Source organism: Limimonas halophila, from assembly GCF_900100655.1.
Classification (GTDB): Bacteria; Pseudomonadota; Alphaproteobacteria; order Kiloniellales; family Rhodovibrionaceae; genus Limimonas; species Limimonas halophila.
Genome location: NZ_FNCE01000004.1, coordinates 157,577 through 211,990, shown reverse-complemented (window position 1 = coordinate 211,990; position 54,414 = coordinate 157,577). Strand labels below are relative to the sequence as shown.

The following is a 54,414-nucleotide window of genomic DNA, read 5'->3' as shown; positions in this document are numbered from 1 at the left end:
CACCTGATCGCACTTGTTCAGATAAACGACCAGCGCCGGAACACCCACCTGGCGCGCCAGCAAAATGTGCTCGCGCGTCTGCGGCATCGCACCGTCCGCGGCCGACACCACAAGAATCGCGCCGTCCATCTGCGCCGCGCCCGTGATCATGTTCTTCACGTAGTCCGCGTGACCCGGACAGTCGACGTGCGCATAGTGCCGGTTCTCCGTGGAATACTCCACGTGCGCCGTCGAAATCGTGATCCCGCGCTCTTTCTCCTCCGGCGCCTTGTCGATCTTGTCGAACGCCTGGTAGTCCGCACTACCCTGCTCCGACAAAATCCGCGTCATCGCCGCCGTCAACGTCGTCTTCCCATGGTCAACGTGACCAATCGTCCCAATGTTGACGTGCGGCTTGTCCCTCTCAAACTGCGACTTCGCCATGGCGGTCGTCCTGCTTTGAATGACATTCGGCGCCGCGGGGTGCGCGGCACGGCCCGGTCGCGGGCACTGGGGCTGGCGGCGCGCACGGCGCATCCGGGCATCGGCTGCGGCGCATGGAGCGGGTGATGGGAATCGAACCCACGCGCCCAGCTTGGAAGGCTGGTGCTCTAACCACTGAGCTACACCCGCCGATGCCGTCGCGCCGCGTGCGCGCTCGTTTTGGTCGTCGGTGCTCGTCGTCAGTCCGTCTCAGGAACGCGGGAAAGTGGTGGAGGGGGTAGGATTCGAACCCACGAAGGCGAATGCCAGCGGATTTACAGTCCGCCCCCTTTGGCCGCTTGGGTACCCCTCCACGGGCACGGGTTCCCGACGCCCAACACGGTATCCGCCGCATAGACTGATTCGACGGGCCGTGTCAACGCAGCGCAGCGATCCGAGCGTGTCGCGAAATCCGGCGGCTTCGGCGGCGTGGGGACGCCGCTTGCGCCAGCGCATGCGGACGTTCACAACGTGGCGCCTGTCATGGCCAAACGCAAGTCCGCACCGACCAAGCAGCGCCGCGGCGCGCCCGACCGGGTGTGGCTCTACGGCGGCCACGCCGTGCTGGCCGCGCTCGCCAACCCCGCGCGCACCTGCGAGCGGCTCGTGCTGGCGGCGGAATCCCGGACGCGCTGGGCGGATGCGGTTGCGCACGCCGGCAATGCGCGCCCGGCCGGCGCGCTGAGTCTTCCCGACCCGGAGTTCCCCGAGCGGCGCGAGCTGGCGCGCCTGTTGCCCGAAGGCGCGGTCCACCAGGACATTGCCGCGCGGGTCGCCCCGCTCACGCAACCGGCCCTGGCCGACGTGGTGGACGGGCTGCCGGCCGAAACGCGGGCGGCGGTGGTGTTGCTCGACCACGTCACCGACCCGCAGAACGTGGGCGCGGTCCTGCGTTCGGCGGCGGCCTTCGGCGCGGCGGCGGTGGTGACCACCCAGCGCAACGCACCGCCGGAGACGGGCGCGCTGGCCAAGGCGGCCTCCGGCGCGCTGGAGCACGTTGCCATGCCGCGCGAGGTCAACCTCGCCCGTTCGATCACGGAGCTGCAGGACGCCGGGTTTCACCTGCTGGGCCTGGCGGGCGACGCGGCGGCGGATCTGCCCGCCGAAGCCGGGGAGACGCGGACGGGCCTGGTCATGGGCGCCGAGGGCACGGGCTTGCGCCGGTTGACACGCGAGCGCGTGGACCAGCTGGTGCGCATTCCGGCCCACGGCCCCCTGCCCGACCTCAACGTGTCGAACGCCGCGGCGATCGCCCTGTACGAAGTCATCGGCCGGCCCGGCAACACAGCACCGCCGGACGCCTGAGCCGGCCCATCAGGACCCGTTCATGGCGCCGGCTCGGCTGACGTTGTGGCGGCGCATCAGCTTGTAAACGGTGACGCGGGAAACGCCCAGCCGCTCGGCCGTGCGCGTGACGTTGCCGCCGGTTTCGGCGAGCGCGGCCTGCAGGCACGCGGCTTCGTCGGTTGGCGGTGGCCCGTCAGCTCCAGCCGCGACCCCGTTGCCGCTCGCCGCCGCATGGCCGGGCGCGCCGAGCGAACGGCCACCGCCATTTCCGGTGCCGTTCCAGTACGGCTGAATGTCCTCGGCGTGCAGCGTCTGCGCGTCCGCCATGACCAGGGCGCGGCGCAGCGTGCTGATCAGTTCGCGCACGTTGCCGGGCCAGGTGTGCTGCATCAGCGCATCTACGGCGTCCGGGGCGAGATGGCGCTCGCCCAGCTGCATCTCGCGCGCCAGGCGGTCGGTGAAGTAGCGCGCCAGCTGCGGGATGTCCTCGGGACGCTCGCGCAGCGCGGGGATGCAGATGCGCAGCACGTCGAGGCGGTAGAAGAGGTCCTCGCGGAAACGGCCCTCGGCGACGGCGCGCTCCAGGTCGACGTTGGTCGCCGCGACCACCCGGCAGTCAACGCGAATGCTGCTGTTGCCGCCCACGCGCTGAATCACGCCGTTTTGCAGGAACCGCAGCAGGTGCGCCTGGAGATCCAGCGGCAGGTCACCGATTTCGTCCAGGAAGAGGGTACCGCCGTTGGCTTCCTCCACCCGGCCGATGCGCTGCGACACCGCCCCGGTGAACGCCCCCTTCTCGTGGCCGAACAGCTCCGCCGACACCAGTTCGCTCGGCAGCCCGCCGCAGTTGACGGCGACGAACGGGCCCTCGGCCGCTGCGGAGCGCTCATGGATGGCGAGTGCGGCCAACTCCTTGCCGGTGCCGCTCTCGCCGGTGACCAGGACCGGCGCGTCGCACCGCGCGCAGCGGCGGATGGTGTCGAACACCTGCCGCATGGCTGGCCCGGACCCCACCATGTGGGCGTCCTCCGGGCCATCCGGCGCGGCGTGCGCGTCTGCCGCACCCGACCCCGCCGTTGCCGCCGCCAGGTGCGCCTCCACCGTCGTGAGCACGGCCGGATGCTCGTGCACGACGGTGAGCACCAAGTCGGCCAGCCGGTCCATCCCGAGCGCTTTGAGGCGTGACCGCGAAACCGTCACGCGTACCACCCTGTGCCGTGGTTCCCATGGCGTGTGGGGCGGCCGTCCCGGTCCGTGCCGGCTGCCGCCTCGTCCATGGGAACGATCATAGGTGCAAGCGCCAGCGGCCAGCCACGGTGGACAGGCGGTAGCAGGGCGCCACGAACGGACCAAAACCCGGTCGAGGGGATGAGGCGGCTTGCACCCACGGGCCACGCGGCTACCGCCTCCTGCGGATCATCCGAATGCCACGCAAATCCGTCTGGTTAACAACGGCAAACACTGCCCGGTAAACGGGGTTTACGATTCCGACCGGCGGGCAACCCCCGGCGCACCGGCATGCGCGGGGCCCGGATGCGCGTCCCCCATTTGCTGGCGCCGCCGCTCGCGGTCGCGCATCGCCTCCTCCAGCGTGCGCAACCGCTGGCACAGGTACGGGCTGACAAGCACGGTATCGCGGTGCCGGTCGCCCCTGCGGTCCTGCATCTCGCTCATGCCGGTACGTGCCCCCTCGTACACAGCCTCTGTTAAGCCCGGCCCGGCTCTCGCAAGAGTCGTGCCGGGTCATCGGCGCAGCCGTGCCGAAGGGGACGGGCCGTTCAGAAGACCTGGAACTGGATGGGCACGCGGACCAGCAGGCGCACGTCGGGGGCTTCCTCGGTCACGCCCGCCTGGATGTTGACGTTGATCGCGGTGCTCTCACTGGCTTGGTAGTTCGTCCCGAGGGTCAGCGAGCCGACCTGGAGCGATTCCGACGTCTGGGACTGCTGGTTGACCTCGGTGTCGGTCTGGCGGATGAAATCGTGCTGATAGCCGAGCGAGAGCGAGGTCCGCTGGTTCAGGCCGAAGGCCATGCCGAAGCCCAGGCGGACGGTGTCGCCGGGGTCCACCTCCCCGATCGTCGTTTGTCCGCCCTGCTGGCCCTGCTGATTCCCGAAGGTTTCGTTGACGTCGCGCTCGAAATTGAACAGGTAGCCGACGTTGCCGTAGAAAACCACGGGGTCGGAGGGAACCAGCATCGTCAGGCTGGGCTCGACCGCCCAGAAGCCCGAGCCCGTGGTCGGCTCCGTCTCCACGCCGTTGGCGTCGCGCGGGACCTCGAACGGGCCTTCACCCGTGGTGCTCTTCACCCGCAGGTTGGCGACCGTTACGGGCAGGAAGCCGGTTCCGGAGGTGAGCTGGTAGTGGCCGGCGAACTCGATGTCGCCCAGATCGCCTTGGCTCAGATTGCTCGTCGTCACGGTTTCCGAGTTCTGCTCCACGACGGTGTTGGTCTGTTCCTCGTCGCGGTAGACGAAAGGGACCTTGACCTCGACCTCGAAGCGGCTGGTGACACCGTAGCGGGCGGTGATGGAACTTGTGATGGCGTTGCGGTCCACCTCGGTCGCCTCGATGACGCCCAGGAAAGCCGTGTCGATGATCTGCACGCCGTTGGCGATGAAGCGCGAGACGTTGTCGTTCTGGAACTCCACCGACGGCTCGATGACCAGCGCCCCGGGCGAGGTCAGGACGCCGCCGCGCTCCCGGATGGTGGGCACGTCGGGCCGCTTTTCCTGTCCGGACTGACCGCCGGTCTGGCCCGCGGCCTGTTGGCTGGCCCCGTTGGTGGCCTGGGCAAGCTGGCGGTCGCCGGGCGCCGGATCCAGATCGAGGCTGTCCCGGAAGCCCGGTGCGACCATCTCCCGCCAGGACAGCTCGTGGTTCAACGCCAAGCGGCTGGCGGTGTCGCCGCTTTGCGCCGCCGCGGGTGCGGTGAGGATCGTCGTGGCGAGCAGGGCCACAACACTCGTGTGCGCAGCCGTCGTCCCCCCGATCATAAGCCCTCCTGGTGCAATCTTGCGCTCCTGCCGTCGCGGCCCACCGACGCGTGCGCGGCACGGCCAGTCTTTTTCACCCGAATTTTGAAAAGCGTGCCCGTCACCGAGACCGTGGTCAATTCGCCTCGAAAGGGGTACGAAGCCTCGGGCGAGCCCGCGCGGCGGGCGCGGACGTCAGCGCGTGACGCGGACGGTCAGGGAGGCGCGATTGCCGGTGCGCCTGGACGATTGCGCCGATTGGCCGCTTTTCACCGGCCCCAGTTCGTCCCAGAGGACGACCGCCACGGCCGTCCCGTCGGGCGCGAGGTTGGGCGCGACCGGCCGCGCAATCGGGCTGCCTGCCCGGCTTGCGCGCAATTCCGACGCCGTGAGGCGCTCCGGGCCGGCTTCCATGCCGGCCAGGGACAAGCTCTCGCCGTCCCCGGCGGAGGCGGGACCGGGGACAGCGAGCCCCCCGATGAACACGGCGGCCGCCAGCACCCCCGGCCGGGGCGCACGCAGGCCCGCGCAAGCACGCCGGATGCCGGGGAATGTGGTGGGCCGCCACGGCTGCATGGCTCGCTCACCGCAACCGCATCTGGGCCACGGCGTCAGCGATGCGTGCCGCCTGGCGCGATACGTTGAAGTCGGCCATCCGCTGCTTGAAGTTCATGACGCGGATCGTCGTCTCGACGTTTGTGCTGATCGTGCGGTTGTCCGCCGTGTTCTGGACGAGCGCGCCGACATGCTCGTCGGTGACATTCTGCACGATCCGCGTGCTGCCGTCGCCGAGCTGCGCGACCGCCCCCGATCCGGTTTCCTCGACCTCGAGCGAGGAGGGCAGCGATTCCGCGACCTTCGCGGCAGCCTGCTGGATGGTCTGCTCGCCGGTCGGCGTCCCCGATCCGGCTGACGACCCCGCCGCGCCCGTGCCGGTGGCGCCAGTATCGCCCGATCCGGGCGAAGGCGTTGTTCCTCCGCTCGGCGCCGTTCCGGTTTCGCCGGCGGTCGGCGTGGTTCCGGCGACATCGGTGGGCTGCGTGGCCGTCCCGGTGCCGCCGGCGGACGCCGACCCCGAGCCCCCGGCGGGCGTCGAACCGCCGGCCGTGGGCGTCGACGGTGTCGGCGATGACGGCGTCGATGGTGTCGATGGCGAGGTCGAGGGGGATGTGCCCGGCGACGAGGGCGTGTCCGTCGACGGATTGGTGGCGCCCGTCGTGCCCGAGGCGACATCCGTGGAACCGCTCGCGCCCGTGGTCGGGCTCGTGGTTCCGGAGGCGCCGGGTGTGGGCGACGTCGGGCTGGTTGTGGTCCCGCCGCTGCCGCCCGTGGCGTCGCTCGCCGTGTCGCCCGACTGGGCGGCGCCGCCGGTTGCCTCGCTCACCCGGTCCTGGATGCCGGAAACGGCGTCCTGAACGGACTCCTGAACCTCGCTCACCTGGCTTTCCACCTGCGACACCGTTTTCTGCACCTGCCCTTGCACGTCGCGCGAGATCTGTGTGGACAAGCCGCCGAGTTCCTGCCCGTTTTCAGCCACGGTGGTGGTCACGTTCACCGAGAACTCGAATTCAAGGCCCCCCACCTTCATGCCCGCGCGGTGGCCGGACAGCTCCCGCGGGGACATCGGGTCCAGCCCGTTGAAAGCGTCGTCCGGCGCGGCGGCGTGCGCGGCCGGCCCCGCGATGACGGCGGCCATAACAGCCGTCGCCGCGAGCCGGGTTCTGCGGGGAAGTCGGCGGCCGCGAGGCCGCACGAACGTGGTTGCCATGGCACGCATTCCATCCTCCTGGCCGCCGGTCTGGGGCCGGCCGGCGTTAGAACTCGTTGCGCCCCGGATGCAGCAGCGAGAAGGTCGACAGCCCGTACCGGTCCACCGTGGACTGGTACGGGGTCTTGGGCCGCAGCCGCCACTCCGTGACGCGGTTGAAATGCTTGCGCGCGAGCTTCACGTCGTCGCGGACGACGAAGGTCACGCCGTTCCAGATCTCCTTGAAGCGGGCGTGGGTCAGCGTCCTCAGCCCGAGCGCCGGGTCGCCGACCAGCACGTCGTCCTCGCGAACGCCCTTCACCACGACGAAGTGCCGGTAGCCCTTGGTGGTGACGAGCGTGATCGCGGGCACGCCGATGTCGCGGAGCTGGGACAGCGACATGCGGAAGCCGTCCGCATTCAGGCCGCGCGACTTGAGATAGGCCTTCATGTCCAGCAGCGAGAAGCCGTGCTCACGGATCGCTTCGCGGTCGCCGCTGCGGAACATCTGCTTGAACGCCTGGCGCTCGTCGGTCGGCCGGTCGTAGTGGTAGGTCAAGAGGGTCGCGATCGCCGCCGAGCCGCAGCTGTAGTCGTATTGCTGCGGAACGACGTTCTTGAACTTGGCCTCCTTCCAGCTCGTGACCTGCTTGGTAACCGAAAGCCCGCTGCCGGTGACGATCCGCACCCCGCCCGCTTGCGCTCCGTTGAGCGCAGTGGCGACGAGGCCGAACGCCACGATGGCGGCTGCCGTTATGCTGCCCTTCATGCTTGCCGCGCCCCGCATGCGCTGTCCCGGTCCGGTCTCCGGTCCGTCACTGGAGGTGGATGTTGTAGCTCGCGCTGTAGTTCATGTTCACGAAGTCGCCGGTGTTCGACATCACCGAGGTCGTTCCGCGCGTGTTGTCGATGGTCGTGTCCCCGATGCTGCCGCTGACCGACACACCGCCGATGTTGACTTTCTCGTTGTTGAGGTTCTGACCGAGCTGGTCGGTGAGGTTGCGCTGGTCGAGCGCGATGGGACCGCTGTCGGCGCGCCCCGTCGAGGCCGCCATTTCGCCGGTCTTCATCTCGGTCAGCCCGGCGAAGGTGCTGTCCGCGTCGCCTGCCTGGACCGGACCGGACGCGGCGGCGAGCCCCGTTCCGACGGCCAGCGCCCAGGCCCATAACGCCACACGAATCATCCCGCACGTCCTCCTTTGATCTGGTTCGGCGGAAAGCCGGCGGGGCCGGAAACGCCCCGCCGGTCCACCGATGGGTCGCCGCGGTTACTGGCCCGGCGTGTTGTTGAAGGAGGTGTGGGCGTTGATGTTGACGCTCTGCGTCATGTTGTTGCCCACGCCGGTGTTGACGTTCTGGGCCTGCACGCCGCGCAGGTTGCTCATGCTGATCGAGCTGACGCTGCCGGAGCGCAGGACGCTGGTCTGGTCGCCGCCGTTGGCACCACCGTTGCTGGCATTGCTGGCGGTTTGCCGGTTGCTGGCACTGCCGTCGCCGCCGTTGCCGCTGGCACTGGCGTTGGTGTCGCCCGCACCCGACCCGGCACTGGCGAAGCCGCTGTTGCTGCCGCCGTCGCCGCCGACACCGGCCGTGCCGTCGCCGCTGCTGGCGTTGCCGCCGGACTGGCTTTGATCGGCGTTGACGTCGGAATCCGCGTCCGCCTGGGCGTTGGACGGGGCCGAGTTGGAGCCGCCGTTCACGCCCTGGTCGGCGCGCGCGACGGAGTCAGAACCGGGACTGGAATCCGCGCCGGACCCGCTCTTGGCGTTGCCGTTGCCACCGGGGCTGGCGGTCGCGCCGCCGCCACGGCCGGTCGCCGTGTCGTTGGCACTGGCCCGATCACGGTTGCCGCCCCCGCGCGCGTTCGCTGTGTCGTTGCTGCCGCCAGTGGCGTTCCCGTTGGCGTTGGCGGTCGAGGTGGTCGGGCTTTGGTTGTGGGCCGTGGAATCGCTGTCCGCGTTGCCGTTGGACCGGGCGGTGGAGTTCGGATCCTGCCCACCCTTGGTGTAGCTGGCCGACTTGCTGCCCGACTGGGTGTACTGCTTGCCGGACGCGTCGCCCTCGTTGCCGTCCTTGATCTTGTTGCCGCCGGTCGCGTCGGCGCTGGCCTCGCCGTAGTCGCCGTCGCCGGCGTCCTGCTCCAGATCGGTCTCGCTTTCGGCCTTGGACGAGACATCGCCCTTGATGTCGTTGCTGGCGTCACCGCCCTCGCCGTCGTTGTAGGCCTTGTTCCCGGCGGACTGCGAGGCGTAGCCGCCGTCGCCGCCGGTGCCGCCGACGTAGAGGCTCAGCCCGCCGTTGGTCTGCTGAAGGTCCGTCTCGTTGACCATCTTCACGTTGGTCATGCCGGACAGGTTCAGGCTGTTGCTGTTGCCGACGACATTGGCGCTGCCCGACGACTTGTAGTTCTCCAGGTGGTTGTTCTCGTGCCCGTCGTTGGAGCGGTTGCCGTCGGTGTTGTTGTTGCCGGAAATGCGGTTGTTGCGGTCGTCGCCGTTGTTGTTGTTGGAATTGGTGGTGTTGCCGACGTTCTCGGTGTTGCCGCGATTGTCGCCGTTCGCGCGGTCGATATCCGTGTTCCCGCGATTGTTCCCGTTCGCGCGGTCGATATCCGTGTTCCCGCGATTGTTCCCGTTCGCGCGGTTGTTGGAATCCGCGGTGTTGCCCACGTTCTCCGTGTTCCCGCGGTTGTTCCCGTTGGCACGGTCGACGTCCGTGTTCCCGCGGTTGTTGCCGTTGTTGTTGCGGCTGTTGCGCAGACTGGTGCTGCTGTCCGTCTCAACGTTCTGGCTGTTGGTCAGGCCGACGTTGTCGCGGCCGCTGTTGGCGTCGTTGCCGTTGCCGCTGTTGTTGGCGTTCTTGGCGTTGTCGCGGACGATGTTCTCGTCGCCCTGACCGCCGAACGGCGGCGGAAAGGGCCCGTTAACCTCGGCATTTGCCGCCATGGGCCCGGTTACGCCGAGCGCGAAGGCCGCGACACCGGCCAGAAGAAGACTGCGATACTGCATGGCACTAGGCTCCGTTTTGCTTTGCCTGCGGTGTGGCGGGCTCACCAACCCCCGCCGTGCGACCGCGCCGCCCGGTCGGTGCGCTGGGCGCTTTCCGACTGTCGCGGCGCGGCGTCAGGCCCTTGAAAGCAAAATGGATGCCAACAATGAGAAAGGATCTAAAAATCTGAGAAATCTTATTTTTTTGGAACTTCGGCGCCCTGAAGTGCGTTGTCGTTTACGTGTTCTTAAGCCTTTACAGCGTAAACGCCGTAAACAGCAGCCGCCCGGCGGGCGCCGCCGCCCGCGGGGTTGTCGGGCACCGGCCCCGTGCTATCGTGCGCGCGGTAGTCTTGAGAGCGAACATCCCAGGTTAGGAACGGGCCCGGCCAAGGAGGACGCATGCACGGCGCGGACGACATGCACGGTGCAAACGAGGGGGGCGGTGTTCACGCCGCGCCCAACACGCTCGAACCCTACTGGATGCCCTTCACCTGGAACCGGCGGTTCAAGCAGGCCCCCAAGCTGGTCGCCGGCGCGGACGGCATGCACTACCGCACGCCCGAGGGCGGCGCCGTACTGGACTCCATGGCCGGGCTGTGGTGCGTGAACGCGGGCCACAACCGCGAGCGCATCACCACGGCGATCCAACAGGCCGCGGCGGAGATGGATTACGCCGCTTCCTTCCAGTACAGCCACCCGGCGGCGTTCCAGCTCGCCAACCAGTTGACGGCGATGGCGCCGCACGGCGCGTTCGACCACGCCTTTTTCACCAACTCCGGCTCGGAATCCGTGGACAGCGCGCTCAAGATCGCGCTGGCCTACCACCGCGCCAACGGCGAGCCGCAGCGCCGCCGCCTGATCGGGCGCGAGCGCGGCTACCACGGCGTCAACTTCGGCGGCATCTCGGTGGGCGGCATCGTCAACAACCGCCGCACCTTCACGCAGCTGCCCGACGTCGACCACCTGCCCCACACCCACGACCTCGAGCACCAGGCGTTCTCGCGCGGCCAGCCCGAGTGGGGCGCGCACCTCGCCGACGACCTGGAGCGGCTGTGCGCGCTGCACGGGCCGGAGACGATCGCCGCCGTGATCGTGGAGCCGGTGGCGGGCTCGACCGGCGTGCTGGTGCCGCCGAAGGGCTACCTGCAGCGCCTGCGCGAGATCTGCGACAAGCACGGCATCCTGCTGATCTTCGACGAGGTCATCACCGGCTTCGGGCGGCTTGGCAGCAGCTTCGCCGCCGAGCACTTCGGCGTGACGCCGGACCTCATCACGCTCGCCAAGGGGATCAGCAACGCCGCCGTGCCCATGGGCGCGGTGCTCTGCCGCCAGGGCATCTACGACGCCCTCATGGCCGACGCCGAGCGCCAGGGCGGCACGATCGAGTTCTTCCACGGCTACACCTTCGGCGGCCACCCGCTGGCATGCGCCGCCGCGCTGGCAACGCTGGAGGTCTACAAGGAAGAGGACCTCTTCGCCCGCGCCGCCGCGATGGCGCCCGTGCTGGAGGAGTTGGTCCACGCCTTCGACGATCACCCCAGGGTGAGCGACGTGCGCAACCTGGGCATGATGGCGGCGATCGACCTGAAGCCCTGGCCGGGCCGGCCCGGCGAACTGGGCTACGAGCTGTTCGCGCGCTGCTTCGACAAGGGCGTCCTGGTGCGCCTCGCCGGCGACACCATCGAGCTGTCGCCGCCCCTGATCGCCGAGCGGCATCATCTGGAGACGATCACGGCGACGATCCGCGAGACGCTGGACGAGATCGCCTGACCCGGAACCGGGAGGAGCGCGTCATGCGCATCGGTGTGCCCAAGGAGACGAAGGTCCACGAGTACCGTGTCGGCCTCGTGCCCGCCGGGGTGCGCGAGCTGGTCCACCACGGCCACACCGTCTACGTGGAAAGCGGCGCCGGCGCGGGCATCGGCCTGAACGACGGCGAGTATCAGGCCGCCGGCGGCGAGATCGTAGCGGACGCGGACGCCGTCTTCGCCAACGCCGAGATGATCGTGAAGGTGAAGGAGCCGCAGCCGGCGGAGGTCGCCCGCCTGCGGCCCGACCACCTGCTGTTCACCTACCTCCACCTCGCCGCCGAGCCCGCGTTGACGCAGGGCCTGCGCGACAGTGGCTGCACCGCCATCGCCTACGAGACGGTCACCGACGCGCACGGGCGCCTGCCCCTGCTCGCGCCGATGAGCGAGGTGGCGGGGCGCATGGCGGTGCAGGTGGGCGCCCACTGCCTGGAAAAGGAGCGCGGCGGCAGCGGCATCCTGCTGGGCGGGGTTCCCGGCGTCCTGCCCGCCAACGTGGTCGTGCTGGGCGGCGGCGTGGCCGGGATGAACGCCGCGCGCATGGCGATGGGCATGCAGGCGAAGGTGTTCGTGGTGGACAAGAACATCGACCGCTTGAACGAGCTGGACATCGCCTTCGGCCGCGAGCTGGACACGCTCTACTCCACGGTCGACCACATCGAAAAGGCGGTGGCGAACGCCGATCTGGTGATCGGCTGCGTGCTGCTGCCCGGGGCCACCGCGCCCAAGCTGGTCTCGCGCGAGATGGTGCGGGCCATGCGCCCCGGCTCGGTGATGGTGGACGTCGCCATCGACCAGGGCGGCTGCTTCGAGACCTCGCGCCCCACCACGCACGCCGAGCCGACCTACGTGGACGAGGGCGTGGTGCACTACTGCGTCACCAACATGCCGGGCGCGGTGGCGCGCACCTCCACCTTCGCGCTCACCAACGCGACGATGCGTTTCGTCCTGGCGCTGGCCGACAAGGGCTACCGACAGGCCCTGCACGACGACCCGCACCTCATGGCCGGGCTGAACGTCGCGGACGGTAAGGTGACCAACCGGCCGGTGGCCGAAAGCCTGGACGCGCGCTATACCCCGCCGCAGGAGGTGCTGGGGATCTGATCCCCGCCAAGCCGACACAGCCACGACCGTCCGCAGAGCGCTCCCGGAGCATGCCCGCATGCACGAGATGAAGCAGTGGCGCGGCTACGGGTTCCGCGTAAACCCTTTCGTCTTCTTCGTCTCCGCCGGCCTCATCGTCGCCTTCGTCGCCTTCGGCACGATCTTCACGGGAGCCACCGCGCAGGCCGTGGACGCGATCCAGGCCACGATCGTCACCAAGCTCGGCTGGATCTACAGCCTCGTCGTGGGCGCGCTGCTGGTATTCGTGCTGGCCGTGCTCGCGGTGCCCAAGTTCCGGCGCCTGCGTCTCGGCCCGGCGGACTCGCGGCCCGAGTACACCTACTTCTCCTGGTTCGCCATGCTGTTCAGCGCGGGCATGGGCATCGGCCTGCTGTTCTACGGCGTCGCCGAACCCGTGCTGCATTACAGCAACCCGCCGCACACCCCCGGCGGCACCGCCGACGCGGCGCTGGAGGCGATGCGCCTGACCTTCTTCCACTGGGGCCTGCACGCCTGGGCCATCTACATCGTCGTCGGCATGGCGCTGGCGTTCTTCTCCTACCGCCACGACCTGCCGCTGACGATCCGCTCGGCCTTCTACCCCGTCCTGGGCGAGCGCATCTACGGCATCTACGGCGACCTCGTGGACGTCCTGGCCGTATTCGGGACGATGTTCGGCATCTCCACCTCGCTCGGCCTGGGCGTGATGCAGGTGAACGCCGGCCTGGCGGCGCTGGGGCTGGTTGCCGAGGACATCGTCAACCAGCTCCTGCTGATCGCCGGGATCACGGCCGTGGCGACGGTTTCGGTGATGAGCGGGCTGAACAAAGGCATCCGCCTGCTCTCGCGCTTCAACCTGATGGCCGGCCTGATCCTGCTCGGCTTCGTGCTCCTGATCGGCCCGACCTTCTTCATCGCCCGCGCCCTGGTGGGCGAGATCGGCGCCTACCTGGAGGATCTGGTCGGCCTGACGCTGCGCACCGACGCCTTCCACGGCATCGCCTGGCAGCGCGACTGGACGCTCTTCTACTGGGGCTGGTGGATTTCCTGGTCGCCCTTTGTGGGCATGTTCATCGCGCGCGTCTCGCGCGGGCGCACAGTGGGCGGATTCATCACCGGCGTGCTCCTGGTGCCGACGATGCTGACCTTCGTGTGGATGGCGGTGTTCGGCAACGCGGCGCTGCACGTGGAACTCTTCGGCACGGGCGGCATGGTGGCGGCGGTGAACGACAGCGTGCCCGGCGCCCTCTACGCCTTTCTGGACCGCCTGCCGCTGACGCCCATCAGCCAGGTGCTGGCGACGGTGGTGATCATGGGCTACTTCGTGACCTCCTCGGACTCTGGCTCGCTCATCATCGACATCCTGACCTCCGGCGGCGACCCGGACGCGCCGCTCGGCCAGCGGCTCTTCTGGGCGCTGACGGAGGGCGCGGTCGCGGCCACGCTGCTCGTCGCGGGGGGCTTGCAGGCGCTGCAGACCGCGGCGCTGACGACGGCGCTGCCGTTCTCCTTCGTCCTGGTGCTGATGATGGTGAGCCTGTGGCGCGGCCTGCGCGCCGACAGCGCCCCGGAAACCGACCACGTCAGCGCCCTGGCGCCGGCGCGCGCCCGGCCGCACGAGGCCCACGGCGCGGAGCCCGGCCACACCGCATCGCATGCGCACAACCCCGCGGGGGAGTGAAGTCATGTCCGTCGTGAGCGACCTCTGGGACCGGGTCAGCGGCCTGGTGTTGCCGGAGCCCGATCTCAGCGAAGCGGAAGCCAAGCAGCGCGCCGCCACGTTCATGCGCACCGTGGCCGAACCGGCCTTGCAGACGGTGCGCGAGGAACTGGCCGCGGCCGGCTACGACCCCACGATCGAACACCACGACGGCGAGGTGACGCTCATCGTCCCCGCCGACGACAGCTCCGGCTTCTGGTTCAAGGTCCAGGCGGAGGTGTTCCACAAGGTCGCCTTCGCCTTTCCGGCCTTCCACGGCAAGAAGCATCGCCCGCGCCACGTCCGCGTGACGCTGACCTCCCCCAGCCGGGTGCGCCGCCGCCGGCCGTCGCGGCTGGACCGCGAGACACTGGCGGAGATGTGCCGTACCTCCGCCCGCAAATGGCTGCACTGGTAAGCGGCGGTCGTCAGTCGCGCCGGAAGATGACCGAGGCCAGCCACCCCGCCAGCGCCGCGACCATCACCGCCAGGATGCCGTAGAGCGCGCCCCGATTGTGGGCGAACTGGAAGATCTCGGCCTCCAGCCCCGCCTTGCTGACGATCAGGGGCGTGGTCTGCGCGCTCACCACCTCGCCCTCGTCCAGCAGGTAGACCTCGACCTGATAGTGCCCCGTGGGCACGGTGGCGGGAAAGAAGAGCTCCGTGCGGAAGAGCGTCCGCCCCAGGAAGACGACGCGGCCCGCTTCGCGCGCGTAATGCCCCTTGCGCTGCTTGGCGCGGATCAGCCCTTCCTGCCACGCCACCAGCTCCGGCCCCGCCAGATCGCGTTCCTTCGGCCGCAGGTCCAGCTGCGACACGCCGATGCGGTTGCGCGAGCGCACGGCCGGCGTGGTGATCTGGTGCAGCGGGCCACTGGTGCTCACCGCGTAGAAAGTGGGCACGCCGGGGAAGGTCACCTTCGAGGTGTTCATCCAGATCCCGGCCACGCGGGATTTCCGGCGCATCGTGACCGTGTCCGACGGCCCCCGCACGACCACCACCACCTCGCCCGGCTCCTCAACGGCGCCGAACAGCAGCACGCGAGCCCCGGTGAAGCCGGTGGTGATGGCGAGAAGATGTTCGGACAGATCGGCGACCAGGGGCTGCGCACGCACGGGGGCCGGGCGGAGGCCGATGACGCACACCGCAACCGCACAAAGAACCCCGGCAAGCGCGCGCACTGTTCCTCCGTGGCCTTTCACCCCGGTCGCCGGTTCACGCCCGGTGGTGCGATCGTGTAGCACATGCGCCGTCCACCTCCAACGCGCCGGCGGACGCACGGCCCTGTACGTCCAGTGTGCCCGAAACCGCGAACGGGCGAAACGCTGGGTGCCGCCACTCAGGGCAGCAGGTCGCGCAGGCGGTAATACGCCATCGCCGCAACCAGCAGCGGCGTGCGCAGGCGCCGCCCGCCCGGAAACGGCGTGTGCGGCAGGCGCGCCATGACGTCGAAGCGCTCGGCCTGTCCGGCGACGGCCTCGGCCGCCAGCTTGCCCGCGACGCCCGTCAGGGCCACGCCGTGCCCCGAAAAGCCCTGGCAGCACAGCACGTTGCCCGTCACCCGCCCGAGGTCCGGCGTGCGCTCCGCGGTGATGGCGACGTAGCCGCCCCAGGTGTACTCGAAGCCCACGTCCGAAAGCGACGGAAACACGTGGCGCATGCGCGCGCCCAGGCTGGCCGCCAGGTCGCGCGGCGGGATGGTGGAATAGCTCACCCGCCCGCCGTACAGCAGCCGCCAGTCGGCGGACAGGCGGAAGTAGTCGAGCACGAAATTGCTGTCCGTCACGCCCGCGTTGGACGGCAGCAGCGCCAGCGCCCGCTCGCGCCCCAGCGGCGGCGTGGCGCCCATGTAGGTGCCTACCGGCATGATTGCCCGCCGAACGGCCGGCACCAGCTCGCCCAGATAGGCGTTGGCGCACAGGATCACATGGTCGGCACGCACGCAGCCGTCCGTGGTGTGGACGACCGCCGGCTCGCCGTACGTCAGGCTTTCGACGCGGCTTCCCTCGAAGATCCGCGCGCCGGCTTCCTCCGCCGCCCGCGCCAGCCCCAGGCAGTAATTCAGCGGGTGCAGGTGCAGGCTGCCGGAATCGTACAGCCCGCCCACGTAAGCGTCCGTCGCGACGTGGCGGCCGAGGCCGTCGCGGTCCACCAGCTCGGTGTCGGTGTAGCCGTAGGTTTGGGCCCAGTCCGCCTGCATCTGGCGCAGGTCGCGCAGGTGGCGCGGCTTGTTGGCGGCGTGGAACTGGCCGTCGCGCAGGTCGCACTGGATGCCGTGGCGGGCGACGCGCTCGCGGATGATGGCCTTGGACTCTTCCGCAATCGCCCATAGCCGCTTTGCGTCCTCTTCGCCCACCCAGCGGCGGATGGCGCTCATGTCGGCGGCGTAGGCCGACCCCGCCTGCCCGCCGTTGCGCCCCGACGCGCCCCAGCCGACGCGCTCGGCCTCCAGCACCACGACATCATACCCGCGCTCGGCCAGGTTCAGCGCCGCCGAGATCCCGGTGAAGCCGCCGCCGACGACGCACACGTCCGCCCGCGCCTCGCCGTCCAGCGTGGTGCGCTCGGGCGCGGCGTTCGCGGTGGCGGCGTAGTAGGAGGTCAGGCGGTCGATGGCGTCCGTCACCGTGGCACCCCGAAGCTGGAACCCGCCGGTATGTGCCAGACGCGTGCGCCGCCGAAAAGCGCCCCCGCTTGCCTGTCGCCGACCCCGGCCCTATCGTGCGCTTGCTCCGATCGCGCACAGCGAGTCAGCATGACCGACGACAGCGGCGACGTCTCATCGGCGGAGCTGGAAACGGCCGCCGAGTTCCTCAAGCGCCACAACATCGACGAGGTCGAGTGCCTCGTCCCCGACATGGCCGGGATCGCGCGCGGCAAGATCCTGCCGGCGGAAAAGTTCCTCAAGGGCATGCGCGAGCACGGCCTGCGCATCCCCGAGCAGATCTTCATCCAGACGGTCAACGGCGACTACGCCAGCAACGATCCCGTCACCTCGCCGGCGGCCATCGACGTCTACATGCGACCGGACGTGTCCACGATGCGCACCGTGCCGTGGTACGCGGACCCCACGGCCCAGGTCATCTGCGACACCTACTACTTCGACGGCACGCCCGTGGAAATCGCGCCGCGCCAGACGCTGAAGCGCGTGCTGCGGCAGTTCCAGGCGAACGGCTGGCGCCCGGTCATCGCCCCGGAACTCGAATTCTTCCTGGTGGAGACGAACACCGACCCGGACTACCCGCTGGAGCCGCCCATCGGCCGTTCCGGCCGGCGCGAAACCGCCCGGCAGTCCTACGGCGTCGACGCCGTCAACGAATTCGACCCGCTGTTCGAGGAAGTCTACGACTTCTGCGAGGCCCAGGGCATCGACATCGACACCCTGACCCACGAGTCCGGCGCCGCCCAGATGGAGATGAACTTCAACCACGGCGACCCGCTGGAACTCGCGGACCAGACCTTCCTGTTCAAGCGCACCGTCCGCGAAACCGCGCTGCGCCACAACGTCTACGCCACCTTCATGGCCAAGCCCATGGAGCGCGAGCCCGGCAGCTCGATGCACATCCACCAGTCGGTGGCGAGCGCGGAAACCGGCGAGAACCTCTTCGCCGACGCCGAGGGCACCGACAGCGAGCTCTTCCTCTCCCACATCGCCGGGCTGCAGAAGTACCTGCCGGCGGTGATGCCGCTGTTCGCGCCCAACGTGAACTCCTACCGCCGGCTGATGAAGCACTCCGACGCCCCCATCAACACCCACTGGGGGCGCGACAACCGCACGGTCGGCTTCCGCGTGCCCGTCTCCGGCGCCGATGCGCGGCGCGTGGAAAACCGCTGCGCCGGGGCGGACTCCAACCCCTACCTCGCCATCGCCGCCTCGCTGGCCTGCGGCTACCTGGGCATGGTGGAAGCCCTGGAGCCCACCAAGCCCGTCGAGGGCAGCGGCTACCGCCTCGCCCACACCCTGCCGCGCACGCTCTACGACGCGCTCGACCGCTTCGCCCGCTCGCGCGGCCTCAAGCGCGTCCTCGGCGAGGACTTCGTCGGCACCGTCGCCGCCGTGAAGGACGCCGAGCTGGACGCCTACCAGCGCGTCATCTCCTCCTGGGAACGCGAGCACCTGCTCCTCAACGTCTAATAAACGAAAGCTCGTTTAATCGCGGCAGTCAGGCTGACGGACGCCCGAGAAACGCGATGTTTGCGTCTGTCTTGGGGACAGTCGCAATCCGCACCGGCACCCGGGAACGCGGCTCAGCCCACGCCGATCACGTGAGGCGGCGCCGCCGCACCACCACCGCCGCATTCACCGCTGTCGCGCCCGCGCCCACGCGGCCACCACGCGCGCCAGCAGGTTCAGCGTCGCGCTGGTGCCCTCGGCCTCGCCCTTCTCGAAGTCGCCCTCGACCTGGGCCATCTGGTTGGTGACGTGGGCGAAGCAGAGCACGGGCGTCCCCGTCGCCCGCGCGAAGGCGTAGAGGCCCGCCGCCTCCATCTCCACGGCCATGACGCCGCGCGCCTGCGCCGCCGCGATCGCGGGCTCGGTTTCGCGGAAGGGCGCGTCCGTGGTCCAGGTCGCGCCGCGCAGCACCGGGGGCGCCATCTCCGCCAGCGCGCCGCCCGCCATCTCCACGAGCGCGGGATCGGCCGCGCTTTCCGCGTCCGCCGGCAGGTAGTGGTAGCTCGTGCCTTCGTCCCGCAGCGCCCGGTCGATGAGGACGTGGTACGGCGGGTCCTGCACGGCCGAGAGCTGCCCCGCCGAGGTCACGCTCAGCACCAGCTCGCACCCTGAAGCCGCCATCTGCTCCGCCACCAGGACGGCGTAGGGCGCGCCCACGGCGCAGCCGACGATGCCACACGGCTCGCCCGCCAGCGTGAAGCGGTCCATCTCGCTGTGGTAGCAGGCCCACGCCGGCTCCGGTTCGGCACGCCCCTCGGCGCGCAGCCGCCGCACCACGTCGCCGTCGGGGTCGAGCACGCACACGCGCGGGATCGGCGCATCCGGCACACCCTTCTGCCGCCGCGCCTCGCGCAGCAGGCCGTCGGCGGTGAACTGCGACGGTTGATCCGGGTGCTTGGCGCGCAGGATGGGCGGATCGGTCTCGCGCGGCATGGCTGGCCTTCCCTTGCGGCGGACAACGGCCCGCGATCCTGCCGCCGCGCGCCCGCCGAGTCATCTCCGCCCGTCCCTGCACCGCACAACGGGGGCTTCACGGCACCGCCGCATGCCGCTATGCCGGGCGCATGCACCCGCTCTTCGTCCGCGCCATGCCGCTGCTCTTCGTCTTCCTGTGGAGCACCGGCTTCATCGGCGCCAAGTACGGCCTGCCCTACGTCGAGCCCCTGACCTTCCTGGCCACGCGCTTCGTCATCGTCACGGCCATCCTGCTGCCGGTGGCGCTGCTGACGGGCGCCAAATGGCCGCGCGGGCTGAAGCAGACGGGCCACGTGGCGGTCGTGGGGCTGCTGGTGCACGCGACCTACCTGGGCGGGGTGTTCTCGGCGATCGACCGCGGGTTGCCGGCGGGCGTGGCGGCGCTGATCGTGGCGCTGCAGCCGCTGGTGACGGCCGTGGTGGTCGGCCCGATCCTGGGCGAGCGCGTGACGAAGCGGCAGGCTTTGGGCTTCGTGCTCGGCCTGGCCGGCGTGGTCACGGTGCTGACCAGCAAGATGAGCGCCGATCCGGGCGCGCTCCTGGCGTTCCAGGGCTTCGGCCCCGGCGCGGTGCTGTGCGCGGTGGCGGCGCTCGCCGGCATCACGGCCGGGACGATCTACCAGAAGCGCTTCGCCGCCGACCTGGACCTGCGCGCCAGCACCGTCATCCAGTACGTCGCCGCCGGGGTGGCGACGGGCGCGGGCGCATGGCTGACGGAAACCATGCGGATCGAGTGGACGGGCGAGTTTGTCTTCGCCCTGTCGTGGTTGACGTTGGTGCTCTCCATCGGCGCGATCAGCCTGCTCATGCTGCTGATCCGCCAGGGCGAGGCCTCGCGCACCGCCAGCCTCTTCTACCTCGTCCCGCCCAGCACCGCGCTCATCGCCTACCTGATGTTCGGCGAAACCCTTGGCCCCACCGGCATCGCGGGCGTCATCGTCACGGCCGTCGGCGTCGCCCTCGTCTTCAAGGCCCCGGCCCCGCCCCGCACCGAACGCGCCACACGCCGGACGGTGTGAGAACTGCTGGACCGTTTCACACATCCACGAGGTAGCTGCGGCATCTGGGCAGGGTCCTTTCTCCCTTGGGAGAAAGACAGAATGAGGCCATGTCCCCGAAAATCGGTAGCTTCCGAGATGCATGTCTCGGCAGCCGACCTCGCCGCCATCCCCTATTGAACGCGTGCGCCGCTGGCCTACCCTCGCGCGCCGCGTGTCCGCTCACCCACCACCCGGAGTCGCCCCCGCGTGACCCCCGAGCACTTCATCGCCAAGTGGCAGGACGCCAGCCTGCGCGAGAACCAGGCGGCGCATCAGCAGTTCCTCGATCTGTGCGAGCTGCTGGAGGAGCCCAAGCCCGCCGACGCCGACCCCGACGGCACCTGGTACTGCTTCGAGCGCGGCGCGCGCAAAAGCTCGGGCGGGCGCGGCTGGGCGGACGTGTGGAAGCGCGGCCACTTCGCCTGGGAGTACAAGAGCCCCGGCAAGGACCTCCGCGCCGCCTTCGGCCAGCTTCAGCAATACGCCCTGGCGCTGGAGAACCCGCCGCTCCTCGTCGTCTCCGACCTGGAGCGCTTTTGCATCCACACCAACTGGACCAACACCGTCAGCGAGGTCCACGAGATCGCGCTGACGGACCTGCGCGACGCCAAGGTCCGCCGCAAGCTCAAGCACGTCTTTTCCGACCCGGACAAGCTGCGCCCGGACAAGACGCGCAGCCAGCTCACCGAGGAAATCGCGGGCGAATTCGCCATCCTGGCGACCAACCTGCGCGACCGCGGCCACGACGGGCAGACCGTGGCGCACTTCGTCAACCGCCTGGTCTTCTGCATGTTCGCGGAGGACATCGGCCTGCTGCCGGGCGAGATGTTCACGCGCATGCTCGGCGCCTCGCTCACCGACCCCGAGGGCTTCCAGGCCAACGCCGAGGCCCTCTTCGCCGCGATGAAGGACGGCGGGCGCGTCGGCTTCGAGCGCGTGGACTGGTTCAACGGCGGCCTGTTCGACGACGACACCGCCCTGCCCCTGCGCAAGCGAGAGATCGAGGCCGCCCTGCGCGCGGCGAAGCAGGACTGGTCGCAGATCGACCCCACGATCTTCGGCACGCTCTTCGAACGCGGCCTGGACCCGGACAAGCGCAGCCAGCTCGGCGCCCACTACACCGACCACCACAAGATCATGCTCATCGTGGAGCCGGTGGTCGCCCGCCCCTGGCGAGACGACTGGCAGCGCGTGCGCGGCGAGATCGAGGGCCTGCTGGACGCGGCCGAGCGGTCGAAGCAGAAGCAGACGCGCACCAAGAAGCGCGACCGGGCGCAGGCGCTCTACAGCGACTTTCTGGAGCGGCTGCGCGCCTTCCGCGTGCTCGACCCCGCGTGCGGCTCGGGCAACTTCCTGTACCTGGCGCTCCAGGCGCTCAAGGACATCGAGCACCGCGCCACGCTGGACGCCGAGGCGCTCGGGCTCCAGGCGGAGCTGCCGGGCGTCGGCCCGCACGCCGTGAAGGGGGTGGAGCACAACCTCTATGCCGCCGAGCTGGCGCGCGTGACCATCTGGATCGGCGAAATCCAGTGGATGCTGCGCCACAACTACAACGTCTCGCGCCGGCCCATCCTCAAGCCGCTGGACACCATCGAATGCCGCGACGCCGTGCTGAACCCGGACGGCAGCGAGCCCACGTGGCCCGAGGCGGACGTGGTGATCGGCAACCCGCCGTTTCTGGGGGGCAAGCGGCTGCGCGACTATCTGGGCGACGCCTACGTCGAGGGCCTGTTCCGCCGCTACCGCGACCGCGTGCCGGCGGAGGCCGACCTCGTCACCTACTGGTTCGCCAAGGCATGGGATTTGGTGGCCGCCGGCACGCTGCGCCGCGCCGGGCTGGTGGCGACGAACAGCATTCGCGGCGGCGCCAACCGCCGCGTTCTCCAGCCCATCGCGGGCGCGGGCGCCATCTACGAGGCGTGGGACGACGAGCCCTGGGTGGTCGAGGGCGCGGCCGTGCGCGTCGCCATCGTCTGCTTCGCCGCGCGCGACGAGCGCCACACGCCCCACCTCGACGGCGCGCCCGTGGACGCGATCCACGCCGACCTCTCCGCCGGCGCCGTGGACGTGACCCAGGCCGCACGGCTGCCGGAGAATGCGAACACGGCGTTCATGGGCGACACCAAGGGAGGGCCGTTCGACATCTCCGGCGACCAAGCCCGCGAATGGCTAGAAGCCCCGACCAACCCGAACGGGCGCCCGAACAGCGACGTTGTGCGCCCGTGGATGAACGGCCGCGATGTGGCCGACCGCCCTGGCGACAAATGGATTGTCGACTTCGGCACCACGATGAGCGAGCGCGAAGCCAGCCTTTACGAAGCCCCGTTCGCATACATTCAAAAGCATGTCCTGCCAGTACGCCAACAAAACAAACGCAAGGCCTATCGGGACTACTGGTGGCGCCACGTTGAACCACGCCCCGGCCTCCGGCGCTCGCTTCAGCATTTAAGTCGGTACATAGCAACGCCCGAGGTGTCTAAGCATCGGTTCTTTGTCTGGATTGATTCATCCGTATTGCCGGATCATAAACTTCAGGTTATCGCACAGGACAACGACGTAACATTTGGTATTCTTGAATCACGCTTTCACAAACGCTGGGCGCTTGGTCTTGGATCATGGCACGGCGTAGGAAATGACTCGCGCTACACCATCGGCACGACCTTCGAAACCTTCCCCTTCCCGCCCGGCCTGACGCCGCCGGACCTGCCGGTGGACGAGGCCGCGAACCCGCTGGCGCGCGCCATCGGCGAGGCCGCGCGCCGTCTCAACCAGCTGCGGGAGAACTGGCTCAACCCGCCCGACCTCGTCCGCCGCGAGCCCGAGGTCGTCCCCGGCTACCCCGACCGCCTCGTGCCCGTCAGCGACAAGGCGGCGAAGGAGCTGAAGAAACGCACCCTCACCAAACTCTACAACGACCGCCCCCAATGGCTCGCCGACGCCCACGCGGACCTCGACGCCGCCGTCGCCGCCGCCTACGGCTGGCCCCACGACATCCCCGACGAAGACGCCCTCACCCGCCTCATGACCCTCAACCGGGAGCGGGCAGCGCCCCAGGTGAAGCGCAATGCCTGAAAACAGTCTGTACCAGTTATACGAATGCACGTTGACTTGCGCCTCTCCGCGCCAACTGCGCAATATCTTCTTGATTGTGGCCGGCGCCATCGGTCTTGGTTTCGCGTACAAACGGCTCAAAGTTGCAAACATCCAATCAGAAGCTGCAGCGGAACAAGCGCAAACCTCCACGCGAAATGACCTTATAAACCAGTTCACAAGTGCAGCAGAACTTATAAAGCAAGAAGACTCAGCTTCCCGTTTAGCCGGTTATGCCTTGATGCAACGGGTAGCTATCGACAGCGAACGTGATTTGCACGAAGTCCACCGTGTTCTCAGGGTACAGATGCGAGAACTCGCAAATCACCGAATGGATAAGCCTGACACAGAACAGACCAAACTGGATACCGAGATACAATCGATTGCCGACTTTTTATTCCTGCGCAAGGCACCGACCTCCGACGCATTGTTCCCGAGATCCACACGATTACTCCTTTTAGATTTGATGCCGGAAGTTGATCTTAGATATATAACACTCCAAAATCTGAATCTTTCAAAGGCAACATTTTCCAACGTTCGTTTTGAACAAACAACGTTGTTTCGATCTTCTTTCAGAGAATCTTATTTTCAAAATTGCAGAATTGATGACGTATATATAGAACAATGCGACTTTACTTTTACTCATATAGGACCCTTGACGAATTTATCCAATACTAGAATTTTGAAATCTTACTTTCATAAGTCTCACCAGTGGTCATCAAGTTATAGTAATTGCTATTTTGAAGATTGTGATTTTTCAAGGATGATGCTGGAACACAACGTAGATTTTGATAGGTGCTTGTTCACAGGCGGTAACCAGATGAACCCCTGCTTCGACAACGCATTATTCATGGATTGCAAATTCCGTGACTGGGATACGATTGGGGCAACATTCAACTATGCGGAAATAGATAGAACGATCTTTTTAGATATAAATTTTGACGCCGCCCGTATGCAAAATTGCAATTTTCATAAAACGGGAATACAAAGGTCCAGTTTTCGGGGGGCATCATTTAGAGAATCTAAATTCTATAAATCCGAATTTTATTACTCTAATTTGTCTGATTCTGAGTTTGAGGAGTGTCATGGTGACCGGAACATTTTTCGAGAGTGCAAATTAGATGGTATCGATGATATAGACCAGGATAGGATGGGCATTCGGTTGTCATCATAATTTCAACGGTGCGGCAAACGATGGCCAGCGTAGGGCGGCTAGGCCGGTGGCCCGCCTTCGGCGCCGCCGCGCAGCGGCAAGCCGCCAACCGACGCCCGGATTGCCCGGACAGCCAGGAAATGACGGGTGGGGACCGCGTAGCCACCACGCTGTTACCCGCCCTCGTCATCACCGGCCCCCGAGCCGGTGATCTCACCCAGCGCGAGCGCCCCGCGATCTCGGGGGTATCCGAGCTGGGCGGGATTGCCCGGTCGGCGCCGGGCAATGACGCGTAGGGGCGGCTCCCGTGCCATCCGGCTTCACGCAGGACGGGGCAGCTCGTTTCGCCCATCCGAACCTTCCCTTCAGGCGGACAGGGGAGCTTTGCTCGCCTCGCGAGCCCCAGGCGCGCAAGGTCGATGACGCGCCAGCGTCATCGGGATGAGGCAGTGCCGGTCCCAGCGCGCCAAACAGCAAGGACGTGCGGCGCCGGCGGCGGCAACTTTCATCAAATGGCCTCGCAGCCGAACCGTCACCGCCTCACCCCGGCAGCCGCCCATGCGGCTGCCGGCCCTCTCCTGAAGGAGAGGGCTTGGGGTACGGAGCGCGAACGGGCCGGGGCAGCCCCACGCGCACCGGCACACCACTTCCTACGGCGGCGACACCTCGTTCGGCTGATCGGCGGCTGTGCAGTTCGGCGCGTTTGTGCGCTCCGGTTGCATCCAGGCGGCGTGGGCTTCATTCCTCATCGTCGGATCGAACGTCGGCGAGGCTCCGCGCATGTCCACCAAAACGACGGTCTGGGGCATTCACGCCAATCCGGGGGTGGATGCCCAGGATCTCTTCCGCAAAGAGGGCGTGATCGCCATCGGCTGGCCGGAGGTCGGGGACCTCTCGGCGCTCAAGGCCTCGCGCGCCGCCTTCAAGGCGGCCATGCAGCGCACCTACCCGGACGCCAAGGCGGGCGCGCTGCCGGTCCAGGCGGGCGTGCTCTACCGCTTCGTGCACGAGATGAAGGTGGGCGACGTCGTCATCCACCCGTCCAAGCACGACCGCCAGGTGAACATCGGCCTCGTCGAGGGCGAGTACGAACACGCCCCCGAACGGGAGTCACACAATCCCAACCGGCGCCGGGTGAGCTGGAAGCAGACCCTGCCACGCACCCACTTCAGCCAGGGCGCGTTGTACGAGATCGGCTCCGCGCTCACGCTCTTCCAGGTGAAGAACTTCGCCGAGGAATTCCTGAACGCGCTGCGCGGCGAAGTCCCGCCGGTGGTGGAGGACGACGACGGCGGCACGATCGGCCAGGTCGTCCACCAGATCGAGGAGACGACGCGCGACCACATCGTGAAGACGCTGACGACGCACGCGAAGGGCCACGGCCTCGCGGCGCTCGTCGGTCATCTGCTGGAATGCATGGGCTACCGGGCGCGCGTCGCCCCGCCCGGCCCCGATCGCGGCGTCGACATCGTGGCGCACAAGGACGCGCTGGGCTTCGAGCCGCCCATCATCAAGGTGCAGGTGAAGAGCAGCGAGCAGAACGTCGGCAACCACGACGTCTCCGCACTCTACGGCCAGGTGGACCAGGATGAATACGGCCTCTTCGTCTCCATGGGCAGCTACACCAGCCAAGCCAAGGCCTTCGCCCACAACAAGAACAACCTGCGCCTGATCGACGGCCAGGAGTTGATCAACCTGATCCTGGAGCACTACGACCGCTTCGACATGCACTACAAGGCGCTGATCCCGCTCAAACGCGTCTACATCCCCGATCAGGGGCGCGAAGAGTCGTAGCGCCGCGTTCCCACCTTGCAGCCGCGCGCGGGCTCGGGCATGGGTTGGCGGACATCACCGCCCGGAGGCACCGCCATGGCCGAGATCGACGACGCCACGCTCGCCGCGCTGGAAGCCCAGCCCGACGCCGAGGCTGTGCCGCGGTTGATCGCGGCCATCCGTCAGCTTCAGCGCGAGCGCGACGACCTCATCCACGACATCGCCGACGCCCAGGGCCGCACGCAGCTGGAAAGCGAGCGCGCGGAGGCGGCGGAAACCCAGCTCGCGCGCCTGCTCGACCCCGACCAGGAGCTGGTCGAGGCCGCGACCGACGGCCTGCTCGCCGCCGAGGACGACACCGAGGCCGTGCGCACGGCGCTCCAGGCCGCGGCCTACGTGCTCTACACCGGCGGCGAGGGCGCGGAGCCTGATTCGGAGGCCTGAGCGCGTCCTCGCGCGGGCACGGCCCCATCCCGTCCGTCCGCTGCGCCGGACAAGCGGTGCCCCGGACCCCCCTTCACCTGGCCTGAATCCCCGTGTGCCGCCGGTTTCCGCCGGTTCGGCCTTGCCGGCGACTCCGCGATGCGCGAAATTATGGGCAGGATTTGCCCAGTGGTTGCGCAGCAAGCGAACGGGGAGTTGAACACGCGTGGCGGCAGGTGGATGGGTCTACATCATCAGCCATCCGCGCATGGGGCGCGCGGTGAAGATCGGCGGCACGGCGCGCACGCCCGAACGTCGCGTCGCGGAGCTGAGCACGGCCGCGCTGCCCGAGCCCTTCCGCCTCCACCACGCCGCGCACACGCGCGACTGGCGCGGGCTGGAAACGGCGCTGCACCACCGCCTCGCTCCCAGGCGCATGCCCAATTCCGAGTGGTTCGCCGTCTCGCCCCGCCGCGCCCGCAAGGAGCTGGAACGCCTGCGCGGCCGAACCGCCCCGGCCCGCTTCCTGCCCGTGCGCGAGTGGCTGGCGCGCGTGGTGCTGCGGCCCGTCTCCCTGGCGGTCCTGCTGCTGGGCGCGCTGGTGACGCTGACGACGCGCGCCGGCGTCGCCGCGATCGTGCTGACGTGGTGAGGCTCACGCCGTGGGATCGGCGCCCACGCGGCCGGCGATGGCACGGTGCAATTCGGGATCGTGCGCGGGCGGCGGGCCCACGGCCCAGCTTCCCGGCCGCGCGAACGCCGCCACCGCCGCCAGCGAGCACAGCGCCTTGCGCCCCGGCGGCAGGCTCACGCGCTGGCGCCAATCGTGCGTCGCGCGGACCCGCGGCCCGATCGCGGCGTAGACGTGCCGCGCCGCCAGCATCGCCAGCCGCGTGCGCGCCGGGATGAAGCGCATGCCGCGCCCCGCGCTGGCGTAGTAGCGCTCGGCCAGATCCAGGTTCGCGGCCAGCGCCTGGCGCACGCGCGCATCCACCTCCCTGTCCGGCGCGAGCAGCTCGGCCGGCGGCACCGAACGCCCGAGCCACGCCGCCGGCAGGTAGCGCCGGCCCTTGGCGGCGTCCTCGCCCACGTCGCGCGCGATGTTGGTGAGCTGCATGGCGATGCCGAGGTCCACCGCGAACGGCCATGCCCGCCGGTCGCGCACGCCCAGCAGCGGGCACATCATCACGCCCACCGTGCCGGCAACCCCGTGCGCGTAGCGGATCAAGGCGTCGGGACAGGCAAACCGCGGCGCCTCCAGGTCGCCGCGCACCGTGCGGACAAGCGTCCGCGCCGCGTCCAGCGACACGCCCCGCCGCTGCGCCAACTGGAGGAAGCGTTCCGTTTCGGGATCGGGCGCCAGCCCGCCGGAAAGCGCGGCCAGCACGGCGTCCAGCGTGGGCCCGGCCGTTGCCGGGTCGGTGGTGTCGCCCAGATCGTCGATGCGCCGGCAGAAGGCGTAGAGCGCGGCGGCGTCGCGCGCCGTGGCCGCCGGCATGACGCGGGCCGCCCAGTGAAACGAGCGGCCGTCCCAGTGGACGGCCTCGGCGGGGGCGAGCGGGTCGACGCCCTGACCCATGCGCGGCGCCTCCCACACCAGCAGCCGCTCGGCGAACCCGGGCCGTGGCGGCGCGCGCCACCATGCCCGCACGTGAGCAGTCTAACCGGAAGCCCCGTTCACCGCGACACCCCGAGCGGGCGGGCCGGACCGGAACGCGCTACTCCGCCCGCAGCGCCACGCCGCTGCCGCGCGCGTCGCTGGCCGCCCGACAGGACGCCATGGCGCCGTCGCCCGAGGCCGGGCAGACCACGGCGGAAATCGTGCCCAAATGGTCGCGGATGCGCACGTCGTGGCCCATCTCGCGCAAATCCTGCATTTCCTGCCACGGCATCGCCCGCGCCACGCGCGCCGCATCGGGTTGGCCCGGATGATGGACGCGCGGCGTGGCCACGGCGTCGGCGATCTTGGCGCCGCCCGCCAAGCGGTCCAGCACCTGCGCCAGCGTGCCCGGCGCGGTGCCGCCGTCGGCCGCCACCAGGCCGCCGGTGGCGCGCGAGCCGTCCGCGGTCGTGAACAGTGCCGGGACGAGGCCGCCCAGGCTGGTCTCCTCGTCGCCGGCCGACGCCAGCAGGATGCCCGTGCCCTGCGCCAGATCGCCGGTGCCGAACAGGCCGTTCATCGTCAGCCCGCAGGTGACGACGTTGCCGAAGCGGTCCGCCACGACGAAGCCGGTCCCGGGCGGCACGCGGTCCGCGTCCATCGGCGCGGGCGCGAGATCGCCGGCCGGTGTGGGTGTCTGGCTGGACCAGCCGCGCGTCAGTGCCCGGATGCGGGCGTCGGACAGGAAAGCCCCCGGCTCGACGCCCGTGCTCTCGGTCCACAGGCGCTGCTGCGACCAGGTGCGCTTGAGTGCCTCGATGACCGCGTGGGCGCGGTCGGCCCCCGTGGTCGCGCCCAAGCCCGCGGTGGCGTCCATGAGCCGCAGCGTCTGGGCCGCCGCGAGGCCACCGAGCGCCGGCGGGGGCGGCAGATGCAGGCGGCGCTCACCCACGGTCAGCACCAGGGTGTCCGCCGTGTGCGTGCGCACGCCGCGCAGCGCGCCAGCGTTCAGATCGTATCCGGTGTCCGCCGCGGCTTGAAGGAAGCGCGGCACGAAAGGAGTCGTGTAGGCATAACCGGGCCCCTGCTCGCGCAGACCGTTGAGCGTCGCGGCCAGCCCCGGCTGCGTGATCCGATCGCCCGCGCTCGGCAGGCGGCGGTCCCAACGCGCAAACGCCCGGCGCGCGTGCTCGCTCAACCGCTCGCCGGCCGCGTCGAAATCGTTCGCCAGCACCCGGCTGACCTGGAAGCCGTCGCGCGCCAGCCGACGGGCGGGCCTGACCAACGCCCCCCAAGAGCTGCGGCCGTGCGCGTCGTGCAGCACCGCCATGCCGCGCACCAGGGCGGGCGCCGCCGCGCCGTCGCCGCCGCGGCCGGGCGGGAACGTCAGCACCGTGGTGGTCCCGGCCTTGCGGCGGTGGATCATGCACACACCGCCGCCGCCCAGCCCGGCGCGGGATGGCACCGTGACCGAGGCGGTGAAGGCCATCGCCACCGCGGCGTCGGCGACCGTGCCGTTGCGCGCCAGGATGGCGCGGCCGGTTTCCGCCACGGCGGGCGCCTGCGCGGCGCTCAGCCCGGCGAACCCGGACACGCGGTTGGCTTCGAGGGTTTCGGGCTCGGTCTGAGGCCCGCGCGGCTCGGACTGGCACGCAGCCAGTCCCGTCGCGGCCGCGAGTGCGACCGCGGCGCGCAGCATCGTTGTCCGGCGCACCATGAGCCCCCGGCTTCGATTGAAACGAATGGGCGAGCCGCCTAGCTTGCAGCGGTGAAGCACAGAGGCACAGTCGTGCGCAAGATCAGATCCCGTTTCGCCGTCCTCGCGGCCACGGTGACGCTCGCCGTGGCGATGCTGCTGCCGCTGGCACCCGGGCGGGCGCAAGCGCAGCAGGGCGGGCTGCCGCTCATCCGCGACGCCGAGATCGAGCACACCCTGCGGGCCTACTCCGATTCGATCTTCGAGGCCGCGGGACTGCAGCCGCGCTCGATCAAGATCCACCTGGTCAACAAAGACAGCCTGAACGCCTTCGTCACGCCGGGCCGGCACATGTTCTTCCACACCGGCCTGCTGCTGACGGCGGAGACACCGCTGGAAGTCATGGGCGTGGTGGCGCACGAGGCGGGCCACATCGCCAGCGGCGACATCGCGGGCCGGCGAATGGCCCAGCAGGATTCCAGCGTCGGCGCGATCGCCTCGATGGTGCTTGGTGTCGGCGCGGCGGTGCTGACGGGCCAGAGCGACGTCGGCCTGGCAGTCACACAGCTCGGCCAGGGGGCCATCGTTAGCAATCTCCTGGCCTACACGCGCGCCCAGGAAGGCACCGCCGACCAGGCGGCGGTGAGCTATCTGAACGAGGCGGGCTACTCGCCGCGCGGGCTGATGACCTTCATGAAGAAGCTGGAGGGGCAGACGGCGCTGCTGTCGGACAACCAGGAACCGTTCCTGCAAACGCACCCGCTCACGCGCGACCGCATCAAGTTCCTGCAACAGGCCGTCGAGACCTCGCCGCACCACGGCGAGCCCGCCCCGCTGAAGCTGCGGCGCATGCACAAGCGCATGCAGGCGAAGCTGGACGCCTTCCTGAGCGCGCCCGAAGGCACGCTGCGCGACTACGCGGGCAAGGACACCGTGGCCGCGCGCTACGCCCGCGCCATCGCGCACTACCGCGAGCCGGACCTGGACAAGGCCCTGGAGCTGGTGGACGGCCTGATCGCCGACCATCCGGACGACCCCTATTTCCACGAGCTCAAGGGCCAGATGCTGTTCGAAAACGGCCGTATCCGGCGCGCGCTCGAGCCGTATCGCCGGGCCAGCGAACTGCGGCCGAATTCGCAGCTCATCCGGCTGGGGCTGGCCGAGGTGCAGCTGCAGCTCAACGAGAGCGAGCTGACGCGCAAGGCGCTGGACAACGTGAATCAGGTGCTGGACGCCGAGCCGCGCAACGCCTTCGCCTGGCGGCTGGCCGCCATCGCCCACGGCCGCCTGGGCGACAAGGGCATGACCGCCGTGGCGTTGGCGGAATCGGCGCTGGCCAAGGGCGACCCGCAAACGGCGCGCCGGCAGGCGAAGCGGGCCCAGCAGCGCCTGGAGGAACACTCGCGACCCTGGCTGCGCGCCCGCGACATCGCCCACGAGGCGGAACGCCAGCTCGAGAACTCGAACGGCTGAGGGCGCATTCCCTGAACGACCACGCCCATCCCTCAGTCGAACACCGCAAAATCCGTACGCGTACGGCAAGCGCGTTGCACGTTGCCGCTGGGCTATGCTAGCCGTCTTTTGCACCGTTGACGGCGGTAAATAAGGGCGTGCATGCGGCCGGCGAGCACTCGCGCGGATCCTCTCCGCGCGCCGGCACCGGATGGATGCGCCCGGCGCGCCGGCCGTTCGATCGTCGTCCGAAGGCTCGGAAATGCCCACGACCGACCGACTCATGGTCCTCAATGGACCCAATCTGAACCTCTTGGGTCAGCGCGAGCCGGGTGTCTACGGCGGCGACACCCTGGCGACGATCGAGGCGCTGTGCCACGACCGGGCGCGGGCGCACGGGCTCGCGGTGGACTTCCACCAGTCGAACCACGAAGGCGAGTTGGTCGAGCTGGTGCACGCGGCCGGCGCACGGTGCCGCGGCATCGTCGTCAACGCCGGCGCCTACACCCACACCTCGGTGGCGCTGCTGGACGCGCTCCGCGCGGTGCGGCTGCCGGTGGTGGAGGTTCACCTGTCCAACGTCTTCCAGCGCGAGAGCTTCCGGCACCACTCCTACATCGCGCCCGTCGCGCTCGGCGTGATCAGCGGCTTCGGCAAGGACGGCTACGCCTTCGCGATCGACGCGCTCGCGGCGCGCACGCGCGAGGAAAGGAACACCTGATGGCGAATTCCGAGTTGGACGAGGAGTTCGTGCGGCGGCTGTCGCACCTGCTCCAGGAAGCGGATCTCAGCGAGATCGAGTTCGAGAGCGGCGATCAACGCGTGCGCGTGGCGCGCACCGTCCAGGTTGCCGCGGCGCCCGCCCAGCCTGCGGCGCCCGCTGCGCCCGGCCAGGCCGAGTCCGGCGGCGCGCCGCCGCAGCCGGCGGAGAGCAGCGAGCCCGTGCCGGAGGGCGCGGTGACCGCGCCGATGGTGGGGACGGTCTACGTGGCGCCCGAACCAGGGGCCGACCCCTTCGTGCGCGAGGGCGATCAGGTGCAGGAGGGCCAGACCCTGCTGATCGTCGAGGCGATGAAGGTGATGAACCCGCTGCCCGCGCCGCGCTCGGGCACGGTTCGCCGTGTCATCGTCCAAGACGGCCAGCCCGTGGAATTCGGCGAACCGCTCCTGGTGATCGAGTAGCGGCCGGCCATGTTCGAGAAGGTCCTGATCGCCAACCGCGGCGAGATCGCCCTGCGCATCCACCGGGCCTGCCGCGAGATGGGCATCCACACGGTGGCGGTTCATTCCACCGCCGACGCCAACGCCATGCACGTGCGCCTGGCGGACGAGAGCGTGTGCATCGGCCCGCCGCCGAGCAAGGACAGCTACCTGAACCTGCCGGCCATTCTCACGGCGGCGACGATCACGGGCGCCGAGGCCATCCATCCCGGGGTCGGCTTCCTCTCGGAAAACGCCGACTTCGCCACGATGGTCGCCGACCACGGCATGACCTTCATCGGCCCGGACCCGCACCACCTGCGGATCATGGGCGACAAGGTCGCCGCCAAGACGACGATGCAGGAACTCGGGGTTCCCGTGGTGCCGGGCTCGGACGGCGAGGTGACCAGCGATTCCGAGGCCTTCCGCATCGCCGACAACATCGGCTACCCGGTGCTGGTAAAGGCCGCCGCCGGCGGCGGCGGGCGCGGCATGAAGGTCGCCCAAACGCGCGAGGAGATGGGCACCGCGCTGCAGATGGCGCGCAACGAGGCGCGCAACGCCTTCGGTCACGACGCCGTCTACCTGGAGAAGTTCCTCGGCCATCCGCGCCACATCGAGGTGCAGATCCTCGCCGACCGATACGGCAACGTCGTGCACCTGGGCGAGCGCGACTGCTCCCTTCAGCGCCGCCACCAGAAGCTCGTGGAGGAAGGCCCCTCCCCGGCCCTCAACGCCGAGCAGCGCGCCTGGATCGGCAACGTGGCGGCGGACGCCGCCCGGCGCATGGGCTACGAGGGTGCCGGAACCTTCGAGTTCCTCTACGAGGACGGCGAGTTCTTCTTCATCGAGATGAACACCCGCCTGCAGGTGGAGCACCCGGTCAGCGAGGCCATCACGGGCGTGGACATCGTGCGCGAGCAGATCCGCGTCGCCGCCGGGCACGCGCTGAGCTTCAGCCAGGACGACGTGCACATCAACGGCCACGCCATCGAGTGCCGCATCAACGCCGAGGACCCCCGCACCTTCGCGCCCTCGCCCGGCCTGGTGAAGGACTACCACGCGCCGGGCGGCCCCGCCGTGCGCGTCGACAGCGCCATGTACGGCGGCTACCGCATTCCGCCGCACTACGACAGCCTGATCGCCAAGCTCATCGTCCACGGCCAGACGCGCAACGAGGCGCTGATGCGCCTGCGCCGGGCGCTGGAGGAATACGTCATCGAAGGCGTATCGACGACGATCCCGCTGCACCGGGCAGTCATCCAGGAGCCGGATTTCATCGACGGCGCCTACGACATCCACTGGCTGCAGCGCTACGTGGACAAGCAGAGCAGCTGAGCGTCGCCCGGCGCGAGAAAGCGTTTGCGCCTCTCGCCCGCAATCCCCATCTCCGATAGGATCGAAGGGTGAGACGCGGAACCTTTGGCGGGCGATGGAGCTGACACCGGACCTCCTGCTTCGGGCCTACGCGGTCGGCATCTTCCCCATGGCGGAAAGCCGCCGCGACCCGGACGTCCATTGGATTGATCCGGAGTTGCGCGGCGTCATTCCGCTGGAGAGCTTTCACGTGCCCCGGCGCCTGCGGCGGCGCGTGCGCCGGGGGGAATTCACCGTCACTGCCGACACCGCCTTCGACCGGGTCATCGCGGGCTGCGCCGCGCCCGGCCCGGAGCGCCCCGACACCTGGATCAACCCAACGATCGAGCGCCTCTACTCCGAACTGGCGGAGATGGGCTTCGCCCATTCCGTCGAATGCTGGCGCGACGGGGAGTTGGTGGGCGGCCTCTACGGCGTCGCGCTCGGCGGGGCGTTCTTCGGCGAGTCGATGTTCGCCACCGTCAGCGAGGCCAGCAAGGTTGCGCTTGTCCACCTCGTCATCCGCTTGTGCAAGGGGCGCTTCGTGCTGCTGGACACGCAGTTCAACACGCCCCACCTGTCGCAGTTCGGCGCGGTGGAAATCCGCCGCGACCAGTACCGGCACCTGCTGGCGAAGGCGGTGCCGGTGCCCGCGACCTTCCCGCGCGCGATCCGGCAGGCGGACGTCGAGGCCTTCCTCGCGGGGCGCCACGGCAACGAACGCTTCGGCGCCGTGCGCACGGTGCCCGGCGGATGAGGCTGCGGTTGCGGGCGGCACGCGCGCCGTGGCAAGCCCCGGCGCCAGGCACGCGCACAGGATAAAGGGCGAGACGATGCAACAGTCCCGGGGCCCCGCGTGGGTGCGGCCGGTGGTGGATTACGGCCCGCTCGTGGCCTTCTTCGCCGCCTACATGACGCACGGGCTGTTTGTGGCCACCGCCGTCATCGTGGCTGTCACCGTGGCCGGGCTGGGCCTGTCGGTGGCGACGACGCGCACCGTGCCCACGCTGCCGCTCATCACTGCCGTGATCGTCACGGTTTTCGGCGGCCTGACGCTGTGGCTCAACGATCCCGCCTTCATCAAGATGAAGCCGACGATCGTGGAGGCCCTGTTCGCCAGCGTGCTGGCCGGCGGGCTGGTGTTCGACAAGCCGCTGCTGCGCCCCGTGCTGGGTATGGCGCTGCCGTGGAGCCTCACCCACCGCGGCTGGACGGTGCTGACGGCGCGCTGGGCGGCGTTCTTCGCCTCGCTGGCGGTGCTGAACGAGATCGTCTGGCGCACCCAGCCCACGGACGTCTGGGTGACCTTCAAGGTCTTCGGCCTGCTGGCGCTGACGCTCGGTTTCGCCGTGCTGCAGGTGCCGCTGCTCACCCGCTACCGCGTCGAGGACGAGCAGGAAGCCTAGATCGCGATGAGACGACGGCGAATCCCCTGACGAGCCTGATCGCGCTCTATCTGATTCATGCGCGGGCATGATGCAACGCCCGGGCCGTTCCGGCCCGACCTCATCATGCCCTGGGGTTGATCACCCGGCGCTGCCCTTCTCTGGGGCGGCGCCGTTGCTTCCATCGGTCACGGTGCAGTCGATCACCCAGACGTCGTAAACCGGGTGCTCCAGCGCCGAGAGCGCGGGCTTGGTGGAGAACATCCAGCCGCTGAAAACCTCTTCGGCGGGCTGGTCCGGGCGGTTGTCCACGATCTCCAGGAAGGCCTTGCGCTGCGGCGGCTTTTCCGGCGGCGTCTTCCAGCAGTGGCGCGCGGTGATCTTGAGCGTGCCGAAGGTGCGCGTGCCGCCCACCGGCACCTTGAAGGTCGAAGTGCGCGCGGTGATCTTGTCCAATCCCTTCAGCACGACGACGTCGGCCTCGATCGCGGCGGCGGGCGCGGCCGCGGCCACGAGCAGCGCCGCCGCGATGCCGGCGACCGCGCGGGCGGGGCGGATCATTCGCCGCCTCCGCCGCCGGTCGGCCGCCCGGTGTAGGGGTTTTCCAGCGAGTCCATCAGCCCGTGCAGCACGGAACGCACCTGCCCTTCGTCACAGCCCATGAGGATCGCATCCTCCAGGGCTTCCTGCGCCATCTCGCGGATTTCGTCCAGGTTTTCGTTCAGCACCTGGATCTTGTCGCGGCACGAGACGGGCTGTCCGTCCGGCTGGCGCCAGGTCGGATACGCGGACTGATCGGCCATGGCGGCGGGCCACCTCCCGGCATGGTTCTCCGCCGGCATATGGGCGGCGCCGGGGCGCGCAGCAAGCGCGCACCTTACTCGCTCAGGAAGGGGTTGTCCCCGCCCGAGTCACCGCCGCCCTGCTGCTTGGCGCCACCGGAGCCGCCGCCCTGGTTCGAGAAGAACATGCGCGTGACCATGTCCACAATGTTCACGGCGCCCTGGGTGTGCGTGATCGCGCCGCCCGGCTCGATCATCTCGCGGGCGCCGCCCGGCTCCAGCAGGACGAAGTTGCTGCCCAGCAGACCGTCGGGAACGACGCGCGCCGAGGTGTCCTGCGGCAGCTTGACGTCGGAATCGATCTGGAGCGCGACCTTGGCGAAGTAGGTCTCGGGATCGAGCCGCTGCTTGACCACGCTGCCGATCTTCACGCCGGCCATGCGCACCGGCGTCCCGTTGGTCAGGCCGGCTGCGTTGTCGAAGGTCGCGGTGACGCGGTAGCCGTTGGTGGTGGACACGCCGGTGGCGCTGAAGGCCATCACCACGAACACGATGGCCACCAGCAGCACGGCCGCGCCCATGACGGTTTCGATAACGTTGCGCCGCATCAGGACGGCTTCCAGGGCTCGTAATCTCCGGTGCCGCGGGCGCGCTTGCCGCCGCGCAGGATGTGGCCCGGCGGCCGGTAGGCGGCCGCGGTCATCGTCTGGTTGGGCTGGTGCGGCTTTTCCCACGCCTGTCGCGGCCGCACACCGCCCTCGTCCGGCGGAGTGTCGATGGTGTGGTGCAGCCAGGCGTGCCAGCGCGGTGGGATGCGGCTGGCCTCCACCTCGCCGTTGAAGATCACCCAGCGCTTGTCGCTGTCGGCGAGGCTGCCCTTGCGCAGGCGCGGACGGCGGTCGCGGTAGTAGACGTTGCCGAATTCGTCCTCGCCCACGCGCTCGCCGCGCAGGCGCGTCCACAGCAGCGTCGCCACGTTGTTGCGCATCCGGCTCATCCCGCCTTCGGGTGTGGGTGTCACGGCGCGCCCGACCGCGCGCCCGGCTGGAACGCGACTATGGCAATGAGCCCCGGGGGCGTCCAGAGCCCAGCCCGCACCGGGATTACGCGCTTTGGCGCAGGCGATCCAGGAACGCGGGCGCATCGCTGCGCAGGCGGTCGGCCTGCTGCTGGAGCTCATCGGCGGCCGAAACCAGTTCGTTGGAGGACCCGTCCACGGACTCCACGGCGGCGTTGGCTTCCGACACCGCGTCCGCCGCCTTTTGCACCTCGTTCGAGGCCTGGCTGACGCTGCCGGCCATCTCGTGCGAGGCGCTGCTTTGCTCCTCCACGGCCGAGGAGATGGAACTGGCGACCTCATCGACCTTTTGGATCGAGCCCGTGACGCGCTGGATTGCCGAGACGGCGTCCTGCGTGCCCTGCTGCACCTGCTTGATCTGCTCCTCGATCTCCTTCGTGGCCTTCGTCGTCTGCTTGGCCAGCGACTTGACCTCGTCGGCCACGACGGCGAAGCCCTTCCCGGCCTCGCCCGCGCGCGCCGCCTCGATCGTGGCGTTGAGCGCCAGGAGATTCGTCTTGTCCGCGATGTCGTGAATGAGCGTCACGGCCTCGCCGATCTTGCGGGCGGCGTCCTCGAGGCCCTGCATCTTTTCCGACGCCGTCTCCGCCTCGCTGCGCGCCTCGCCCGCGACGCGCGTGGATTCCACGGCCTGCCGGCTGATGTCGTCGATGGCCGCGCGCAGGTTCTCGACGCCGTCGGCCACCTGCTGAACGTGCGTGGCCGCGGCCTCCGCGCCGTCCTGTGCGCCGGCGACACCGTGCGCGGCCTGGCTGGCGCTGGCGGAGAGCGAGTGGGCCGTCTTGCTCATGCCGTCGGCGGCGTGGGCCACCTGCCCGGCCACCTCGCCGATGCTCTGGTCGAACTGCTGCGCGATGTCGGCGACCAGCCGCTCTTTCGCGTTCGCGTTTTCCTCGTGGTAAACGCTGAGCGCGAGGTCCATATCGAGCAGCGCCGCCTGGACCACGGCGCGCTGCGCCTCGGCGCGCTTCTCGGTGTTGGACCGCGCCCAGCCGTCGCCGAAACGGCGCGCGATGGCGGCGCACATCTCCCCGAGGACAAAGGCGTAGCCGCCCATGTACCACGACGGCTCCAGGCCCAGACGCTGGTGCGCCTCGCCGACCTTGCGGACCGACCGGAAGAAGGACTCGTCGAAGCGGCCGGACAGCAGCTGGCGCCAGTGATCGAGCTGCCGGTCGCGGGCGCGCTTCATCCCGTCCTCACCGTCGAACATCTGGCGCATGCCCGGCCACGCGCGCAGGTGGTCGTAGAAGCGGTCCAGGATGTCCGGCAGCTCCGGCTCCAGAGCCTTGCCGACCTCAGCCAGACACTGGCGCTTGGTGGCGTCCATGCACCAGAAAGCCAGCTTGTCATCCGCAGACGCGGTTTGCGTCATCGCGAGCGTCCCCCGTCCAGCCCGGGCATGTTTTCAAGTGGTTCTAAACGGCTGCGCGTAAAAATCCCGTTACGGAGTTGTGAACCCGAATAATTTTGAACAGCAAATCAGCTGATCGGTCCGTCCGGCGAGCCCACGCGTCCAGGCTGTGACCTGTTCGACATTCAGCGTTCAACGCGCAACCAACCGGTCGTTTTTGCACCTAAGGCGAGTGTGATCCGTTGGGGATACCGCATTGGGCGCTCACAACACAACCGCCCCAGCGTCGGCCGGGGCGGTTTTGACGGCGCGTCGGTTCTTCCGGCGCGCGCCGGCGCTTTGGACCTCAGAAACGGTAGCCCAGGCCGACGCCGACAATCCACGGATCGACGTCCACTTCACCGGCATCGACGGCCGTACCGCCGACCGAGCCGCTGACGTCGGTGTCCAGGAACAGCTTCTTCACGTCGGCGTTGACGAACCAGCCGCCGCTGATGGCGACGTCCACGCCCGCCTGCAACGCGGCGCCGAAGCTGTTGTCGTAGTCGACGGAATCGAGGGCGCCGGGGCTTTCGTCGAAGAAAGCCGTGTAGTTGACGCCAGCGCCGACGTAGGGGCTGATGCGCTCGCTCGGGCGGAAGTGGTACTGCGCCGTCAGCGTGGGCGGCAGCAGGCGCACGTCGCCGAGGCTGGCGTCACCCAGGGCCGCGTTGCCGTCGACGGAGACGTCGTGCCTGGCGGTGGCCGCGATCAGCTCGGCCGCGATGTGGTCGGTGACAAAGTAGGTGACGTCCAGTTCCGGGACGACCTTGTCCTCGATGTCGATGTCGCCGCCGCCGGGCGAGATGGACGCGCCCTCGTCCGGCAGAATGCCAATGGCGCGCCCGCGCACCATGATGTCGCCGGCCGTCTTGGGCTCGAAATTCTGCGCGGCGGCGGTCACCGGCGCCAGCATGGCCGCCGCGGCCAGCGCGCCGACAGCGATACGCTTCATCTGCATGGTCCCCTTCACATCCCGCTTGGTGGTGTCCTCACGATTTCGTGAGCGGGAACCTACCCGCACGCGGGCGGGGACGATTTGATCGACGTCAATCCGGGGCCGGACCGGCCTCACACGGCCCCGCCCCGGTAAAACCGATCACGCCGAGCGGATGTCGCCGACGAACCCCTCCACCTTGGTCTGGAGCGTGGAGGACTGCGTATCCAGATCCTTGGCGGTGGAGAGCACGTCGGTCGCGTAGGAGCCGGTCCGGTTGGCCGCATCCGTGACCTGGGCGATCGTCTCGGTCACCTCCTTCGCGCCCTTCGAGGCCTCCTCGATGTTGCGCGCGATCTCCTGGGTCGAGGCGTTCTGCTGCTCCATGGCGGAGGCGATGGAGGACGCGGCCTCGTCGATCTCCTTCACGCTGCCGGTGATGGCCTCGATCGCCTGGACGGCCTCCTGCGTCTCGTTCTGCACGCGCGTGATGCGGCCGGCGATGTCCTCGGTCGCCTTGTGCGTCTGGTTGGCGAGGTTCTTGACCTCGTCGGCGACGACGGCGAAGCCCTTGCCGGCCTCGCCCGCGCGCGCGGCCTCGATCGTGGCGTTGAGGGCAAGCAGGTTCGTCTTCTCCGCGATGTCCTGGATCTGCTGGATGACGTCGCCGATCTGGTTGGCGGCGTCGCGCAGCGCCTGCACGCGCTCGTTGGCGCGGTCGGCCTCGCCGCGGGCAGTCTGGGCAGTTTCGGAGGCCTGAGTGATGCGGCCCGAGACCTCTTCGATGGACTGGGTCAGCTCCTGCGCCGCCGAGGCCACGGTTTCCACATTCGTGCTGGCCTGCTCGGCCGCGGAGGCGACGGCCTGGGCCTTTTGCTCGGTGTCGTTGGCGACCTCCGACATGCTCTGCGCCGTGGGCTTCAGGCGGCCGCTGGCGTTGTCCAGGTGCTGGGTGATCTCGCCCACCTCGTGCTGGAAGCGGTCGGCCAACTGGTTCATGGCGCGGCGCTTTTCCTCGTGCGCCTCCTTCTCCGCGCGGTCGTGGCGCAGGCTTTCGGCCTCGCGCGCGTTGTCGCGGAAGACCTGGACGGCGCGCGCCATGTCGCCGAATTCGTGCGGCGCATCCGTGTAGGGGACGTCGACGTCGTGCTTGCCGTTCGCCAATTCGCCCATGACGGCTGTCAGGGATTCGGCCGGCTGCGTGATGCGGGAATGGACCATCCGCCAGGACACGATGAGCGTGATGCCCGAAACGACGGCGAGCACGAGCGCGCCAACGAGCTTGATGACGGCCGTTTCCGACGTGGCCGCCTGGTACTGGAACCAGACCGTGACGACCAGAAGGACGTTCGCGATCGTGCCGAAGAGCGCCAGCGCGGCGATCGCCGTGAAAACCGAGTCCCGGACGCGCATCGTTCCCTCCCTGGGCTGCAGGCTGGTCCCCGTTTGATTCATAAACACGCGGAAAGCAACCGCGTGCACGCGATGGCCGGCCCGCGCCATGACCTGCCGCAAAGCCGGCGCGGCGCCGGCCCTGGACCCGCACGCCCGACCCCGGCCCAAGATGTCGTGGCCAAACGGACGCCCAACCGGCACATGCGCACGCTGGCACGGCACCGCCCCGCGCGGCTCGGATCAGGTTTGCGCGCGCTGCATCGGCCGGCCGGCATGGACGCGCGGCCGCCGCACCGGGGCGGAAACGTGAAACGCGCGTCACACGCCGCGTCGCCGCGGTCAAGGTCGATTTGAAATTGAATCGGCGGAATTTTTGTCCACACCATCCACAGCGACAAATCCACAGCCTGTCCCCAGGCCGCCAGGTTATCCACAGGCTGTCCCCGGCCGGGATGTCCAGAATTAGGGCTTTACACCCAGCCGCCTACCATGTTTAGTAGATCGTGGCAGCGGACGGCGGGGGCTCACACGCCGGCCAGGCAGCCGCCCACGCCATTCGCGACCACCCACAATCAATCGTTTGATTCGGATTTTATTGGTTTCAAACGCCGTCCATTTGCGATTCGACGGGATATACCTTTGAGGGAATGAGGCCGTGCGGTCCGCGCATTCGCATGGGTGCGGGGATACGGCGCCTCAACCGGACGAGCGCATCTCACAGCGGGCGCGAGCAGCCCGGCCGCGCCCGTGACGCAGAGGGGGAGTCATGAAGATCGAGCGACGCTACACGCGCGCCGACCGCGAGGTGTTCGAGGACATGCCCTTCCGGGCGACGACGAGCGAGATCCGCAACCCGGACGGCTCGCTCGTCTTCCGCCAGGAGGGCCTGGAGGTGCCGGCCGACTGGAGCCAGGTCGCCAGCGACATCCTGGCCCAGAAGTACCTGCGCAAGCGCGGCGTGGCCTCGCACCTGAAGCGCGTCGAGGAGAACGACGTGCCGAGCTGGCTGTGGCGTTCCGTCCCCGACGAGGACGCGCTCGCCAGCGAGCCGGACGCCGAGCGCGACGGCAGCGAGACCAGCGCCAAGCAGGTCTTCAACCGCATGGCCGGCACCTGGACCTACTGGGGCTGGAAGGGCGGCTACTTCGACACCGAGGCCGACGCGCGCGCATTCTATGACGAGATGCGCTACATGCTCGCCACGCAGATGGCGGCGCCCAACTCCCCCCAGTGGTTCAACACCGGGCTGCACTGGGCCTACGGCATCGACGGGCCGAGCCAGGGCCACTACTACGTCGACCCCTTCACCGGGGAGATGACGGAGTCCAAGAGCGCCTACGAGCACCCCCAGCCGCACGCCTGCTTCATCCAGTCGGTCAACGACGACCTGGTGAACGACAACGGCATCATGGACCTGTGGGTCCGTGAGGCGCGGCTGTTCAAGTACGGCTCGGGCACGGGCACCAACTTCTCCTCCGTGCGCGGGGCCGGCGAGAAGCTCGCCGGCGGCGGGCGCTCGTCCGGGCTGATGTCCTTCCTCAAGATCGGCGACCGCGCGGCGGGCGCGATCAAGTCCGGCGGCACGACGCGCCGCGCGGCCAAGATGGTCACGGTCGACGTCGACCACCCCGACATCGAGGACTACATCGACTGGAAGGTGGTCGAGGAGCAGAAGGTCGCCGCGCTCGTCACCGGCTCCAAGCAGTGCAAGCAGCACATGCACGCCGTCATGGCCGCCTGTAACGCGTGGCGGGAGTCCGGCGAGGCCGCCTTCGATCCCAAGCAGAACCCGGACCTGAAGGGGGCCATCAAGGACGCCCGCGCCGCCCAGGTGCCGGAGAACTACGTCCAGCGCGTCATCCAGTTCGCGCGCCAGGGCTACACCGAGATGGTGTTCCCCGAGTACGACACGGACTGGGACAGCGAGGCCTACAACACCGTCTCGGGCCAGAACTCCAACAACTCGGTGCGCGTCAGCGACGCCTTCCTGCGGGCCGTGGAGAACGGCGAGGACTGGCCGCTGATCAACCGCGTGGACGGCAGCCGCGCCGGCACGGTCAACGCCAGCGAGCTGTGGGATAAGATCGGCTACGCCGCCTGGGCCTGCGCCGATCCGGGCATCCAGTACGACAGCACGATCAACGCCTGGCACACCTGCCCCAACTCCGGGCGGATCAACGCCAGCAACCCGTGCTCGGAGTACATGTTCCTGGACGACACCGCGTGCAACCTGGCCTCGATCAACCTCATGCCGTTCCGCGGCGAGGCCGGGTTCGACGTGGAGGGCTTCCGCCACGCCACGCGGCTGTGGACGGTGGCGCTCGAAATCTCGGTGATGATGGCGCAGTTCCCCTCCGAGGCGATCGCGCGCCTGTCCTACCGCTTCCGCACGCTGGGCCTGGGCTACGCCAACCTGGGCGGCCTGCTGATGGCCGAGGGCCTGCCCTACGACAGCGAGCAGGGCCGCGCCATGGCCGGCGCGATCTCGGCTGTGATGACGGGTGAGTCCTACGCCGCCTCCGCCGAGATGGCGAGCGAGCTGGGCGCCTTCCCCGGCTTCGCGGAGAACCGCGAGCCCATGCTGGCGGTGATGCGCAACCACACCCGCGCGGCCCACGGCGCCGAGGCGGGCTACGAGGGCCTGACCCACGCGCCGGTGGCGCTGGACCACGCCAACCTGCCCGACCGCAACCTGGGCGAGGCCGCCAAGGCCGCCTGGGACCGCGCGCTGGAGCTTGGTGAGGAGCACGGCTACCGCAACGCGCAGGCCACGGTGATCGCGCCCACGGGCACGATCGGCATGGTGATGGACTGCGACACCACCGGCATCGAGCCCGACTTCGCCCTGGTGAAGTTCAAGAAGCTGGCCGGCGGCGGCTACTTCAAGATCATCAACCGCACCGTGCCGGAGGCGCTGGCGAAGCTCGGCTATCCGGAGGATCAGGTCGAGGCCATCGTCCGCCACGCCGTCGGCAACGGCACGCTGGAGAACGCGCCCGGCGTGAACCACGACGCCCTGCGCAAGGTCGGCTTCACCGAGGAGGCGCTGGCGAACCTGGAGGGCGCGCTGGGCAGCGCCTTCGACATCCGCTTCGCCTTCAACAAGTGGACGCTGGGCGAGGTGTTCTGCAAGCAGACGCTCGGCTTCACCGACGCCCAGCTGAACGACATCGGCTTCGACATGCTGGCCGCGCTCGGCTTCAGCGAGGAGGCCATCGACGCCGCCAACACCTACTGCTGCGGCGCCATGACGGTCGAGGGCGCGCCCTACCTGAAGGCCGAGCACCTGCCGGTGTTCGACTGCGCCATCGCCTGCGGGCGCAAGGGCACGCGCTCGCTGTCGGTGGAGAGCCACATCCGCATGATGGCGGCGGCGCAGCCGTTCATCTCGGGCGCGATCTCCAAGACGATCAACATGCCCAAGGCGGCGACGGTCGAGGACTGCAAGGACGCCTACAAGCTGTCCTGGCGTCTCGGCCTCAAGGCCAACGCCCTGTACCGCGACGGCTCCAAGCTGTCGCAGCCGCTGGCGGCCTCGCTGATCGCGGACGACGAGGACGAGGACGCCGAGGAGGTCGCGGACGCGGTGGCCGAGGCCCCGGCCCAGGAGCGCGCGCAGATGATCACTGAGCGCGTGGTCGAGCGCGTGATCGAGAAGCGGGCCGAGCGCCGTCGCCTGCCCGGCCGGCGCAAGGGCTACACGCAGAAGGCCAACGTGGGCGGCCACAAGGTGTATCTGCGCACGGGCGAGTACGAGGACGGCGATCTGGGCGAGATCTTCATCGACATGCACAAGGAGGGCGCGGCCTTCCGCTCGCTGATGAACAACTTCGCCATCGCCATCTCGATCGGGCTGCAGTACGGCGTGCCGCTGGAGGAGTACGTGGACGCGTTTACGTTCACGCGCTTCGAGCCCTCGGGGATGGTCGAGGGCAACGACACCATCAAGATGGCGACCTCGCTGCTCGACTACATCTTCCGCGAGCTGGCGGTGAGCTACCTGGGCCGCGACGACCTCGCCCACGTCTCGCCCAGCGACACCTGGCCGGACGCCGTCGGCGAGGGCGAGCAGTCGGCGCTCGGCGAGGACGAGGTGCAGGAAACGGTGCGCCGCTACGCCTCCACCGGCTACGTGCGCAACGCCCTGACGGTCTATCACGGCAACCAGGGCGGCGAGACGACCGCCCGCGCCGCCGGCGGTGGCGGCGGCCCGGTTGGCGGCTCGGCGGCCGCCAGCGCGGGCACGGCCACGGTGAGCACGACCACCCGCCCGTCCGGCGGCACGTCCACCGGCGGCTCGGGGCGCGACCGCGCGATGGCGGAAGCCCGCCTCAAGGGCTACGAGGGCGACGCCTGCGATTCCTGCGGCAACTTCACCCTCGTCCGCAACGGCACCTGCCTGAAGTGCGTCACCTGCGGGAGCACGACCGGGTGTAGTTGACGATTATCAGCGATGCGGTGGTTGCAAACCACCGCATCGCCTACGATAATCCTTATATGAGGAACTCAAAACATATTATCTTATAGAGAGTATTGACATATGGTGTACAGAAAGCGCGATATGGATTCACTTGTCTATACGCTCTATGATTTTCTCCCTTGGACCAAACACCCAAAGGGTAAATATTATTACACCATTCCTGCTGTCGCTGAAGACCTCAGCGCCCGTCATCTTATTCCTGACGTCCACAGCAAGTCTTATGGACTATTTCTTCTGCTTTCTAACGCAATACAAACGGACAAAGCAATATTTGCAAACCTCGTCACCAATATTGTTCTTCGCGGTCTAGAGAAGCCAAAAAACAGGGGGCAAATCACGCAAGATCAAGTCTTAAAGGTCGTCGAACAATGTGAAAGAATTGGCATACGCATAAAAACTTTAAAATCTGATAAAATTATAGAACAAATTCCGCAGAATCAGGACGAGAATGAATACTTCATTAAATGGCTCCATGACATGGACAAAATGGAGAGCATTCGCCGCGGGCGCGAGTTTGAGCAATTCTTAAATGAGCTTTTTGACTTTTTTCGGCTTTCGCCAAATCCAGCTTTTCGCCTAAAAAACGAAGAAATCGACGGGAGCTTTGTCCTAGGACATACGCCATATTTGCTCGAAGCCAAGTGGCATACAAAAAAATTGGGGTCGAAGAGCTCCAAAAGTTCCATTCTAAGCTTATAGGACGACCAGATTGGGCAAGAGGAATTTTTGTAAGCTATTCAGGTTTTGCGAGCGGAAGTCTAGAAGCTATATCTAGCGGACGCCCGACAAAATTTGTGTGCATGGACGGAACTGACATTGAACAATGCTTAGAGAATCGGATGAATCTGAAAACGATCATTGAGGAAAAAGTTCGATACAGTGCCGAGACCAACTCCCCTTTTGTTCCCGTAAAGAACTTACGTATCTGAACGCATAAGGCAGCGGAAAAGCGACCGTGCGGCGGCTTCGCCCGCCACGCGCTCCATAGACGGCGCGCGGCGGGCAAGCCGCCTTTCCGCACCGGTGGTTCGGCGCGTGCGGTCATGTCGGATTGCCGCCTTCGGCGGCAAATCCGCCTTACATGGTAAGGTTCGTTTCCATCGCCCTGCCACGGCACGGCCGGCATCGTGGCGGCCCGCTCGTACAGCGCCGTCAGGCCGTCGTTGTCGCTTTGACACCACGCGCCGCCCCGGCTACGCGAGGCCGCATGTTGACCGGGCGGCAAATCCGCATGGCGCGCGCCGCGCTGGACTGGAGCCTGCGCGTCACGGCCGAGCGCGCGGGCGTTCACGAAAACACCGTCCGCCGCATCGAACGCGGCGAAAACACCAACCCCGGCACCCTCTTCCTGCTCAAATCCACCTTCGAGGCCGCCGGCGTCACCTTCCTCGACAACGGCGGCGTCGTGCCGCCAGAAATAGAGACATTGTAATCACCGAGAATTAGCATCGGATTGTCAGTAGTTTTACTTCTGAAAACCGATATTATTATAATATACAAACTCGCCACCGTGCCATGAATAAATATACTTCCGTATTTAAGCATATATGTTGCAACGTTTTTGAATAATATAGATTATAAAAAATGATATGTGTTAATACATGCAAAGCAAAAAACGTTTGACGAGATATAGATAAAGGTTTAGAAGAAGTTAGTATTAAATATGCTATTAGCATAACGTGAGCAGTTTAGCGTTCGGAGGTATGTGTTGACTGGAGAGGTAGAATGCGAAATGAGCCAAGGCAACGGCGGACGATTCAATCGTACCGGTGATGAGGACAACGAAGGTCAACCCAAGACGTTTTCTATAAGATCTATAATACTGGAAAAAGGCGCTACAGTCGCACCCTTATTTTATTTTATTGTCGCCATATATGGTGGCGTTCTTGAATATATTAAGTTACAATCTTATGGTATAAATTTTGCTTATTATGCAACAGTTAGTGATTTAGTGTTTGCTCCCTTTCGCAATGTCGGCATACTCGTTATCTCCATAGGAATTTTTTACTTGTGCGGGCTTATGGCTAAAAAAATAAACAAAGGTTACAGATCTCGGGCAATAGGTTCCTTTATTGGACTTATTATTGGACTTGTTTTTGTCTGGTTTTTCCACGGCACGCCTTCGGTTACCAAAGCTGTTTATAATGAATATTGTTTCGCTTTTAAACGCGGGGAGAAGAATAGTATCATTCGAGGACATCTAATTTCGAGCTTGGGGGACCACGTTTTTATTGCAGATAGCAGCATTGAAAGCGAGCACTGGACTATTCATACAATAGTTTTAAAAAGTGATAATATCGATATAATGGGGCGTCAGACGATTTTTGATGCAAACGATACGAACATTTTAGAACGAATGGCGCTCAACGGCGATCAATATCGTGATTGCACCCATGCAAACAATAGTTAGGTGAAACGGCGCATGCTACATTCAGCCTGGGGACCACCTCACAACACCCCGGCCATGAAGCCGGCGCCCATGAGGATGAGGATGGCGGCGGAGAGTTTGGGCAGGTGCGGGGCCAGGTGTTCCAGGCGGTGCTGCCAGCGCTGGTAGCCCGCGATCAGCGCCAGCGTCAGCCCCGTGATCGCGGCGATCACCGTCAGCGCGTAGACCAGCATCAGCTCCAGGCACAGGTTCGAGCCGGCGCATAGCCCGATGATCTCGAACTCCTCCTCGTGCGCGAAGCCGAGCGCGAAGGCCGCACCCGCCAGGCCCCAGAGCGTCGTGCCGCCCTCGCCGGCCGTCTCGCCGTCATCGTGATCGTGATGATGGTGGTGGTGATGCCCGTGCGCGTGGCTGTGCCCGTGCCCGCCCCGCACGACATGGCGCAGCTCCCACAGGCCGAGCGCGATCAGCAGCGCGCCGGCGGCATAATGCATCCACCACAGCTCGCCCAGCGACAGCCACGCCTTGGCGCCGAAGAACACCAGCACCACGGCAATGCTGCTGATCAGGTGCCCGGTGCCCAGGATCGCGCCCGCCGCGAACCCCGCCGCGTAGCGGTTGCGCCGCGCCACGCCGTAGCTCGCCGCCAGCGGCCAGCCGTGGCCCGGCTCGATCCCGTGCAGCAGGCCGAGCCCGATCGCCCCGGCCAGCACGGCCAAGCTTCCGTCCAGCATCACGTCTCCCGATCCGGATTGTCGCGCGGCGCGGAGTGGGCCGCCGCGAACCGGCGGCCGGGGCCATTCTCATATCAGCGAGCCAGTCAATTCATAAGCTTCGAGTGCATAGATAGCCCCATCCCCCTCTGGGTTTCGGGCCGTCGCCCCAAACCCGTCTCCCCCTTCCCCTGCAAGGGGAAGGGGGAGATTATAGAGGGGGTTGGGGTCGATACTTTCTTTAACTTGGCGGTATCAAACGTCCGCCACCGTCTCCCGCCGCAGCATGTCGACGACGCGGCGCAGGGCCTCGGTGGGTTCCAGGCCGTCGGTGAGGCCCTGTTCATAGGTGCCGAGCTGCCAGTGCGCCGAGGTGCCGCGGCGCAGGATCTCGCGGGCGTGCAGCACCTCGCGCAGGCAGCCCGCCTCTTCGGCGTCCGAGTGGATGTGGCCGATCAGTTCTTCCAGCAGGGTCGCGTAGGGCACGATCTCGCCGCGGCCGAAATCCACCAGCCCCTCGTCGATGCCGTAGCGCTGCGCACGCCAGCGGTTTTCCTGGATCAGCATGTTGGCGTAACGCCGCCAGCGCTGGTTGTTGCGCTTCAGGCGATAGAGCAGCTTCAGCAGGCACTGGAAGATCGCGGCGATGCAGATGCCGTCCTCCAGGCGCGTGCACACGTCGGTGATGCGCATTTCCAGCGTGGGGAAGCGCGCGGAGGGGCGGATGTCCCACCAGATCTTGGTGCCGTCCTCCAGCACCCCGGCGCGTTTCATCGTCTCCAGGTGCCGGGCGTAGGTGGCCCAGGAATCGAACTGCTCGGGCAGGCCGGTGCGCGGCAGCTCGTCGAACACCGCCAGGCGGTAGGATTTCAGCCCCGTGTGCTCGCCGCGCCAGAACGGCGAGGAGGTGGACAGCGCCAGCAGGTGCGGCAGGAAGTACGTCGCCTGCCCCATCAGGTCCATGCGCAGTTCGTCGTCCTCGATGCCGACGTGGACGTGCATGGCACAAATGATCATGCGCCGCGCCACCGCCTGCATGTCGCGGGCGAGGACGTTGTAGCGCTCCTTGTCGGTGTGCTTCTGGCTGGTCCAGGCGGCGTAGGGATGGGTGGACGCCGCGATGGGCGCAAGGCCGTAGTCGCCCGCGATCTCCGCCACCGAGCGGCGCAGGTGGGCGATCTCGCCGCGCAGCTCGTGGATGTCGCGGCAGATGCGCGTGCCGACCTCCACCTGACAGCGCAGGAACTCGGGGCTGACGCGCTCGCCCAGGCGCGCCTCGCAGGCGGGCATCAGCCCCTCGGGCGCCTCGCTTACGAGATCCCGCGTCGCCGGATCGACGAGCAGGTATTCCTCTTCCATGCCCAGGGAGAAGGACGGCTCGCTGGCGATCATCGCGCCTCCGCCGTTACGTCCGTCGAGACGAATACAAGGCCGGATCCTTCAGCAGCGCCTTCAGGTCGTTGGCGAGCGTGTCCGCCCACGCCTGCTGCTGGCCGGTGGTGCGCAGCAGGTCCTGGCGCAGTTCCAGCAGCAGGTTCGCCAGCCCACGCCCGTCGCCGTGCACGTTGGCCGTGTAGCCGTGGCCGTGCCGGCCCGAATAGGGCTCGTTGTCGCCGACGACGTGGCCGCGTTCGGCCATGGCGTCCATGAAGGGCGCGGCGAGGCGCGTGTCCTCGTCCCACAGCACGCCGATCTCCCAGGGGCGCTCCTGGCCGTGCATGACCGGCGTGAAGGAATGCACCGAGATCAGCACCGGCGCCGGCCCGCGCGCGTCCAGCGCGTCCAGGCGGCGCTCGATCTCGCCGTGATAGGGGTGGAAGAAGGTGTCCACGCGCCGCTGAACCGCGCTTTCGCTCAGCCCGCGGTTGCCGGGGATGACGGTGTTCTCCGCCACCGTGGGCACCAGCGTCGGGTCGTCCAGCTGGCGGTTGGGGTCGATCACCAGGCGCGAGAAGTGGGAGAGCACGCACGCCGCGTCCAGGTGCCCCGCCAGCCGCCGCGCCACCGCCGCCGCGCCCGGATCGTAGGCGATGTGGCGCTCGAAGTGGCGCGACTCCAACCCCAGACTGCCGAAGGCGCGCGGGACGAAGGCGCTGGCGTGGTCGCATACCACCAGCACGGGCGCGCGGCCCTCGGGGTTGTGAACCCACCAGGGCGCGGGCTCGTCCGGCGCCAGCAGCGAATGGCTGTAATGCGGATGCGGGGTGACGTCATTCATGGTGGCGGCATGGTAGAGAACTTCGCTGGGCGGCGAAATGCGGAGCTGGCACGGCCATGGACGACCTGAGCCTCATCATCACCACGCTGGGCGCGCTGCTGCTGCTGGGCATGCTGGGCGATCTGGTCTCCGCGCGGCTGCCGATTCCGCGCGTCACGCTGCTGGTGGTCGCGGGGCTGGTCCTCGGCCCGGCCGTGACCGACACGCTGCCCGCGCAGGCGCAGGACTGGTACCCCTTCATCAGCAACCTGGCGCTCTTGATGGTGGGCTTCCTGCTGGGCGGCAAGTTGTCGCGCGACACCCTGGGCCGCGTCGGCAAACCGGTCCTGGTGATATCCGTCTTCGAGGTCGTCGCCACGGTCGTGCTCGTGGCCGCCGGGCTGGCCGCGCTCGGCGTGCGCCCCGAACTCGCGCTGGTCCTCGCCGCCATCGCGCCCGCGAGCGCGCCCGCGGCCGTGACCAACGTGGTGCAGGAGCTGCGCGCCGGCGGCGACATGACGGACACGCTGCTGGGCGTGGTCGCCATCGACGACGCCTGGGGCCTGATCGTCTTCTCCGCCCTGCTCGCCACGGCGCAGGGGCTGACCGGCGACGCCGGGGGCTGGGCGGCGCTGGAACACGGCGCGCGCGAACTGGGCGGCGCCCTGGTGGTGGGGATCGTGGTGGGCGTGCCGGCGGCGTTCCTGACGGGCCGCCTGCAACCGGGCGAGCCCACGCAGGCCGAGGCGCTGGGTGTGGTCCTCCTGGCCGGCGGACTCGCCATGTGGCTGGAAGCGTCCTTCCTGCTGGCGGCCATGCTGGTGGGCGCGACCGTCGCCAACCTGGCCAGCCACCACGAGCGCCCCTTCCACGAGATCGAGAACATCGAGTGGCCCTTCATGGTGCTCTTTTTCGTGCTGGCCGGGGCGTCGCTGCACCTGGACGCGCTCTCGTCCGTGGGGCCGATCGTTCTCGCCTACATCGCGCTGCGCGCCGTCGGGCTGTTCACCGGCGCCTATGCCGGCGGCTTCGCCGCGGGCACCAGCAAAAGCGCGCGACGCTGGCTCGGCGCGGCCATCATGCCGCAGGCCGGCGTGGCGCTCGGCATGGCGCTGGTGGCCGGCAACGCCTTTCCGGCGCTGCGCGAGTCCATTCTGTCGCTGGTCGTGGCCTCGACCGTCGTGTTCGAGCTGTCCGGCCCCATCCTCACCCGGCTGGCCCTCGTGCAGGCGGGCGAAGCCGGCAAGGGCACCGGTCGTGTCGGCGAGGCGTGAGCCTCCCCCGGACGGGTTGCGCCCGACGCATGCCAGGGCGCACGCGGCCCCGCGCGCGGGCCGCACGGCTTGACCTCTCGTTCTGGGTCAGCATGCTGCGCCGCGAAGAGCCGCGGTTCGCCGGCATAACCTTCGCCCCGGCGCCGCCAGACACGCCCGAGGTTGAGGCCAACCGTGAGCGCCGAACAGACCGATCCCCGTTTCCGCCCCATCCCGCGCGAGCGCGTGGCCGACCGCGTCGCGCAAGAGCTGCTCAAGCTGATCCGCGCCGGCACGCTCTCGCCCGGTGAGCGCCTGCCCGGCGAGCGCCATCTGGCCGAGATGATGAACGTCTCCCGCGTGTCCGTGCGCGCGGCCCTTCAGCAGCTCAAGGACGAGGGCTACGTGGTGGCGCTGCAGGGCGGCGGCACGCGCGTCATCAGCACGGTGGACCAGCAGGACACCCCGCTCGTCCGCCTCGTCTCCGCCGACGTGGGCAACCTGCGCGACCTCGCCGAAATCCGCGACAACGTGGAGGTCTGGGCCGCCCGCCGCGCCGCCGAGCGCGCGGACGACGCGGACATCGCCGCCATCGAGAACGCCCTGGCCACGATGGCCGATTGCGCGGTCGACCCCGCCGAGCGCGCGGAGGCCGACCACGCCTTCCACATGGCCATCGGCAAGGCCGCCAAAAGCCCCGTCTACACGCACATGCTGGACATGCTTGGCGGGGTGTTCGGGCGCAGCATCGGCTACCACCGCTCCGCGCTCCAGGCCGAGGACGCGCGCCAGAATCTGGTGGAGCAGCACCGCCGCATCCTCGACGCCATCCGTCGCGGCGACGCCGACGAGGCCGCCGCCGCCATGCACGACCACCTGCAGAGCATGCTGACGCTCTTCGGCCCGCAGGGCGCCGTCGCGGACGACCGCGACGACGAGGCCCCCGCGGCTCAGCCGTACAGGTAGGACACCGCCGCCACGGCGCCCATCACGCCCGCCACGTCCGCGGTCAGCCCCGTCACCAGGGCGTGGCGCGAGCGCCGCACCTGCACCGCCCCGAAATACACCGCCAGGACGTAGAAGGTCGTCTCCGTCGAGCCCTGCATCGTGGAGACGAGGTAGCCGACGTAGCTGTCCGGGCCGATCGCCGGGTCCTGGATCGTCGATGCCACGACGCCGTAGGCCCCCGACCCCGACAGCGGGCGCAGCAGCGCCATCGGCAACGCGTCCCCCGGCAGGCCGATGAGGCGCGTGACCTCGCTCAGGGGCGCGATGATCAGTTGCAGCGCCCCGCTGTCGCGCAGCATCCCCACTGCGACCAGGATCGCGACCAGATACGGGATGATGCGCAGCGCCACCTGAAAGCCGTCGCGCGCGCCCTCAACGAAGACCTCGTACACCGGCACGCGCTTGGCGAAGCCGAAGCCCAGCAGCAGCAGGATCAGCCCCGGAATGATCCACGGCGCCAGTTCCTGGCCGTACACCACGGTCGTCGGGATCAGCGCCAGCACGCCGCCGAGCACCAGCATGGAGATCCAGGCGGGATAGCCCTGCTCCGCCCCTTTCAGCTCGTCGGCGTAGGTGGTCTCCGCCTCGTCCTCGTCCAGGGGCGTGCGCTGGGGCGAATCCTGGGCCGGATCGACGACGTCGGGTTCCTGATCCGCGATGCCGGGAACGGGCTGCGGCGGGCTCCAGACGCGCTGCAGCGTCTTCGCCGTGACGATCGCCACGGTGGTCGAGCACAGCGTGGCGAACAGCGTCGTCGGCACGATCCCCGCGGGGTCGGCCGACCCGGCGGAGGCGCGCAGCGCGATGATCCCCGTGGGCAGCAGCGTCACCGAGGAGGTGTTCAGCGCCAGAAACAGCACCATGGGGTTGCTGGCGCTGCCCTTCGCCGGGTTCAGCTTGTCGAGCTGCTGCATGGCGCGGATGCCGAAGGGCGTCGCCGCGTTCCCCAGGCCCAGCACATTCGCCGAGAGGTTCAGGATCATCGCGCCCATGGCCGGGTGATCCGTCGGCACTTCGGGGAACAGCCGCACCATCACCGGCCGCAGCGCCTTGGCGACGATGCGCAGCAGGCCGCCGCGCTCCGCCACCTTCATCAGCCCCAGGAAGAGCGCCATCACGCCCACCAAGCCGATCGCCAGTTCGACCGCGCCCTTGGAGGCGTCGATGATGCCCGTCCCCAGCACCTCCATCGGGGGCGTGGGGTCCTCGGCGCCTTCCGGCGGCGCCCAGGTAACGTGACGGTACGCCGCCACCGCAAACGCAATAGCGACCAGCGCGAAAAAGACGACGTTCACGACTCACCCCGAACTGTCGGCAGTTTGACGCCACCAGTCATGCCGGTGGACGCCCGGCGGGTTCCCCCTCAGCGTCAATCTTGTCCTGGCGTGGCACGTTCCGAC

General features: G+C 68.2%; 49 protein-coding genes and 2 tRNA genes. 24 read left to right on the top strand and 27 right to left on the bottom strand.

The genetic code is table 11. From position 1 onward, the window contains the following. The 3 genes from BLQ43_RS14350 to BLQ43_RS07855 form a co-directional block, all read right to left on the bottom strand. On the bottom strand, positions 1 to 423 hold a 423-nt coding region (locus BLQ43_RS14350), incomplete at its 3' end, for a GTP-binding protein (protein WP_176758578.1). 114 nt (positions 424 to 537) lie between these two features. After that, positions 538 to 612, bottom strand: a tRNA-Gly gene (locus BLQ43_RS07860). 77 nt (positions 613 to 689) lie between these two features. After that, positions 690 to 775: transfer RNA gene (locus BLQ43_RS07855), tRNA-Tyr, on the bottom strand. 170 nt (positions 776 to 945) lie between these two features. Between BLQ43_RS07855 and BLQ43_RS07850 the strand changes: the two genes are divergently transcribed. After that, positions 946 to 1,767, top strand: coding sequence for a TrmH family RNA methyltransferase (locus tag BLQ43_RS07850; protein WP_090019581.1), 822 nt, complete (start codon positions 946 to 948; stop codon positions 1,765 to 1,767). A 9-nt stretch (positions 1,768 to 1,776) separates the two neighbouring features. On the opposite strand, the gene BLQ43_RS07845 is transcribed toward BLQ43_RS07850, so the two are convergent. From BLQ43_RS07845 to BLQ43_RS07810, 8 genes are all read right to left on the bottom strand, one after another. After that, positions 1,777 to 2,949: a sigma-54 interaction domain-containing protein gene (locus BLQ43_RS07845; protein ID WP_218119156.1), complete on the bottom strand. Its 1,173-nt coding sequence runs from the start codon at positions 2,947 to 2,949 to the stop codon at positions 1,777 to 1,779. A 279-nt stretch (positions 2,950 to 3,228) separates the two neighbouring features. Then, entirely contained in the window at positions 3,229 to 3,423 is a 195-nt protein-coding gene (locus BLQ43_RS07840) for a hypothetical protein (RefSeq protein ID WP_090019580.1), read from the bottom strand. Between the two features lie 104 nt (positions 3,424 to 3,527). Then, positions 3,528 to 4,745 (bottom strand): autotransporter outer membrane beta-barrel domain-containing protein, encoded by a 1,218-nt coding sequence (locus BLQ43_RS07835; RefSeq protein ID WP_143006197.1) that lies wholly within the window; start codon positions 4,743 to 4,745, stop codon positions 3,528 to 3,530. 174 nt (positions 4,746 to 4,919) lie between these two features. Then, positions 4,920 to 5,153, bottom strand: coding sequence for a hypothetical protein (locus tag BLQ43_RS14605; protein WP_176758577.1), 234 nt, complete (start codon positions 5,151 to 5,153; stop codon positions 4,920 to 4,922). A gap of 154 nt (positions 5,154 to 5,307) precedes the next feature. Further along, positions 5,308 to 6,420, bottom strand: coding sequence for a hypothetical protein (locus tag BLQ43_RS07825; protein ID WP_090019577.1), 1,113 nt, complete (start codon positions 6,418 to 6,420; stop codon positions 5,308 to 5,310). A gap of 118 nt (positions 6,421 to 6,538) precedes the next feature. After that, complete coding sequence (locus BLQ43_RS07820; RefSeq protein ID WP_090019576.1) at positions 6,539 to 7,240, bottom strand: C39 family peptidase; 702 nt, start codon at positions 7,238 to 7,240, stop codon at positions 6,539 to 6,541. 46 nt (positions 7,241 to 7,286) lie between these two features. Next, the gene (locus BLQ43_RS07815; RefSeq protein ID WP_090019575.1) at positions 7,287 to 7,655 is read right to left on the bottom strand and encodes a hypothetical protein; all 369 of its coding nucleotides are present in this window, start codon (positions 7,653 to 7,655) and stop codon (positions 7,287 to 7,289) included. A gap of 84 nt (positions 7,656 to 7,739) precedes the next feature. Then, a complete protein-coding gene (locus BLQ43_RS07810; RefSeq protein ID WP_090019574.1) occupies positions 7,740 to 9,479 on the bottom strand; it encodes a hypothetical protein in 1,740 nt (579 codons plus the stop codon). Positions 9,480 to 9,860: 381 nt separating this feature from the next. On the opposite strand from BLQ43_RS07810, the gene aptA reads away from it, so the two are divergent. Genes aptA through BLQ43_RS07790 form a run of 4 tightly spaced genes read left to right on the top strand, consistent with a single transcriptional unit; the run spans position 9,861 to position 14,490 of the window. Then, positions 9,861 to 11,231 carry an omega-aminotransferase AptA gene (gene aptA, locus BLQ43_RS07805; RefSeq protein ID WP_437123475.1) on the top strand — a complete coding sequence of 457 codons (1,371 nt, stop codon included), beginning with the start codon at positions 9,861 to 9,863 and terminating at the stop codon, positions 11,229 to 11,231. A 23-nt stretch (positions 11,232 to 11,254) separates the two neighbouring features. Then, the gene (ald, locus tag BLQ43_RS07800; protein WP_090019573.1) at positions 11,255 to 12,373 is read left to right on the top strand and encodes an alanine dehydrogenase; all 1,119 of its coding nucleotides are present in this window, start codon (positions 11,255 to 11,257) and stop codon (positions 12,371 to 12,373) included. A gap of 58 nt (positions 12,374 to 12,431) precedes the next feature. Next, a complete protein-coding gene (locus tag BLQ43_RS07795) occupies positions 12,432 to 14,054 on the top strand; it encodes a BCCT family transporter (RefSeq protein WP_218119155.1) in 1,623 nt (540 codons plus the stop codon). A gap of 4 nt (positions 14,055 to 14,058) precedes the next feature. Then, entirely contained in the window at positions 14,059 to 14,490 is a 432-nt protein-coding gene (locus BLQ43_RS07790; RefSeq protein WP_090019572.1) for a hypothetical protein, read from the top strand. A 10-nt stretch (positions 14,491 to 14,500) separates the two neighbouring features. Here the strand turns inward: BLQ43_RS07790 and BLQ43_RS07785 are convergent, their stop codons facing one another. Both BLQ43_RS07785 and BLQ43_RS07780 read right to left on the bottom strand, forming a co-directional pair. Further along, a complete protein-coding gene (locus tag BLQ43_RS07785; protein WP_218119154.1) occupies positions 14,501 to 15,187 on the bottom strand; it encodes a TIGR02186 family protein in 687 nt (228 codons plus the stop codon). Positions 15,188 to 15,411: 224 nt separating this feature from the next. Next, positions 15,412 to 16,698, bottom strand: a complete 1,287-nt coding sequence (locus tag BLQ43_RS07780) for an NAD(P)/FAD-dependent oxidoreductase (protein WP_245659508.1) — start codon at positions 16,696 to 16,698, stop codon at positions 15,412 to 15,414. A gap of 129 nt (positions 16,699 to 16,827) precedes the next feature. On the opposite strand from BLQ43_RS07780, the gene BLQ43_RS07775 reads away from it, so the two are divergent. After that, positions 16,828 to 18,207, top strand: coding sequence for a glutamine synthetase family protein (locus BLQ43_RS07775; RefSeq protein WP_090019570.1), 1,380 nt, complete (start codon positions 16,828 to 16,830; stop codon positions 18,205 to 18,207). Between the two features lie 165 nt (positions 18,208 to 18,372). Here BLQ43_RS07775 and BLQ43_RS07770 read toward each other — a convergent pair whose 3' ends face one another. Continuing rightward, a complete protein-coding gene (locus BLQ43_RS07770) occupies positions 18,373 to 19,179 on the bottom strand; it encodes a nucleoside phosphorylase (RefSeq protein WP_090019569.1) in 807 nt (268 codons plus the stop codon). Between the two features lie 131 nt (positions 19,180 to 19,310). Here BLQ43_RS07770 and BLQ43_RS07765 point away from each other — a divergent pair, with 131 nt between their 5' ends. From BLQ43_RS07765 to BLQ43_RS07740, 6 genes are all read left to right on the top strand, one after another. Further along, on the top strand, positions 19,311 to 20,240 hold the full coding sequence (locus BLQ43_RS07765; RefSeq protein ID WP_090019568.1) for a DMT family transporter: 930 nt from the start codon (positions 19,311 to 19,313) through the stop codon (positions 20,238 to 20,240). A 228-nt stretch (positions 20,241 to 20,468) separates the two neighbouring features. Beyond that, a complete protein-coding gene (locus BLQ43_RS07760; RefSeq protein WP_090019567.1) occupies positions 20,469 to 23,333 on the top strand; it encodes a class I SAM-dependent DNA methyltransferase in 2,865 nt (954 codons plus the stop codon). Then, complete coding sequence (locus BLQ43_RS07755) at positions 23,326 to 24,525, top strand: pentapeptide repeat-containing protein (RefSeq protein ID WP_090019566.1); 1,200 nt, start codon at positions 23,326 to 23,328, stop codon at positions 24,523 to 24,525. Before BLQ43_RS07760 ends, BLQ43_RS07755 begins: the two co-directional genes overlap by 8 nt. A gap of 759 nt (positions 24,526 to 25,284) precedes the next feature. Next, complete coding sequence (locus BLQ43_RS07750) at positions 25,285 to 26,298, top strand: restriction endonuclease (RefSeq protein WP_090019565.1); 1,014 nt, start codon at positions 25,285 to 25,287, stop codon at positions 26,296 to 26,298. Between the two features lie 75 nt (positions 26,299 to 26,373). Then, positions 26,374 to 26,721 (top strand): hypothetical protein, encoded by a 348-nt coding sequence (locus BLQ43_RS07745; RefSeq protein ID WP_090019564.1) that lies wholly within the window; start codon positions 26,374 to 26,376, stop codon positions 26,719 to 26,721. Positions 26,722 to 26,926: 205 nt separating this feature from the next. Next, positions 26,927 to 27,352: a GIY-YIG nuclease family protein gene (locus tag BLQ43_RS07740; RefSeq protein WP_143006195.1), complete on the top strand. Its 426-nt coding sequence runs from the start codon at positions 26,927 to 26,929 to the stop codon at positions 27,350 to 27,352. Between the two features lie 3 nt (positions 27,353 to 27,355). Here BLQ43_RS07740 and BLQ43_RS07735 read toward each other — a convergent pair whose 3' ends face one another. Continuing rightward, the gene (locus tag BLQ43_RS07735) at positions 27,356 to 28,279 is read right to left on the bottom strand and encodes a phytoene/squalene synthase family protein (RefSeq protein WP_090019562.1); all 924 of its coding nucleotides are present in this window, start codon (positions 28,277 to 28,279) and stop codon (positions 27,356 to 27,358) included. Between the two features lie 139 nt (positions 28,280 to 28,418). Further along, the gene (locus BLQ43_RS07730; RefSeq protein ID WP_176758575.1) at positions 28,419 to 29,999 is read right to left on the bottom strand and encodes a gamma-glutamyltransferase; all 1,581 of its coding nucleotides are present in this window, start codon (positions 29,997 to 29,999) and stop codon (positions 28,419 to 28,421) included. A gap of 90 nt (positions 30,000 to 30,089) precedes the next feature. Between BLQ43_RS07730 and BLQ43_RS07725 the strand changes: the two genes are divergently transcribed. The 6 genes from BLQ43_RS07725 to BLQ43_RS07700 all read left to right on the top strand — a co-directional run bounded on the left by BLQ43_RS07725 (position 30,090) and on the right by BLQ43_RS07700 (position 35,410). Next, positions 30,090 to 31,469, top strand: coding sequence for a M48 family metalloprotease (locus BLQ43_RS07725; RefSeq protein WP_090019560.1), 1,380 nt, complete (start codon positions 30,090 to 30,092; stop codon positions 31,467 to 31,469). Positions 31,470 to 31,731: 262 nt separating this feature from the next. Next, positions 31,732 to 32,169, top strand: coding sequence for a type II 3-dehydroquinate dehydratase (gene aroQ, locus BLQ43_RS07720; protein ID WP_437123474.1), 438 nt, complete (start codon positions 31,732 to 31,734; stop codon positions 32,167 to 32,169). Next, positions 32,169 to 32,630, top strand: a complete 462-nt coding sequence (gene accB / locus BLQ43_RS07715) for an acetyl-CoA carboxylase biotin carboxyl carrier protein (RefSeq protein ID WP_090019558.1) — start codon at positions 32,169 to 32,171, stop codon at positions 32,628 to 32,630. Before aroQ ends, accB begins: the two co-directional genes overlap by 1 nt. A gap of 9 nt (positions 32,631 to 32,639) precedes the next feature. Continuing rightward, a complete protein-coding gene (accC, locus tag BLQ43_RS07710; protein WP_090019557.1) occupies positions 32,640 to 33,986 on the top strand; it encodes an acetyl-CoA carboxylase biotin carboxylase subunit in 1,347 nt (448 codons plus the stop codon). A gap of 94 nt (positions 33,987 to 34,080) precedes the next feature. Then, a complete protein-coding gene (gene aat, locus BLQ43_RS07705; RefSeq protein WP_090019556.1) occupies positions 34,081 to 34,761 on the top strand; it encodes a leucyl/phenylalanyl-tRNA--protein transferase in 681 nt (226 codons plus the stop codon). Positions 34,762 to 34,837: 76 nt separating this feature from the next. Beyond that, entirely contained in the window at positions 34,838 to 35,410 is a 573-nt protein-coding gene (locus BLQ43_RS07700; RefSeq protein ID WP_090019555.1) for a septation protein A, read from the top strand. 120 nt (positions 35,411 to 35,530) lie between these two features. Here BLQ43_RS07700 and BLQ43_RS07695 read toward each other — a convergent pair whose 3' ends face one another. From BLQ43_RS07695 to BLQ43_RS07665, 7 genes are all read right to left on the bottom strand, one after another. Next, positions 35,531 to 35,950: a DUF2155 domain-containing protein gene (locus tag BLQ43_RS07695; RefSeq protein WP_090019554.1), complete on the bottom strand. Its 420-nt coding sequence runs from the start codon at positions 35,948 to 35,950 to the stop codon at positions 35,531 to 35,533. Beyond that, positions 35,947 to 36,192: a hypothetical protein gene (locus BLQ43_RS07690; RefSeq protein WP_090019553.1), complete on the bottom strand. Its 246-nt coding sequence runs from the start codon at positions 36,190 to 36,192 to the stop codon at positions 35,947 to 35,949. Before BLQ43_RS07690 ends, BLQ43_RS07695 begins: the two co-directional genes overlap by 4 nt. Positions 36,193 to 36,266: 74 nt before the next feature. After that, positions 36,267 to 36,779 carry an outer membrane lipid asymmetry maintenance protein MlaD gene (gene mlaD / locus BLQ43_RS07685; protein ID WP_090019552.1) on the bottom strand — a complete coding sequence of 171 codons (513 nt, stop codon included), beginning with the start codon at positions 36,777 to 36,779 and terminating at the stop codon, positions 36,267 to 36,269. Continuing rightward, positions 36,779 to 37,159 (bottom strand): NADH:ubiquinone oxidoreductase subunit NDUFA12, encoded by a 381-nt coding sequence (locus BLQ43_RS07680; RefSeq protein ID WP_245659506.1) that lies wholly within the window; start codon positions 37,157 to 37,159, stop codon positions 36,779 to 36,781. Before BLQ43_RS07680 ends, mlaD begins: the two co-directional genes overlap by 1 nt. 115 nt (positions 37,160 to 37,274) lie before the next feature. Beyond that, on the bottom strand, positions 37,275 to 38,624 hold the full coding sequence (locus BLQ43_RS07675) for a globin-coupled sensor protein (protein WP_090019550.1): 1,350 nt from the start codon (positions 38,622 to 38,624) through the stop codon (positions 37,275 to 37,277). Positions 38,625 to 38,949: 325 nt separating this feature from the next. Next, entirely contained in the window at positions 38,950 to 39,597 is a 648-nt protein-coding gene (locus BLQ43_RS07670; RefSeq protein WP_245659505.1) for an OmpW/AlkL family protein, read from the bottom strand. 144 nt (positions 39,598 to 39,741) lie between these two features. Beyond that, positions 39,742 to 40,992, bottom strand: a complete 1,251-nt coding sequence (locus BLQ43_RS07665; protein ID WP_176758574.1) for a methyl-accepting chemotaxis protein — start codon at positions 40,990 to 40,992, stop codon at positions 39,742 to 39,744. Between the two features lie 748 nt (positions 40,993 to 41,740). On the opposite strand from BLQ43_RS07665, the gene BLQ43_RS07660 reads away from it, so the two are divergent. The 4 genes from BLQ43_RS07660 to BLQ43_RS14340 all read left to right on the top strand — a co-directional run bounded on the left by BLQ43_RS07660 (position 41,741) and on the right by BLQ43_RS14340 (position 47,864). Continuing rightward, positions 41,741 to 45,415: a vitamin B12-dependent ribonucleotide reductase gene (locus BLQ43_RS07660; protein ID WP_090019547.1), complete on the top strand. Its 3,675-nt coding sequence runs from the start codon at positions 41,741 to 41,743 to the stop codon at positions 45,413 to 45,415. 99 nt (positions 45,416 to 45,514) lie between these two features. Next, positions 45,515 to 46,153 carry a hypothetical protein gene (locus BLQ43_RS14345; protein ID WP_176758573.1) on the top strand — a complete coding sequence of 213 codons (639 nt, stop codon included), beginning with the start codon at positions 45,515 to 45,517 and terminating at the stop codon, positions 46,151 to 46,153. A 508-nt stretch (positions 46,154 to 46,661) separates the two neighbouring features. Continuing rightward, positions 46,662 to 46,886, top strand: a complete 225-nt coding sequence (locus BLQ43_RS07655) for a helix-turn-helix domain-containing protein (protein WP_245659504.1) — start codon at positions 46,662 to 46,664, stop codon at positions 46,884 to 46,886. Between the two features lie 300 nt (positions 46,887 to 47,186). Beyond that, positions 47,187 to 47,864 (top strand): hypothetical protein, encoded by a 678-nt coding sequence (locus tag BLQ43_RS14340; RefSeq protein ID WP_143006193.1) that lies wholly within the window; start codon positions 47,187 to 47,189, stop codon positions 47,862 to 47,864. A gap of 38 nt (positions 47,865 to 47,902) precedes the next feature. Here the strand turns inward: BLQ43_RS14340 and BLQ43_RS07650 are convergent, their stop codons facing one another. The 3 genes from BLQ43_RS07650 to BLQ43_RS07640 form a co-directional block, all read right to left on the bottom strand. After that, positions 47,903 to 48,577 carry a hypothetical protein gene (locus BLQ43_RS07650; RefSeq protein WP_090019546.1) on the bottom strand — a complete coding sequence of 225 codons (675 nt, stop codon included), beginning with the start codon at positions 48,575 to 48,577 and terminating at the stop codon, positions 47,903 to 47,905. Between the two features lie 234 nt (positions 48,578 to 48,811). Further along, positions 48,812 to 49,948 (bottom strand): carboxylate-amine ligase, encoded by a 1,137-nt coding sequence (locus BLQ43_RS07645; RefSeq protein WP_090019545.1) that lies wholly within the window; start codon positions 49,946 to 49,948, stop codon positions 48,812 to 48,814. Between the two features lie 13 nt (positions 49,949 to 49,961). Next, on the bottom strand, positions 49,962 to 50,774 hold the full coding sequence (locus BLQ43_RS07640) for an N-formylglutamate amidohydrolase (RefSeq protein WP_090019544.1): 813 nt from the start codon (positions 50,772 to 50,774) through the stop codon (positions 49,962 to 49,964). 56 nt (positions 50,775 to 50,830) lie between these two features. On the opposite strand from BLQ43_RS07640, the gene BLQ43_RS07635 reads away from it, so the two are divergent. Both BLQ43_RS07635 and BLQ43_RS07630 read left to right on the top strand, forming a co-directional pair. Continuing rightward, on the top strand, positions 50,831 to 52,027 hold the full coding sequence (locus BLQ43_RS07635) for a cation:proton antiporter (protein WP_090019543.1): 1,197 nt from the start codon (positions 50,831 to 50,833) through the stop codon (positions 52,025 to 52,027). Positions 52,028 to 52,201: 174 nt separating this feature from the next. Continuing rightward, positions 52,202 to 52,972, top strand: coding sequence for a FadR/GntR family transcriptional regulator (locus BLQ43_RS07630; RefSeq protein ID WP_090019542.1), 771 nt, complete (start codon positions 52,202 to 52,204; stop codon positions 52,970 to 52,972). On the opposite strand, the gene BLQ43_RS07625 is transcribed toward BLQ43_RS07630, so the two are convergent. Then, the gene (locus BLQ43_RS07625; RefSeq protein WP_090019541.1) at positions 52,957 to 54,309 is read right to left on the bottom strand and encodes a nucleoside recognition domain-containing protein; all 1,353 of its coding nucleotides are present in this window, start codon (positions 54,307 to 54,309) and stop codon (positions 52,957 to 52,959) included. The genes BLQ43_RS07630 and BLQ43_RS07625 overlap by 16 nt on opposite strands. Positions 54,310 to 54,414: the final 105 nt, after the last annotated feature.

Bases quoted from the DNA above. Each gene is read 5' to 3' on its own strand.
- BLQ43_RS07820 (WP_090019576.1), bottom strand. From the start codon at position 7,240: ATGAAGGGCAGCATAACGGCAGCCGCCATCGTGGCGTTCGGCCTCGTC.
- BLQ43_RS07735 (WP_090019562.1), bottom strand. From the start codon at position 28,279: ATGGGTCAGGGCGTCGACCCGCTCGCCCCCGCCGAGGCCGTCCACTGG.
- aptA (WP_437123475.1), top strand. From the start codon at position 9,861: ATGCACGGCGCGGACGACATGCACGGTGCAAACGAGGGGGGCGGTGTT.
- BLQ43_RS07850 (WP_090019581.1), top strand. From the start codon at position 946: ATGGCCAAACGCAAGTCCGCACCGACCAAGCAGCGCCGCGGCGCGCCC.
- BLQ43_RS07765 (WP_090019568.1), top strand. From the start codon at position 19,311: ATGCACCCGCTCTTCGTCCGCGCCATGCCGCTGCTCTTCGTCTTCCTG.
- BLQ43_RS07670 (WP_245659505.1), bottom strand. From the start codon at position 39,597: ATGAAGCGTATCGCTGTCGGCGCGCTGGCCGCGGCGGCCATGCTGGCG.
- BLQ43_RS07660 (WP_090019547.1), top strand. From the start codon at position 41,741: ATGAAGATCGAGCGACGCTACACGCGCGCCGACCGCGAGGTGTTCGAG.
- aat (WP_090019556.1), top strand. From the start codon at position 34,081: ATGGAGCTGACACCGGACCTCCTGCTTCGGGCCTACGCGGTCGGCATC.
- mlaD (WP_090019552.1), bottom strand. From the start codon at position 36,779: ATGCGGCGCAACGTTATCGAAACCGTCATGGGCGCGGCCGTGCTGCTG.
- BLQ43_RS07700 (WP_090019555.1), top strand. From the start codon at position 34,838: ATGCAACAGTCCCGGGGCCCCGCGTGGGTGCGGCCGGTGGTGGATTAC.
- BLQ43_RS07810 (WP_090019574.1), bottom strand. From the start codon at position 9,479: ATGCAGTATCGCAGTCTTCTTCTGGCCGGTGTCGCGGCCTTCGCGCTC.
- BLQ43_RS07645 (WP_090019545.1), bottom strand. From the start codon at position 49,948: ATGATCGCCAGCGAGCCGTCCTTCTCCCTGGGCATGGAAGAGGAATAC.
- BLQ43_RS07655 (WP_245659504.1), top strand. From the start codon at position 46,662: ATGTTGACCGGGCGGCAAATCCGCATGGCGCGCGCCGCGCTGGACTGG.
- BLQ43_RS07795 (WP_218119155.1), top strand. From the start codon at position 12,432: ATGCACGAGATGAAGCAGTGGCGCGGCTACGGGTTCCGCGTAAACCCT.
- BLQ43_RS07635 (WP_090019543.1), top strand. From the start codon at position 50,831: ATGGACGACCTGAGCCTCATCATCACCACGCTGGGCGCGCTGCTGCTG.
- BLQ43_RS07680 (WP_245659506.1), bottom strand. From the start codon at position 37,159: ATGCGCAACAACGTGGCGACGCTGCTGTGGACGCGCCTGCGCGGCGAG.
- BLQ43_RS07825 (WP_090019577.1), bottom strand. From the start codon at position 6,420: ATGGCCGCCGTCATCGCGGGGCCGGCCGCGCACGCCGCCGCGCCGGAC.
- BLQ43_RS07840 (WP_090019580.1), bottom strand. From the start codon at position 3,423: ATGAGCGAGATGCAGGACCGCAGGGGCGACCGGCACCGCGATACCGTG.
- accB (WP_090019558.1), top strand. From the start codon at position 32,169: ATGGCGAATTCCGAGTTGGACGAGGAGTTCGTGCGGCGGCTGTCGCAC.
- aroQ (WP_437123474.1), top strand. From the start codon at position 31,732: ATGGTCCTCAATGGACCCAATCTGAACCTCTTGGGTCAGCGCGAGCCG.
- BLQ43_RS07790 (WP_090019572.1), top strand. From the start codon at position 14,059: ATGTCCGTCGTGAGCGACCTCTGGGACCGGGTCAGCGGCCTGGTGTTG.
- BLQ43_RS07815 (WP_090019575.1), bottom strand. From the start codon at position 7,655: ATGATTCGTGTGGCGTTATGGGCCTGGGCGCTGGCCGTCGGAACGGGG.
- ald (WP_090019573.1), top strand. From the start codon at position 11,255: ATGCGCATCGGTGTGCCCAAGGAGACGAAGGTCCACGAGTACCGTGTC.
- BLQ43_RS07755 (WP_090019566.1), top strand. From the start codon at position 23,326: ATGCCTGAAAACAGTCTGTACCAGTTATACGAATGCACGTTGACTTGC.
- BLQ43_RS07675 (WP_090019550.1), bottom strand. From the start codon at position 38,624: ATGACGCAAACCGCGTCTGCGGATGACAAGCTGGCTTTCTGGTGCATG.
- BLQ43_RS07745 (WP_090019564.1), top strand. From the start codon at position 26,374: ATGGCCGAGATCGACGACGCCACGCTCGCCGCGCTGGAAGCCCAGCCC.
- accC (WP_090019557.1), top strand. From the start codon at position 32,640: ATGTTCGAGAAGGTCCTGATCGCCAACCGCGGCGAGATCGCCCTGCGC.
- BLQ43_RS14345 (WP_176758573.1), top strand. From the start codon at position 45,515: ATGGTGTACAGAAAGCGCGATATGGATTCACTTGTCTATACGCTCTAT.
- BLQ43_RS14340 (WP_143006193.1), top strand. From the start codon at position 47,187: ATGAGCCAAGGCAACGGCGGACGATTCAATCGTACCGGTGATGAGGAC.
- BLQ43_RS07665 (WP_176758574.1), bottom strand. From the start codon at position 40,992: ATGCGCGTCCGGGACTCGGTTTTCACGGCGATCGCCGCGCTGGCGCTC.
- BLQ43_RS07835 (WP_143006197.1), bottom strand. From the start codon at position 4,745: ATGATCGGGGGGACGACGGCTGCGCACACGAGTGTTGTGGCCCTGCTC.
- BLQ43_RS07775 (WP_090019570.1), top strand. From the start codon at position 16,828: ATGACCGACGACAGCGGCGACGTCTCATCGGCGGAGCTGGAAACGGCC.
- BLQ43_RS07690 (WP_090019553.1), bottom strand. From the start codon at position 36,192: ATGGCCGATCAGTCCGCGTATCCGACCTGGCGCCAGCCGGACGGACAG.
- BLQ43_RS07750 (WP_090019565.1), top strand. From the start codon at position 25,285: ATGTCCACCAAAACGACGGTCTGGGGCATTCACGCCAATCCGGGGGTG.
- BLQ43_RS07640 (WP_090019544.1), bottom strand. From the start codon at position 50,774: ATGAATGACGTCACCCCGCATCCGCATTACAGCCATTCGCTGCTGGCG.
- BLQ43_RS07730 (WP_176758575.1), bottom strand. From the start codon at position 29,999: ATGCTGCGCGCCGCGGTCGCACTCGCGGCCGCGACGGGACTGGCTGCG.
- BLQ43_RS07650 (WP_090019546.1), bottom strand. From the start codon at position 48,577: ATGCTGGACGGAAGCTTGGCCGTGCTGGCCGGGGCGATCGGGCTCGGC.
- BLQ43_RS07695 (WP_090019554.1), bottom strand. From the start codon at position 35,950: ATGATCCGCCCCGCCCGCGCGGTCGCCGGCATCGCGGCGGCGCTGCTC.
- BLQ43_RS07770 (WP_090019569.1), bottom strand. From the start codon at position 19,179: ATGCCGCGCGAGACCGATCCGCCCATCCTGCGCGCCAAGCACCCGGAT.